General features: G+C 38.0%; 75 protein-coding genes and 5 pseudogenes (2 of these 80 running past the window's edge). 45 read left to right on the top strand and 35 right to left on the bottom strand.

Annotated features, from left to right (window positions below; all coding sequences use genetic code 11):
• Window positions 1-202: the 3' portion of a YqgE/AlgH family protein gene (locus ACWYN3_RS06245; RefSeq protein WP_456220358.1), read on the top strand. Its footprint begins 209 nt before the window's first position; the window shows 202 of its 411 coding nt (coding positions 210-411); the start codon falls outside the window, past its left edge; it ends in the stop codon at window positions 200-202.
• A 187-nt stretch (window positions 203-389) separates the two neighbouring features.
• On the opposite strand, the gene ACWYN3_RS06250 is transcribed toward ACWYN3_RS06245, so the two are convergent.
• The 4 genes from ACWYN3_RS06250 to ACWYN3_RS06265 are packed head-to-tail and all read right to left on the bottom strand — an operon-like array spanning window position 390 to window position 1,909.
• Window positions 390-797, bottom strand: coding sequence for a PA14 domain-containing protein (locus ACWYN3_RS06250; protein WP_456220359.1), 408 nt, complete (start codon window positions 795-797; stop codon window positions 390-392).
• Window positions 764-1,165: a hypothetical protein gene (locus ACWYN3_RS06255; RefSeq protein ID WP_456220360.1), complete on the bottom strand. Its 402-nt coding sequence runs from the start codon at window positions 1,163-1,165 to the stop codon at window positions 764-766. The genes ACWYN3_RS06250 and ACWYN3_RS06255 overlap by 34 nt, the downstream gene beginning before the upstream one ends.
• Window positions 1,166-1,191: 26 nt before the next feature.
• Entirely contained in the window at window positions 1,192-1,719 is a 528-nt protein-coding gene (locus ACWYN3_RS06260; RefSeq protein ID WP_456220361.1) for an alpha/beta hydrolase, read from the bottom strand.
• Window positions 1,691-1,909 carry a hypothetical protein gene (locus ACWYN3_RS06265; protein WP_456220362.1) on the bottom strand — a complete coding sequence of 73 codons (219 nt, stop codon included), beginning with the start codon at window positions 1,907-1,909 and terminating at the stop codon, window positions 1,691-1,693. Before ACWYN3_RS06265 ends, ACWYN3_RS06260 begins: the two co-directional genes overlap by 29 nt.
• Before the next feature lie 619 nt (window positions 1,910-2,528).
• Here ACWYN3_RS06265 and ACWYN3_RS06270 point away from each other — a divergent pair.
• Together ACWYN3_RS06270 and ACWYN3_RS06275 are read left to right on the top strand one after the other, a co-directional pair.
• Window positions 2,529-2,705, top strand: coding sequence for a hypothetical protein (locus tag ACWYN3_RS06270; protein ID WP_456220363.1), 177 nt, complete (start codon window positions 2,529-2,531; stop codon window positions 2,703-2,705).
• Between the two features lie 44 nt (window positions 2,706-2,749).
• Window positions 2,750-3,013, top strand: coding sequence for a DinB family protein (locus ACWYN3_RS06275; RefSeq protein WP_456220364.1), 264 nt, complete (start codon window positions 2,750-2,752; stop codon window positions 3,011-3,013).
• Window positions 3,014-3,549: 536 nt separating this feature from the next.
• On the opposite strand, the pseudogene purE reads toward ACWYN3_RS06275, so the two are convergent.
• Window positions 3,550-4,039: pseudogene (purE, locus tag ACWYN3_RS06280) on the bottom strand (5-(carboxyamino)imidazole ribonucleotide mutase).
• Window positions 4,039-5,177: pseudogene (locus ACWYN3_RS06285) on the bottom strand (5-(carboxyamino)imidazole ribonucleotide synthase). The pseudogenes purE and ACWYN3_RS06285 overlap by 1 nt, the downstream one beginning before the upstream one ends.
• A gap of 218 nt (window positions 5,178-5,395) precedes the next feature.
• On the opposite strand from ACWYN3_RS06285, the pseudogene ACWYN3_RS06290 reads away from it, so the two are divergent.
• The 15 genes and pseudogenes from ACWYN3_RS06290 to ACWYN3_RS06360 all read left to right on the top strand — a co-directional run bounded on the left by ACWYN3_RS06290 (window position 5,396) and on the right by ACWYN3_RS06360 (window position 15,563).
• Window positions 5,396-6,587: pseudogene (locus tag ACWYN3_RS06290) on the top strand (NAD(P)/FAD-dependent oxidoreductase).
• Window positions 6,588-6,596: 9 nt separating this feature from the next.
• On the top strand, window positions 6,597-6,839 hold the full coding sequence (locus ACWYN3_RS06295) for a hypothetical protein (protein WP_456223354.1): 243 nt from the start codon (window positions 6,597-6,599) through the stop codon (window positions 6,837-6,839).
• Window positions 6,751-7,209: a DEAD/DEAH box helicase gene (locus tag ACWYN3_RS06300; RefSeq protein WP_456220365.1), complete on the top strand. Its 459-nt coding sequence runs from the start codon at window positions 6,751-6,753 to the stop codon at window positions 7,207-7,209. The genes ACWYN3_RS06295 and ACWYN3_RS06300 overlap by 89 nt, the downstream gene beginning before the upstream one ends.
• Before the next feature lie 38 nt (window positions 7,210-7,247).
• Window positions 7,248-8,492 carry a helicase-related protein gene (locus tag ACWYN3_RS06305; RefSeq protein ID WP_456222905.1) on the top strand — a complete coding sequence of 415 codons (1,245 nt, stop codon included), beginning with the start codon at window positions 7,248-7,250 and terminating at the stop codon, window positions 8,490-8,492.
• 16 nt (window positions 8,493-8,508) lie between these two features.
• The gene (locus tag ACWYN3_RS06310; RefSeq protein ID WP_456220366.1) at window positions 8,509-9,222 is read left to right on the top strand and encodes a head GIN domain-containing protein; all 714 of its coding nucleotides are present in this window, start codon (window positions 8,509-8,511) and stop codon (window positions 9,220-9,222) included.
• Between the two features lie 26 nt (window positions 9,223-9,248).
• On the top strand, window positions 9,249-9,977 hold the full coding sequence (locus ACWYN3_RS06315; RefSeq protein ID WP_456220367.1) for a (Fe-S)-binding protein: 729 nt from the start codon (window positions 9,249-9,251) through the stop codon (window positions 9,975-9,977).
• A gap of 271 nt (window positions 9,978-10,248) precedes the next feature.
• Window positions 10,249-10,761: a hypothetical protein gene (locus ACWYN3_RS06320; RefSeq protein WP_456220368.1), complete on the top strand. Its 513-nt coding sequence runs from the start codon at window positions 10,249-10,251 to the stop codon at window positions 10,759-10,761.
• Window positions 10,758-11,069 (top strand): hypothetical protein, encoded by a 312-nt coding sequence (locus ACWYN3_RS06325; protein ID WP_456220369.1) that lies wholly within the window; start codon window positions 10,758-10,760, stop codon window positions 11,067-11,069. Before ACWYN3_RS06320 ends, ACWYN3_RS06325 begins: the two co-directional genes overlap by 4 nt.
• Before the next feature lie 306 nt (window positions 11,070-11,375).
• Window positions 11,376-11,618, top strand: coding sequence for a thioredoxin family protein (locus ACWYN3_RS06330; RefSeq protein WP_456220370.1), 243 nt, complete (start codon window positions 11,376-11,378; stop codon window positions 11,616-11,618).
• A 126-nt stretch (window positions 11,619-11,744) separates the two neighbouring features.
• Window positions 11,745-12,005 carry a class Ib ribonucleoside-diphosphate reductase assembly flavoprotein NrdI gene (nrdI, locus tag ACWYN3_RS06335; protein WP_456220371.1) on the top strand — a complete coding sequence of 87 codons (261 nt, stop codon included), beginning with the start codon at window positions 11,745-11,747 and terminating at the stop codon, window positions 12,003-12,005.
• A gap of 4 nt (window positions 12,006-12,009) precedes the next feature.
• Window positions 12,010-12,285 (top strand): hypothetical protein, encoded by a 276-nt coding sequence (locus ACWYN3_RS06340; RefSeq protein ID WP_456220372.1) that lies wholly within the window; start codon window positions 12,010-12,012, stop codon window positions 12,283-12,285.
• Complete coding sequence (locus tag ACWYN3_RS06345) at window positions 12,228-13,241, top strand: ribonucleotide reductase N-terminal alpha domain-containing protein (RefSeq protein ID WP_456220373.1); 1,014 nt, start codon at window positions 12,228-12,230, stop codon at window positions 13,239-13,241. The genes ACWYN3_RS06340 and ACWYN3_RS06345 overlap by 58 nt, the downstream gene beginning before the upstream one ends.
• Window positions 13,238-14,101: a hypothetical protein gene (locus ACWYN3_RS06350; RefSeq protein ID WP_456220374.1), complete on the top strand. Its 864-nt coding sequence runs from the start codon at window positions 13,238-13,240 to the stop codon at window positions 14,099-14,101. Before ACWYN3_RS06345 ends, ACWYN3_RS06350 begins: the two co-directional genes overlap by 4 nt.
• 40 nt (window positions 14,102-14,141) lie before the next feature.
• Window positions 14,142-15,125 (top strand): class 1b ribonucleoside-diphosphate reductase subunit beta, encoded by a 984-nt coding sequence (gene nrdF / locus ACWYN3_RS06355; RefSeq protein WP_456220375.1) that lies wholly within the window; start codon window positions 14,142-14,144, stop codon window positions 15,123-15,125.
• A 228-nt stretch (window positions 15,126-15,353) separates the two neighbouring features.
• Entirely contained in the window at window positions 15,354-15,563 is a 210-nt protein-coding gene (locus ACWYN3_RS06360) for a hypothetical protein (protein WP_456220376.1), read from the top strand.
• A gap of 292 nt (window positions 15,564-15,855) precedes the next feature.
• Here ACWYN3_RS06360 and ACWYN3_RS06365 read toward each other — a convergent pair whose 3' ends face one another.
• Window positions 15,856-16,107: a hypothetical protein gene (locus ACWYN3_RS06365; RefSeq protein WP_456220377.1), complete on the bottom strand. Its 252-nt coding sequence runs from the start codon at window positions 16,105-16,107 to the stop codon at window positions 15,856-15,858.
• 164 nt (window positions 16,108-16,271) lie between these two features.
• Between ACWYN3_RS06365 and ACWYN3_RS06370 the strand changes: the two genes are divergently transcribed.
• From ACWYN3_RS06370 to ACWYN3_RS06380, 3 genes are all read left to right on the top strand, one after another.
• Entirely contained in the window at window positions 16,272-16,718 is a 447-nt protein-coding gene (locus ACWYN3_RS06370) for a GAF domain-containing protein (RefSeq protein WP_456220378.1), read from the top strand.
• Between the two features lie 164 nt (window positions 16,719-16,882).
• Window positions 16,883-17,227 carry a class I SAM-dependent methyltransferase gene (locus tag ACWYN3_RS06375; protein WP_456220379.1) on the top strand — a complete coding sequence of 115 codons (345 nt, stop codon included), beginning with the start codon at window positions 16,883-16,885 and terminating at the stop codon, window positions 17,225-17,227.
• A gap of 143 nt (window positions 17,228-17,370) precedes the next feature.
• The gene (locus ACWYN3_RS06380) at window positions 17,371-17,571 is read left to right on the top strand and encodes a hypothetical protein (protein WP_456220380.1); all 201 of its coding nucleotides are present in this window, start codon (window positions 17,371-17,373) and stop codon (window positions 17,569-17,571) included.
• Between the two features lie 59 nt (window positions 17,572-17,630).
• Here ACWYN3_RS06380 and nudK read toward each other — a convergent pair whose 3' ends face one another.
• Both nudK and ACWYN3_RS06390 read right to left on the bottom strand, forming a co-directional pair.
• The gene (gene nudK / locus ACWYN3_RS06385) at window positions 17,631-18,209 is read right to left on the bottom strand and encodes a GDP-mannose pyrophosphatase NudK (RefSeq protein WP_456220381.1); all 579 of its coding nucleotides are present in this window, start codon (window positions 18,207-18,209) and stop codon (window positions 17,631-17,633) included.
• 110 nt (window positions 18,210-18,319) lie between these two features.
• A complete protein-coding gene (locus tag ACWYN3_RS06390) occupies window positions 18,320-18,631 on the bottom strand; it encodes a hypothetical protein (protein ID WP_456220382.1) in 312 nt (103 codons plus the stop codon).
• A 113-nt stretch (window positions 18,632-18,744) separates the two neighbouring features.
• Here ACWYN3_RS06390 and ACWYN3_RS06395 point away from each other — a divergent pair, with 113 nt between their 5' ends.
• A complete protein-coding gene (locus ACWYN3_RS06395) occupies window positions 18,745-18,885 on the top strand; it encodes a helix-turn-helix domain-containing protein (protein WP_456222906.1) in 141 nt (46 codons plus the stop codon).
• Between the two features lie 111 nt (window positions 18,886-18,996).
• On the top strand, window positions 18,997-19,914 hold the full coding sequence (locus ACWYN3_RS06400; RefSeq protein ID WP_456220383.1) for a DUF6268 family outer membrane beta-barrel protein: 918 nt from the start codon (window positions 18,997-18,999) through the stop codon (window positions 19,912-19,914).
• Window positions 19,915-19,974: 60 nt separating this feature from the next.
• Here the strand turns inward: ACWYN3_RS06400 and ACWYN3_RS06405 are convergent, their stop codons facing one another.
• The 7 genes from ACWYN3_RS06405 to pdxR form a co-directional block, all read right to left on the bottom strand.
• The gene (locus ACWYN3_RS06405; RefSeq protein ID WP_456220384.1) at window positions 19,975-20,217 is read right to left on the bottom strand and encodes a LytR/AlgR family response regulator transcription factor; all 243 of its coding nucleotides are present in this window, start codon (window positions 20,215-20,217) and stop codon (window positions 19,975-19,977) included.
• On the bottom strand, window positions 20,198-20,725 hold the full coding sequence (locus ACWYN3_RS06410; RefSeq protein ID WP_456220385.1) for a LytR/AlgR family response regulator transcription factor: 528 nt from the start codon (window positions 20,723-20,725) through the stop codon (window positions 20,198-20,200). The genes ACWYN3_RS06405 and ACWYN3_RS06410 overlap by 20 nt, the downstream gene beginning before the upstream one ends.
• Window positions 20,726-20,728: 3 nt before the next feature.
• Complete coding sequence (locus tag ACWYN3_RS06415) at window positions 20,729-21,226, bottom strand: sensor histidine kinase (RefSeq protein WP_456220386.1); 498 nt, start codon at window positions 21,224-21,226, stop codon at window positions 20,729-20,731.
• Window positions 21,195-21,392 (bottom strand): histidine kinase, encoded by a 198-nt coding sequence (locus ACWYN3_RS06420; RefSeq protein ID WP_456220387.1) that lies wholly within the window; start codon window positions 21,390-21,392, stop codon window positions 21,195-21,197. The genes ACWYN3_RS06415 and ACWYN3_RS06420 overlap by 32 nt, the downstream gene beginning before the upstream one ends.
• Window positions 21,302-21,793 (bottom strand): hypothetical protein, encoded by a 492-nt coding sequence (locus ACWYN3_RS06425; protein WP_456223355.1) that lies wholly within the window; start codon window positions 21,791-21,793, stop codon window positions 21,302-21,304. The genes ACWYN3_RS06420 and ACWYN3_RS06425 overlap by 91 nt, the downstream gene beginning before the upstream one ends.
• A gap of 216 nt (window positions 21,794-22,009) precedes the next feature.
• The gene (locus ACWYN3_RS06430) at window positions 22,010-22,618 is read right to left on the bottom strand and encodes a porin family protein (RefSeq protein ID WP_456220388.1); all 609 of its coding nucleotides are present in this window, start codon (window positions 22,616-22,618) and stop codon (window positions 22,010-22,012) included.
• Between the two features lie 116 nt (window positions 22,619-22,734).
• The gene (pdxR, locus tag ACWYN3_RS06435) at window positions 22,735-24,204 is read right to left on the bottom strand and encodes a MocR-like pyridoxine biosynthesis transcription factor PdxR (protein WP_456222907.1); all 1,470 of its coding nucleotides are present in this window, start codon (window positions 24,202-24,204) and stop codon (window positions 22,735-22,737) included.
• A gap of 127 nt (window positions 24,205-24,331) precedes the next feature.
• On the opposite strand from pdxR, the gene ACWYN3_RS06440 reads away from it, so the two are divergent.
• Window positions 24,332-25,375, top strand: coding sequence for an EamA family transporter (locus ACWYN3_RS06440; RefSeq protein WP_456220389.1), 1,044 nt, complete (start codon window positions 24,332-24,334; stop codon window positions 25,373-25,375).
• A 6-nt stretch (window positions 25,376-25,381) separates the two neighbouring features.
• Here the strand turns inward: ACWYN3_RS06440 and ACWYN3_RS06445 are convergent, their stop codons facing one another.
• On the bottom strand, window positions 25,382-26,008 hold the full coding sequence (locus ACWYN3_RS06445; RefSeq protein WP_456220390.1) for a Vat family streptogramin A O-acetyltransferase: 627 nt from the start codon (window positions 26,006-26,008) through the stop codon (window positions 25,382-25,384).
• 272 nt (window positions 26,009-26,280) lie between these two features.
• On the opposite strand from ACWYN3_RS06445, the pseudogene ACWYN3_RS06450 reads away from it, so the two are divergent.
• From ACWYN3_RS06450 to ACWYN3_RS06465, 4 genes and pseudogenes are all read left to right on the top strand, one after another.
• Window positions 26,281-26,442, top strand: a pseudogene (locus ACWYN3_RS06450) (Crp/Fnr family transcriptional regulator); the annotation flags it as partial.
• Between the two features lie 15 nt (window positions 26,443-26,457).
• On the top strand, window positions 26,458-26,721 hold the full coding sequence (locus ACWYN3_RS06455; protein ID WP_456220391.1) for a hypothetical protein: 264 nt from the start codon (window positions 26,458-26,460) through the stop codon (window positions 26,719-26,721).
• A 101-nt stretch (window positions 26,722-26,822) separates the two neighbouring features.
• Complete coding sequence (locus tag ACWYN3_RS06460) at window positions 26,823-27,260, top strand: NAD-dependent epimerase/dehydratase family protein (RefSeq protein WP_456220392.1); 438 nt, start codon at window positions 26,823-26,825, stop codon at window positions 27,258-27,260.
• Between the two features lie 84 nt (window positions 27,261-27,344).
• Entirely contained in the window at window positions 27,345-27,794 is a 450-nt protein-coding gene (locus ACWYN3_RS06465; protein WP_456220393.1) for a hypothetical protein, read from the top strand.
• 38 nt (window positions 27,795-27,832) lie between these two features.
• On the opposite strand, the gene ACWYN3_RS06470 is transcribed toward ACWYN3_RS06465, so the two are convergent.
• The 10 genes from ACWYN3_RS06470 to ACWYN3_RS06515 all read right to left on the bottom strand — a co-directional run bounded on the left by ACWYN3_RS06470 (window position 27,833) and on the right by ACWYN3_RS06515 (window position 35,080).
• Window positions 27,833-28,261 carry a hypothetical protein gene (locus tag ACWYN3_RS06470; protein ID WP_456220394.1) on the bottom strand — a complete coding sequence of 143 codons (429 nt, stop codon included), beginning with the start codon at window positions 28,259-28,261 and terminating at the stop codon, window positions 27,833-27,835.
• Window positions 28,258-28,545 carry a hypothetical protein gene (locus ACWYN3_RS06475; protein WP_456220395.1) on the bottom strand — a complete coding sequence of 96 codons (288 nt, stop codon included), beginning with the start codon at window positions 28,543-28,545 and terminating at the stop codon, window positions 28,258-28,260. Before ACWYN3_RS06475 ends, ACWYN3_RS06470 begins: the two co-directional genes overlap by 4 nt.
• A gap of 26 nt (window positions 28,546-28,571) precedes the next feature.
• The gene (locus tag ACWYN3_RS06480; RefSeq protein ID WP_456220396.1) at window positions 28,572-30,365 is read right to left on the bottom strand and encodes a DUF885 domain-containing protein; all 1,794 of its coding nucleotides are present in this window, start codon (window positions 30,363-30,365) and stop codon (window positions 28,572-28,574) included.
• Between the two features lie 138 nt (window positions 30,366-30,503).
• The gene (locus tag ACWYN3_RS06485) at window positions 30,504-31,505 is read right to left on the bottom strand and encodes an aldo/keto reductase (RefSeq protein WP_456220397.1); all 1,002 of its coding nucleotides are present in this window, start codon (window positions 31,503-31,505) and stop codon (window positions 30,504-30,506) included.
• Window positions 31,506-31,596: 91 nt separating this feature from the next.
• Window positions 31,597-32,520 carry an AraC family transcriptional regulator gene (locus tag ACWYN3_RS06490; RefSeq protein WP_456220398.1) on the bottom strand — a complete coding sequence of 308 codons (924 nt, stop codon included), beginning with the start codon at window positions 32,518-32,520 and terminating at the stop codon, window positions 31,597-31,599.
• Between the two features lie 149 nt (window positions 32,521-32,669).
• Window positions 32,670-33,185, bottom strand: a complete 516-nt coding sequence (locus ACWYN3_RS06495; protein WP_456220399.1) for an ExbD/TolR family protein — start codon at window positions 33,183-33,185, stop codon at window positions 32,670-32,672.
• A 51-nt stretch (window positions 33,186-33,236) separates the two neighbouring features.
• Complete coding sequence (locus tag ACWYN3_RS06500) at window positions 33,237-33,707, bottom strand: NAD(P)H-dependent oxidoreductase (RefSeq protein ID WP_456222908.1); 471 nt, start codon at window positions 33,705-33,707, stop codon at window positions 33,237-33,239.
• A gap of 178 nt (window positions 33,708-33,885) precedes the next feature.
• A complete protein-coding gene (locus tag ACWYN3_RS06505) occupies window positions 33,886-34,350 on the bottom strand; it encodes a Crp/Fnr family transcriptional regulator (RefSeq protein WP_456220400.1) in 465 nt (154 codons plus the stop codon).
• 170 nt (window positions 34,351-34,520) lie between these two features.
• Window positions 34,521-34,682 carry an RNA polymerase sigma factor gene (locus ACWYN3_RS06510; RefSeq protein WP_456220401.1) on the bottom strand — a complete coding sequence of 54 codons (162 nt, stop codon included), beginning with the start codon at window positions 34,680-34,682 and terminating at the stop codon, window positions 34,521-34,523.
• Window positions 34,683-34,723: 41 nt separating this feature from the next.
• Window positions 34,724-35,080, bottom strand: a complete 357-nt coding sequence (locus ACWYN3_RS06515; protein ID WP_456220402.1) for an RNA polymerase sigma factor — start codon at window positions 35,078-35,080, stop codon at window positions 34,724-34,726.
• 750 nt (window positions 35,081-35,830) lie between these two features.
• On the opposite strand from ACWYN3_RS06515, the gene ACWYN3_RS06520 reads away from it, so the two are divergent.
• Both ACWYN3_RS06520 and ACWYN3_RS06525 read left to right on the top strand, forming a co-directional pair.
• Window positions 35,831-36,232, top strand: coding sequence for a hypothetical protein (locus tag ACWYN3_RS06520; protein ID WP_456220403.1), 402 nt, complete (start codon window positions 35,831-35,833; stop codon window positions 36,230-36,232).
• The gene (locus ACWYN3_RS06525; protein WP_456220404.1) at window positions 36,222-36,740 is read left to right on the top strand and encodes a hypothetical protein; all 519 of its coding nucleotides are present in this window, start codon (window positions 36,222-36,224) and stop codon (window positions 36,738-36,740) included. The genes ACWYN3_RS06520 and ACWYN3_RS06525 overlap by 11 nt, the downstream gene beginning before the upstream one ends.
• Before the next feature lie 120 nt (window positions 36,741-36,860).
• On the opposite strand, the gene ACWYN3_RS06530 is transcribed toward ACWYN3_RS06525, so the two are convergent.
• On the bottom strand, window positions 36,861-37,169 hold the full coding sequence (locus ACWYN3_RS06530) for an outer membrane beta-barrel protein (RefSeq protein ID WP_456220405.1): 309 nt from the start codon (window positions 37,167-37,169) through the stop codon (window positions 36,861-36,863).
• 200 nt (window positions 37,170-37,369) lie between these two features.
• Between ACWYN3_RS06530 and ACWYN3_RS06535 the strand changes: the two genes are divergently transcribed.
• The 8 genes from ACWYN3_RS06535 to ACWYN3_RS06570 all read left to right on the top strand — a co-directional run bounded on the left by ACWYN3_RS06535 (window position 37,370) and on the right by ACWYN3_RS06570 (window position 42,755).
• Window positions 37,370-37,780, top strand: a complete 411-nt coding sequence (locus tag ACWYN3_RS06535) for a carboxypeptidase-like regulatory domain-containing protein (RefSeq protein WP_456220406.1) — start codon at window positions 37,370-37,372, stop codon at window positions 37,778-37,780.
• Window positions 37,777-38,604, top strand: coding sequence for a hypothetical protein (locus tag ACWYN3_RS06540; RefSeq protein WP_456220407.1), 828 nt, complete (start codon window positions 37,777-37,779; stop codon window positions 38,602-38,604). The genes ACWYN3_RS06535 and ACWYN3_RS06540 overlap by 4 nt, the downstream gene beginning before the upstream one ends.
• An 87-nt stretch (window positions 38,605-38,691) precedes the next feature.
• Entirely contained in the window at window positions 38,692-39,618 is a 927-nt protein-coding gene (locus ACWYN3_RS06545) for a family 2A encapsulin nanocompartment shell protein (protein WP_456220408.1), read from the top strand.
• Between the two features lie 2 nt (window positions 39,619-39,620).
• The gene (locus ACWYN3_RS06550) at window positions 39,621-39,791 is read left to right on the top strand and encodes a hypothetical protein (RefSeq protein WP_456220409.1); all 171 of its coding nucleotides are present in this window, start codon (window positions 39,621-39,623) and stop codon (window positions 39,789-39,791) included.
• A gap of 40 nt (window positions 39,792-39,831) precedes the next feature.
• Window positions 39,832-40,281, top strand: a complete 450-nt coding sequence (locus ACWYN3_RS06555) for a hypothetical protein (protein ID WP_456220410.1) — start codon at window positions 39,832-39,834, stop codon at window positions 40,279-40,281.
• Between the two features lie 44 nt (window positions 40,282-40,325).
• Window positions 40,326-41,441: a SufS family cysteine desulfurase gene (locus ACWYN3_RS06560; protein ID WP_456222909.1), complete on the top strand. Its 1,116-nt coding sequence runs from the start codon at window positions 40,326-40,328 to the stop codon at window positions 41,439-41,441.
• A gap of 107 nt (window positions 41,442-41,548) precedes the next feature.
• A complete protein-coding gene (locus ACWYN3_RS06565) occupies window positions 41,549-41,788 on the top strand; it encodes a hypothetical protein (protein WP_456220411.1) in 240 nt (79 codons plus the stop codon).
• Window positions 41,757-42,755 (top strand): formylglycine-generating enzyme family protein, encoded by a 999-nt coding sequence (locus ACWYN3_RS06570; protein WP_456220412.1) that lies wholly within the window; start codon window positions 41,757-41,759, stop codon window positions 42,753-42,755. The genes ACWYN3_RS06565 and ACWYN3_RS06570 overlap by 32 nt, the downstream gene beginning before the upstream one ends.
• A gap of 62 nt (window positions 42,756-42,817) precedes the next feature.
• Here ACWYN3_RS06570 and ACWYN3_RS06575 read toward each other — a convergent pair whose 3' ends face one another.
• Window positions 42,818-43,225: a hypothetical protein gene (locus ACWYN3_RS06575; protein WP_456220413.1), complete on the bottom strand. Its 408-nt coding sequence runs from the start codon at window positions 43,223-43,225 to the stop codon at window positions 42,818-42,820.
• Between the two features lie 276 nt (window positions 43,226-43,501).
• On the opposite strand from ACWYN3_RS06575, the gene ACWYN3_RS06580 reads away from it, so the two are divergent.
• The 7 genes from ACWYN3_RS06580 to ACWYN3_RS06610 all read left to right on the top strand — a co-directional run bounded on the left by ACWYN3_RS06580 (window position 43,502) and on the right by ACWYN3_RS06610 (window position 48,070).
• Window positions 43,502-44,368: a carbohydate-binding domain-containing protein gene (locus ACWYN3_RS06580; RefSeq protein WP_456220414.1), complete on the top strand. Its 867-nt coding sequence runs from the start codon at window positions 43,502-43,504 to the stop codon at window positions 44,366-44,368.
• Complete coding sequence (locus ACWYN3_RS06585; protein ID WP_456220415.1) at window positions 44,262-45,626, top strand: family 20 glycosylhydrolase; 1,365 nt, start codon at window positions 44,262-44,264, stop codon at window positions 45,624-45,626. Before ACWYN3_RS06580 ends, ACWYN3_RS06585 begins: the two co-directional genes overlap by 107 nt.
• Window positions 45,627-45,642: 16 nt before the next feature.
• The gene (locus ACWYN3_RS06590; protein ID WP_456220416.1) at window positions 45,643-46,032 is read left to right on the top strand and encodes a chitobiase/beta-hexosaminidase C-terminal domain-containing protein; all 390 of its coding nucleotides are present in this window, start codon (window positions 45,643-45,645) and stop codon (window positions 46,030-46,032) included.
• Window positions 46,004-46,174 (top strand): hypothetical protein, encoded by a 171-nt coding sequence (locus ACWYN3_RS06595; protein WP_456220417.1) that lies wholly within the window; start codon window positions 46,004-46,006, stop codon window positions 46,172-46,174. The genes ACWYN3_RS06590 and ACWYN3_RS06595 overlap by 29 nt, the downstream gene beginning before the upstream one ends.
• A 330-nt stretch (window positions 46,175-46,504) precedes the next feature.
• Window positions 46,505-46,798, top strand: a complete 294-nt coding sequence (locus tag ACWYN3_RS06600) for a serine hydrolase (RefSeq protein ID WP_456220418.1) — start codon at window positions 46,505-46,507, stop codon at window positions 46,796-46,798.
• Complete coding sequence (locus ACWYN3_RS06605) at window positions 46,792-47,292, top strand: serine hydrolase domain-containing protein (protein ID WP_456222910.1); 501 nt, start codon at window positions 46,792-46,794, stop codon at window positions 47,290-47,292. Before ACWYN3_RS06600 ends, ACWYN3_RS06605 begins: the two co-directional genes overlap by 7 nt.
• A gap of 16 nt (window positions 47,293-47,308) precedes the next feature.
• The gene (locus ACWYN3_RS06610) at window positions 47,309-48,070 is read left to right on the top strand and encodes a DUF3471 domain-containing protein (protein ID WP_456220419.1); all 762 of its coding nucleotides are present in this window, start codon (window positions 47,309-47,311) and stop codon (window positions 48,068-48,070) included.
• Here ACWYN3_RS06610 and ACWYN3_RS06615 read toward each other — a convergent pair.
• From ACWYN3_RS06615 to ACWYN3_RS06640, 6 genes and pseudogenes are all read right to left on the bottom strand, one after another.
• Window positions 48,050-48,721, bottom strand: coding sequence for a bifunctional 4-hydroxy-2-oxoglutarate aldolase/2-dehydro-3-deoxy-phosphogluconate aldolase (locus tag ACWYN3_RS06615; RefSeq protein ID WP_456220420.1), 672 nt, complete (start codon window positions 48,719-48,721; stop codon window positions 48,050-48,052). The genes ACWYN3_RS06610 and ACWYN3_RS06615 overlap by 21 nt on opposite strands.
• Window positions 48,722-48,742: 21 nt before the next feature.
• Complete coding sequence (locus ACWYN3_RS06620; protein ID WP_456220421.1) at window positions 48,743-49,741, bottom strand: PfkB family carbohydrate kinase; 999 nt, start codon at window positions 49,739-49,741, stop codon at window positions 48,743-48,745.
• A gap of 20 nt (window positions 49,742-49,761) precedes the next feature.
• Window positions 49,762-50,148, bottom strand: a complete 387-nt coding sequence (locus tag ACWYN3_RS06625; RefSeq protein ID WP_456222911.1) for a polysaccharide lyase family 7 protein — start codon at window positions 50,146-50,148, stop codon at window positions 49,762-49,764.
• Entirely contained in the window at window positions 50,103-50,543 is a 441-nt protein-coding gene (locus tag ACWYN3_RS06630; RefSeq protein WP_456220422.1) for a polysaccharide lyase family 7 protein, read from the bottom strand. Before ACWYN3_RS06630 ends, ACWYN3_RS06625 begins: the two co-directional genes overlap by 46 nt.
• Window positions 50,544-50,727: 184 nt before the next feature.
• A pseudogene (locus ACWYN3_RS06635) lies at window positions 50,728-52,733 on the bottom strand (chondroitinase-B domain-containing protein).
• Between the two features lie 212 nt (window positions 52,734-52,945).
• On the bottom strand, window positions 52,946-53,569 hold the 3' portion of the coding sequence (locus ACWYN3_RS06640; protein ID WP_456220423.1) for a hypothetical protein. Its footprint extends 96 nt past the window's final position; the window shows 624 of its 720 coding nt (coding positions 97-720); the start codon falls outside the window, past its right edge; it ends in the stop codon at window positions 52,946-52,948.

Genomic DNA, 53,569 nt, shown 5'->3' on the forward strand with positions numbered 1-53,569 from the left:
GGGTGGCGAAGAAATAGCTAAAGGAATCTTCTGGGGAGGTAACTTCGAGAGTTTTATGGCCCTTATGGGCAAAGGCGAACTGACCAAAGACGAAGTGAAAATCTTTGTTGGTTATTCTGGCTGGGAAGGAGCACAGCTCAAGGCTGAGATGGAAGAAAACACCTGGATGGTTTCCGATCAATACGACGATTCAGAGATATGATCTCTCTCTACCGATGCCGAGCAGCTCTGGAAAGAAGTCATCATTCATCTCGGCCCTAAATATGCCCACATCAGTAATTTTCCAAAGAACCCTAACTTAAACTAAACAATTTATAATTTTTATTTTTCCTGACAGTTTTTATGATCAGCAGCGGACTTCATATTCGGATTAATTTTTAAAGCTGAATTTAGTTCTTCCCGTATTGAAGTGCCAGTGGGATTGGTGTGGACTTCATCGTTTCGATAGTTGCAGGCGTAAGGTATTCAAGGTTTAACATAGCCCCACCATCTTTTTGGAAATATTCTTCACGAACCGGATAAAATCCTTTTTTCAATGGAATAATATAAGTCTTAATATTATCATCACCATGTAAATCATCATGATTGATTAATAGTTGGTTGCTAAGATAAAACTTAGATCCATCATCACTATTTAACATAAACAGGTAGTAACCATCTTCTTTCACCTCTAGTTGTCCTGAAATCACCAGCGCAAAATTGTTTTGGGCTGGCAGCTTATCTAAACTAAAGTTAGAATCTATTTTACCAGTTTTCACTGGTTTCAGACTTTTAAAAAATCGGGCAATTTTTCCCATTTGCCCTCATAATAAGCATAATCAAATCCACCATTTTTCATATTTGCAGCCAATTTACCAGAAGGCAGGTAGGTACCAGTCTTAAAATTCGCAGAGAAAGATCTATCATACTTACCCCGGCTCGTAAATTGTTTTGTCGTTACCCTGCCAGCGGAGTACATCATGATTTCCTTTTTTACTGGAGCAGAATTTAGTGTAGGTTCAGTGCCATCAGTGGTGTATTTTACACCAATTGTATCACCAAAAAACCACATTTTAACAGGCTTATCTTTTAACATAATCCCCTCCATTGGATGAATAACAATATATTTTGCTTTGTATCCGGCATAACTAAATTTCAGTCCATCATAAATGCTTTTAAGTTTCACCGAACCATGGGTTTCATCGGGGTAGGCTAGACTTTCCAGTTAAGGCCAGCCGGGGCTGTCTTTTTGAGCAAACTATCCATAGGAGGGATGGCCATTTCCTTAAAATCATTTCCTTCACGGCCTGAGATATACAAAGATTTCTTTAAATAGCTAAGACTCCCAAGCTTACCAGAAGCCATTTTTACCATTACCATCTTGTCCCACCAAAAACTTGGATCGGCTGCGATATAAGATTCAAAAAGCTGAGGCTCTGTGAGCAAAGCATAAGTAACAAACACACCACCAAAGGAGTGGCCAAAAAGCGTATTATTACCATCAGACGGATAAGTTTTATTTACAAAAGGTATCAGCTCATCCTTGAAAAAGCTTAAAAACTTATCAGCCCCACCTGATGTTTTTGTATTCCCGACGTGTGTAGGTAAAAAATCCCTGTTTCGGTCAGTATTCAAAACCCCAACAACAATCGTTGGCGGCATATAACCTTCATTCTCTATAAAATGCTGTATATCATATAATAACTTGGTATTACTCCCCATCGAGTACATAAATAACATTATACTTATCTATTGTCCCCTTTTTATATTTTTCAGGTAAAATCACTTGTATTAATCTTTTTTCCTTTAATATAACTGAGTTAATAGAATCCCGTTTACCTGGTAAATCCTGTGCTGATACGCTCAGGGCAAATAAATTAAAAACACCACCTATCATTAACAGTAGGACAAGACAATATTTATTTTTCATCTTAAAAGATTTTGTGAATACACGATTATAAGTATAAGACATTTTAGCCAATAACATGTTACACCAATAATAACTATGAATACCAACTATGAACACTAGTCAAGAACACAGGCCCGGATAGGTCAGAGAGATTCATAGTGGTTAATTCGGGAAATGGTAAGATTGCATTGCGGAGTCTATCTGATTTCCATTATGTTTCTTCAAGTAATAACATAGGTTCCCTGGCCTGTTGGCGTATAGTATTGAAGATTGGGAAGGATTTGAATGGATTATATGAGCAAATGGAAAAGTTGTTGCTTTAAGAGGAAGTAGCGGGGGCATTTCCAGTGAAAATGGTGAAAGAGACATAACCTGTAATCACAATAAAGAATCTGCTTATGAATACTTTTTAATAGAGGTGGTTCCGAAGTAAATTATACCCTAAAAAAGCTGGATTCATTTCGTTTATTTGATTTGAGTCCTGCTTTTTGTTTTTAATATGAAAAGTCTATCCTTAAAAGTTTATGCAAAGTCAGGTGGTATAGAGAAATATCATTCTAAAAAAAATATATTTTGTCTGCTGACATACTGTTGTCATTGAGTGGTTATAGTTTTACGGTATAAAAATAAATATAAAACTATGAACACAACCACAGAACAAGTAATCAATACAACAGAATTACTGGCACATTGGCAAGGACACCGTAACTTAACCCGCAAAGTGATAGAAGCTTTTCCTGAAAAAGAACTTTTTAATTATTCAATAGGTGGTATGCGCAATTTTGCCGGAATGGTTATGGAACTGCTGGCTATATAGGCGGGCCAGGGGTACAAGAAATCGCAACTGATACGGTTAACGAATTGAATGAACATTTTGAAGGCGTAAACCAGAAAGAGCAATTGCTGGAATTGTGGGATGAGGCAACAGAAACGATTAATACATATTGGGCACAAATTCCTGCCGAAAAATTTTCAAAGAAGATCGCTCTTTTTGGTAAATACGAAGGAACAGTTTGGTCTTCCATTTTATATTTTATAGATAATGAAATTCATCATCGGGGGCAGGGTTATGTATATCTGCGTAGTTTGGGTATCGAACCTCCATTCTTTTGGGACAGACCCTGATCTGCCAAATTTTAAACACCAACTAAGGGCGTCATCTATAAGGCATGTACCAAGAACACCAACTAAGGGCGTCATCTATAAGGCATGTACCAAGAACACCAACTAAGGGCGTCATCTATAAGGCGTCTACCAAGAACACCAACTAAGGGCGTCATCTATAAGGCGTCTACCAAGAACACCAACTGGCTTCATCTATAAGGCATGTACCAAGAACACCAACTAAGGGCGTCATCTATAAGGCGTCTACCAAGAACACCAACTAAGGGCGTCATCTATAAGGCATGTACCAAGAACACCAACTAAGGGCGTCATCTATAAGGCATGTACCAAGAACACCAACTAAGGGCGTCATCTATAAGGCGTCTACCAAGAACACCAACTAAGGGCTTCATCTATAAGGCATCTACCAAGAACACCGGCCCAGATTGGAAAAACCATAGAAATTAAAAAAAACCGTCTTGTAGTTTTCTGGCATCAGTACCCTGAAAGGGGACGTAGCCAGAAAACTACAAGACGGTTTTTTAATCTGATATTTTTTACGAACCCAGCTCGAGGGCGGATTCTTCAACTTTCCTTCTCAACTCATCCTTGTACCCCTGCATCTTAACAGCAAGACTATCATCCCCCGTCGACAAGATCTGTACCGCAAGCAACCCCGCATTTTTCGCCGCATTAAGCGCAAACAGTAGCAACAGGAATCCCGTTCGGCATTTGTAAAATCGACAAGATCGAATCCCATCCATCAATACTATTAGAACTCTTCACAGGAACCCCGATCACAGGTAAAACAGTAATTGAAGCAACCATACCAGGTAAATGCGCAGCACCACCAGCACCAGCAATAATAACCTTCAACCCCCTTGATGCAGCTTCTTTTGCGTAGCTGAACATTCTTTCAGGCGTACGGTGAGCTGAAACTACCGTCATTTCGAATTCAACTCCAAATTCCTTTAAAATATCAGCCGCATCGTTCATGATGTTTAAATCAGATTTGCTGCCCATTATTATGCCTACCTTTGCGCTCATTAAGATATTACTTTTAGTGTTTCTTTAATAAAATTAGCCTTTTCAATAGCACTTTCCCGGTTTTGGTCTACAATAGTAATGTGCCCCATTTTGCGGAAAGGCTTCGTATATTTTTTACCATAAAGGTGTACGTACACACCATCTATCGCCATAATCTTTCAAGCCCCTGGTATTTTGCTACCCCATCATGTCCTTTTTCGCCAAGGACATTCAGCATTACCGCGTTATTGATCGCACGTGTATCGCCCAAAGGCAAGTTAAACACAGAACGTAAATGCTGGTCGAACTGAGATACATAATTGCCCTCTATCGTATGGTGACCACTATTATGTGGTCTTGGAGCCAATTCATTAACTAATATTTGTCCATCCTTAGTAATGAACATTTCTACGGCCAGTAAGCCAGTTATATTTAAAGCAGCAGCGATTTTTTTAGCAATCAATTCCGCTCTTTCCTGAATATGCTCAGGGTAAGTAGAAGGGGATATTAAAAATTCTACAAGATTCGCTTCCGCATTGAATTCCATTTCCACCATAGGAAAAGTCTTTACATCGCCATTAGAGTTTCTCGACACAATCACTGCGATTTCTTTTTCAAAATCGACAAGCTCCTCTATTAAACAAGGGCTGTCAAAAGCATTGTCCAGATCAGCAATAGTATTGATCTTCATTACACCCTTACCATCGTAACCATCCTTACGCTGTTTAAGCATATATGGGAAAGGAAAACTTGAATTTAATAAGTCCTCTTTAGTATTGGCCAGCTGAAAAGGAGCTGTAGGAATATCATTTTCTTTGAAAAATTGCTTCTGGATACCTTTATCCTGAATCAGGCGGATTACTCTGGCTTGCGGGAATACCATTTTGCCTTCTTTTTCCAGTTGTTCTAAAGCCTCAATATTCACCTTTTCAATTTCAATGGTGATTACATCTGCTTTTTTGCCGAATTTATATACTGTATCGAAATCAGTAATAGAGCCGCATTCAAAGTAGTTTGCCAGATGTTTGCAGGGAGCTTCATGATCAGGATCCAGAACCAGCGTAGTCAGATTATAATTAATGGCCTCCTGAATTAACATTCGCCCTAATTGTCCACCACCCAGAATACCTAATTTTAACTCACTTATTTGTTTTGCCATGTTGATATGAAAAAGTTATGCTTTACGCCTGTTTAAATTTACCTGATAATTTGTTTATGCTTCTTTTTAGCTGCAACTTCGTCCAATTCTATTCAGGTAGGAAAGCCACCAGAATAGAATTGAACTTTGTTTCGCTTAAAAATAAGCTGTAAACAATTTTATCATATAAACTTAAACAGGCTTTATTTTGCACAAAAATAACAATATAAACGGATTTGATGGAGGCTGATGCTATAATAATTGGGGCGGGCGCATGCGGATTGATGTGTGCAGTACAAGCCGGATACCTTGGTAAGAAGGTGATTATACTGGAAAAGGGAAGTAAAGCAGGGGCTAAAATATTAATCTCCGGAGGCGGCAGATGCAACTATACCAATATGTTTGCTACTGATGAACAGTTCATTTCAGGAAACAAACATTTTAGTAAATCAGCCTTTACACAGTGGACGGTTGCAGATACCATCAGCTTTTTTGAAACCTATGGGATCAATGGTAAAGAAAAAACACTGGGGCAATTATTTTCCTGAAGATAAGAATGCTAAAGACATTGTAGATGTATTTACAGAGCTATGTGCAGACTTCGGACAAGAAATAAAATGCAATGCCGATGTAACTGATATTATACAACATGACGGTTCTTATACGATCACTTATCAGCAATCAGGTAAAACATATACTTTAAATACCGCAAAATTAGTTATTGCAACAGGCGGCTTACCAATCCCGAAAATGGGGGCAACAGATTTCGCACTGCGTTTTGCCCGAAAAAACGGATTGAACATTATAGATACTGCGCCGGCTCTTGTTCCGCTTACGATTACAGGGAAAGGAGAAGACTGGTATGCACAATTATCAGGAAATTCAGTTTTTTGCGAAGTCAGTAATGCTCAAATATCATTTGAAGAGAATATTCTTTTCACCCATTGGGGATTAAGCGGGCCTGCAATTTTGCAAATCTCTTCCTACTGGCATCCTGGAGAAAGTATAAACATTAACCTGCTGCCCCACCAAGATATTACTGCAATCCTGGAAGAAGAAAGAAAATACAATGGAAAGACATTATTGTCTACCTTGATGAACAGATACTATGCAAAGAAGTTTACCGATGCGATGAGTAAATATCTGCCTGTAGATAAGCAGGTAGCATCGCTGACGAAAACCGAGCTGGAATTGATCCATCAGACTATTCACCTGTTTAAAGTCAAACCAGCAGGTGATAAAGGTTATGATAAGGCAGAAGTTATGCGGGGTGGAATAGATACAAACGAGCTGTCTTCTAAAACTCTTGAATGTAAAAAAATGCCCGGATTGTATTTTGGCGGGGAATGTGTAGATGTTACAGGCTGGCTTGGCGGATATAATTTTCAATGGGCATGGGCTTGCGGCTTTGTGATCGCACAAGGGATTTAGAGCATTTTTATGAACGAAACAGATGTTTTAAAACAATATTGGGGATTTAATTCATTCAGACCTTTACAGCAGGATATTATCCAGGCCGTACTGGAAGGGAAAGATGTGATGCGCGCTATTACCCACAGGGGGAGGGAAATCTTTATGTTTCCAGATCCCTGCGATGGTAAAAGAAGGGATTTGTATTGTTGTTTCACCACTTATCGCCCTGATGAAAGATCAGGTAGAGAATTTAAAGGCAAAAGGTATTAATGCAGTGGCTATTTATGCCGGAATGGGCAAAAGGGAGATAGATATTTTGCTTGATAACTGTATTTATGGCCCTGTCAAATTTCTTTACCTGTCACCAGAACGCTTGCTGTCTGACCTGGTCAGAACCCGGATCTCTTATATGAATGTCAACCTGTTTGCCATAGATGAAGCACATTGTATCTCCCAGTGGGGGTATGATTTCAGACCTTCATATATGCAGATCACTACCCTGCGGGAAATTCATCCCGAAGTTCCTTTTATAGCACTGACAGCTACTGCTACGGCTTTTGTCCGGAAAGATATCGTTGAGAAGCTGACACTTAAAGATCCAGAGATTTTTGTGCAGAGCTTTGCCCGTAAAAAAACCTGAGCTACGTAGTTTTTGGTCTCGAGGATAAATACAAAAAGCTGATTGATATTGTTACCAATGTAAAGGGCAGCGGACTTGTATATGTGCGTAACAGAAGAGAAACCTCAGAAGTTGCGCTTTTTCTGAAGAGAAATCAGATCGCTGCTGACTTTTATCATGCAGGGATAGAAAAAGACGAAAGATCAAGAAAACAAGAAGCATGGAAACAGAATAAAATCAGGGTAATGGTCGCTACCAATGCCTTTGGGATGGGGATAGATAAACCTGATGTACGTTTTGTAGTGCATCTTGACCTCCCGGAGAGTCTGGAAGCCTATTACCAGGAGGCTGGGCGTGGTGGCCGTGACGGGAAAAGAGCTTTTGCTGTTTTATTGGCCAATGCATCGGATCAGCTTGCGCTCAAAGCAAAATACACGGATAGTTTTCCATCCGTAGAAGAGATAAAAAAGACTTATCATTATCTTGGAAGCTATTTTCAGCTGGCTTATGGAGCAGGAGCAGGGGTTAACTTTAGTTTCGATCTGGCTGATTTCTGTAAAAAGTTTAAGCTGGGTGTGATTAAGACTATGGGTGCTTTGAAGTTTTTGGAACACGATGGTTATATCACGCTCTCTGAGAATATATTTTTGCCTTCACGTGTACTTTTTACAGCTGGAAATGAAGATGTTTACCGGTTTCAGATTGAGAATTCCGGTTATGATCCGCTGATCAAGACTATATTAAGATCTTATGGCGGAATGTTTGATCATTATGCCAACATCAGTGAAAGCGATATTGCAAAGAAATTAAAGATCTCATTTAATGATGTCGTGCGTCAGCTGAATAATTTACAGGACCAGGGATTAATTTCCTATCTTCCTCAAACAGATCAGCCGCAATTGCAGTTTATACTGGCCAGGGTAGATCTGCTTCATCTGGATACGGATGTGAAGTACATTGACCTTAGAAAAAAGATACAATCTGAACAGATTAACGCGGTTCTGGCTTATGCAGATACATTTATTTGCAGAAGTATCCAGTTATTATCTTATTTTGATGAACTAAATGCTGACCAATGCGGTGTATGTGATGTTTGTCTGGCGCAAAAGAGGAATGAAGATCTTGCAGAACTGGAAGATAAGATTGATTTTGAAATTGCGACGCTGGTTCAAACCGAACCCCGAATACTTGATGAGCTGATTAATCAGATCAAAACTGGTACCGATCAGGACAAGTTAAACCGCATTCGTGAGCTGTTAGATGCAGGTAAAATTAAAACAGACGGTAAAAACTATTACCTTTGACAAACCTTGAAAAATTATGATGAAGAAATTAATCTTGTTTAGCTTAGCTCTGCCCTTGCTTTTTACAGCATGTGAAAATAAATGCGTAGAAGACTCAGGTCTGCATTCTACTAAAGAAATTACAGTAAAACCTTATAATGAAATTGTTGTAAGCGGCCCGGTGAAACTGATTCTGCGTCAGGATAGCAGTTTTAAAGTTAATATTCAGGCAGATTCTAATGTAATCAGTCTGATCAAAGCCGAGGTTAATAAAAATGGATTGGTCATTGAACTGGATCCTAAGCAATATTGCGGAAAAGATTCTATTGTTGTTAGTGCAGGGATAGGAGAGCTGAAAACATTGGAAGTAAAAGGGGCAAGTCATATTTATACTTCATCCCTGATTAATGTAAATGATCTTGATATTAAATCATCAGGAGCAACAACCATTAATATGGACCTGACTGCTGGTAAGCTGACGACTACTACAGACGGGGAGGCGCATATTAACCTGACCGGACAAGCTGGTGTGCACCAGGTGAAAAGTAAGGGTGTTATACAAATGAATGCATTTGATTTTATTACAGGTATTTACGATTTGAATGTTGAAGGCGTAGGTAAACTGAATATTAACGTACTCAATGAGCTTAAAGCGAAAACTTCGGGTGCTACGACCATCTATTACAAGGGAAATCCTAAGAAAATAGACGAAGATAAATCGGGCGTTGCCAAAGAAAAAAAAGTAAACTAGTACCTATAAGATCCTAATATTTTTTAATGAAAGTAGAATTATTTATTCCTTGTTTTGTAGATCAGCTATATCCTGAGACAGCTTTTAGTACTGTTAAACTTTTAGAAAAAGCGGGGTGTGAGGTGAATTATAATCCGGGGCAGACCTGTTGTGGTCAGCCGGCTTATAACGCCGGATACTGGGAGGAAGCAAAACAGACCGGTACAAAGTTTCTGAATGACTTTTCTGGTGCTAATTATATTGTAGCGCCTTCTGCTTCGTGTGTGGGAATGGTGAAAAATGGATTTAATGATCTTTTTACCAATTCTACAGTACACAATAAATGCAGGACTCTGCAAGGAAATATTTTTGAGCTTTCAGATTTTCTGATCAACGTAGTCAAAAAGGATTATTTTGGTGCAGAACTGGAAGGTAAAGCTGTTTATCACGATTCATGCAGTGGTCTGAGGGAATGCAAAATCAAAGAAGAACCTCGTTTGCTGCTTGAAAAAGTTCATGGACTGGAAATGCTGGAAATGAAAGATACAGACATGTGCTGCGGTTTTGGTGGTACTTTTGCCGTTAAATTTGATGCCATTTCCTCTGCAATGGCGGAGCAGAAAGTGAATCATGCACTTGATCAGGATGCTGATTATATTATTTCTACGGATTTATCCTGCCTGATGCATTTGCAAGGATATATTGATAAAAATAAACTTCCTATTAAAACGATGCATCTTGCCGACGTCCTGGCCAACGGCTGGCTAGACTATTAATTTATACTTCTTTTTAGCTGCAACTTCGTCAGATTTTCTTTCTGGCAGGAAAGTTACCAGAAAGAAAATTGACTCGTTTCGTTTAAAAATAAGTTATAAATGGTTTCTTCACATCTTTGCGATCGTACCTTTTGATTTTGTTCAATTTAGATAGAGGTGATGACCCGGATGATTCCATTTATTTTCTCCCGATGATCTCTTGTCGCTTTTAACTTTTTTTAACATTTTCAAGGGTTATACTTAGCACTGTTTTTGCGTTTGTAGAGCAGATATGAAACGAATGTTTATTGTTATGCTTGGCCTGGTCGCGTTTACAGCCCATCTTCAGGCACAGCCTGAAAAATCCGGAGCGATACAATTTGAAAGTACTTTTGATCCTGCTGCCCTGACTGCTGCAAACGGTATCAAATTAAGTGATGAAGCAACAGCCAGAATCCCTAAAAAGTCAGTGACAAGCTTTGAACTCCTGTTTAATCAGACTCAGGCTGCCTATAAGCAGGCGGCAGATCCAGGCCTTAAGAAAAATGGCCGTGGCAGCAGTATACGTTATGGTGGATTAGGTGTTTTTGGCGGAGGGACTATGAAGGATTACTATTATAATTTTGAAGATCATAAATTAACACAGGCATTTGAATTAAATGATAGTCTTCTGTTGATGGAAGATAAACTGGGTATGCCGCCTGTAATGGGAGTGAGCAATATTCATCCTTCTCCACTAATTGATATATTAAATCTGATCAGGTTAAAGAAATTCTGGGTTTTAACTGTCATCAGGTCATTGTGAAAACTACTGTAAAACGCAAGATTCAGGGGGTAGAGAGAGAAATAACCGATCAGGTAATTTTGTGGTATACTCATGAACTTGGTTTTGACTTTTCCCCAAACCCCGTTTTATGGACGGAGGGGGCTGTGCTTGCTATTGAAGGTAAAGGAACCAGTATTGAGGCTAAAAGTATCCGGTATAAAGCAGTGGATGTCCGGGATCTTGAATTGCCTGAAAAAGGAATAATCATTAGTCAGGATCAGTTTCGTGCTAAAATGGACTTACGCATCAAACAGATACGTCTTTCCAGAATTGGTTCGTGGAATTGATAAAAATATCAAAATAATTGATTCCTCAAGATGAATAAGTTTTCCATAAAATGAATAAGGTAAGGGGACGATCGTCCAATAGATATAAAATAAATCGCAATGTTCTTCGTGCTAGCGAATTGCAAAAAAAACATTTACAAAGTTTAACTAATTTAATTGGTTTTTCAGTAAATAATCAGTCATAATTATGACCCTCTTTTCCACCAGTGTTGATAACATTTAGAATCTGTCTAAGTAGAAATTTGCATTTTTGAGCTCCGCTAAAATAGGTCGGCAAGAGGGCTGATTTACATAAAATCCTTCACAATGAGCACAAAAAGAATAATCAAATTTGAAAAAGACGATTGCAGTCCATGCAATATGGTTTCTGAATATCTTGATAGAAAAGGTATTGTCTATGAAACTATCAATCCATTTAACCAGCCTGAATTAGCAATGCAGTTCCGGGTGCGGTCAGTACCAACAGTAATTTTGTTAGAACAGGAGCAGGAGCTTTCAAGGGTAATAGGTTTTAAGCCTGACGAATTATCTGTTCTGGTAGCAGTTTAGAATTCAATAATAATACAGAGCCGATGACCTGGATTTATTACGATAGTAAAACCGGTAATGTTGAGCGATTTGTAAACCGTTTGAAGTTTACACCGTGACTGGACTATTCAAAAGATAGATGAGGCCTTGCAGCCATTACACGAGGGGCATCTGATTACGTACACTACAGGATTCGGAGAAGTTCCGCTTTCTACCTTACGTTTTCTGGATGAGAACAGCAGTAAGATAAAATCTATCTCTTCCAGCGGAAACAAAAACTGGGGACCTAATTACGCGAAGGCAGCTACCAGGATCTCTGATCAGTTTAAGCTGCCGATCCTGATGCAGTTTGAGCTTTCGGGAACAATGGCAGACATCCAAAGATTTATAGAAAAAATAGAGGGCTAACGATATGGTAACGAAAAAATGGATCTTATTGAATAATGAGATCATGGTTAAAAAAGATGACGAATTCAGCCTTCATAAAGATAAAGAAGCTGTTCGTTCCTATTTTTTGGATTATGTAAATAAAAATACTGTCTTCTTTTATACTTTAAAAGAGAAGATAGATTACCTGATAGAACAGGAATATTACGTTGATTTTTTTATCAATGGTACACTTTTGAACAAATGGAAGAGGTTTATGACCTTGTTTATGAGAAGAAATTCAGATTTCAATCATTTATGAGTGCATTTAAATTCTTTCAAAGTTACGCCTTAAGGGATGACAGCGGGGAGAAATTCCTGGAGCGTTATGAAGACCGTGTTGTTGCGGTGTCTTTATTTCTGGCAAGAGGAGATGTGGCGCAGGCTAAATCATATGCTGAAATGCTGATTAACCAGGAATATCAGCCAGCAACACCAACATTTTTAAATTCGGGTAAGAAACGTTCAGGAGAGCTGGTTTCCTGTTTTCTGGATGAAATAGGCGATAACCTGAATGGTATTGGCTATGCCATAGATTCTGCCATGAAATTATCTTCTATAGGTGGTGGTGTATCTTTTAATTTATCAAAGATACGTGCCAGAGGGGAGTCCATTAAAGATGTTGAAGGCCGTGCAGGTGGTGTGCTTCCGATTATGAAGATATTAGAAGATACTTTCTCTTATGCGAACCAATTAGGACAGCGTCCGGGGGCAGGCGCGGTATATCTGAATGTTTTTCATACTGATATTGAAGAATTCCTTGATTGTAAAAAGATCAATGTAGATGAAAAAGTAAGGATAAAGTCACTGTCAATTGGTGTGGTTGTTCCTGATAAATTCATGGAGCTGGCCGAAAAAGATGAGGCTTGTTATCTTTTTCATCCGCATACGGTATTGAAACAATATGGTAAATATCTGGATGAGATGGATATGGACGAGATGTATGAAGAACTCGTGACTAATCCTCTTGTTAAAAAGAAAAAGGTGAATGCACGTCATCTGATGGTGAAAATTGCACAGACTCAAAAAGAAAGTGGTTATCCATACCTGTTTTTTAAAGGCAATGCAAATAGAGAGCACGCCCTGAAAGAGATCGGAAATGTTAAATTTTCTAATCTGTGTACTGAGATCATGCAGATTTCTGAGGTTTCTGATATAGAAATCTATGGTAAAGAAGATAAATCCGTTATGGTATTTCCTGTAACCTGGGGTCTTTGAATATTGCTACCGTTATGGACAACAAGAGGATCAAAGAAGCTGTTAAAACAGCTATGAGGTCACTTACTGTAGTTTCTGATATGACAAATATCGCTATGGTTCCTTCAGTTCAGAAAGCGAACAAGGAGTTGCATAGTGTTGGTTTGGGTGCGATGAACTTACATGGTTTTCTGGCTAAGAATTTCATTATGTACGAAAGTAAAGAAGCGCTTGATTTTTGCAATGTCTTCTTTATGATGGTTAACTTTTATTCTATTCAAAGCTCAATGGAGATTGCGAAAGAGAAAAAAGAAACCTTCGTAGGCTTTGAACAGTCAGAATATGCAAACGGAAACTACTTCGCTTCTTATACCGCTAAAGATATTGTTCCGTTGAATGATAAAATCAGCATTTTATTTGAGGGTATGACAATTCCTTCGGCAGCGGATTGGGCAGCTTTAATGGGTGAAGTTAAAGAACATGGACTGTATCACGCTTACAGGCTTGCTATAGCACCTAATCAGTCTACATCTTATATCATGAACGCTACGGCGTCTGTGATGCCTGTAGTGGACGTAATTGAGGTGAGAGAATATGGTGATAGTACAACTTATTATCCGATGCCTTATCTTGATAATGATAACTATTTCTTCTATAAATCAGCATATGATATGGATCAGAAGAATGTGCTGCGGTTAATTTCTGTAATTCAAAAACATGTGGATCAGGGGATTTCAACTATTCTGCATACCAATACCAAGGATAGTACACGTGATATTGCAAAGTATTATATCTACGCACATAAAATGGGCTTAAAGTCCCTGTATTATACCCGTACCCGCAAGGCTTCGATTGACGAGTGTGTTTCTTGTTCAGTATAATCAGAATTTAATTAAATAATAAGATTTAAATCAGACATAAATGAGTCATTATAAAGCAGTAAACTGGAATACCCCGGAAAATGATTATGCTGGCATGTTCTGGGAGCAGAACCTGCGCCAGTTCTGGATAGATACAGAGTATATTCCTTCTAAAGATATAGATAGCTGGAAATCTTTAAGTCCGGAAATCCAGGAGGCTTATAAAAGGGCATTAGGCGGTTTAACATTGCTTGATACAATCCAGAGTCATACCGGGATGCCTAAATTACTGGATCATATTGACGGATTACAGAATAAAGCAGTACTATCTTTCATGTGTATGATGGAGGCAATTCATGCCAAGTCATACTCTACTATTTTTACCACTGTAAACAGTACTGCGGAGATCAATGAGCTGTTTGAGTGGGTGGAAAGCAATAAGCTACTTCAGTTTAAAGCAGCTACAATTGATAAATACTATAGAAATCTGGATGCGGCTAAAGTGAGCAGCGAAGTATTATTCATGGGGCTTGCTGCTTCTGTTTTGCTGGAATCTTTTCTTTTTTACAGTGGCTTCTTTATGCCTTTATGGCTTGCAGGGCAGGGGCAAATGGTAGCAAGTGCTGATATTATCAAAAAGATCGTTGCGGATGAATCTATTCACGGTGTTTTTGTTGGTTTACTGGCGCAGGACGTCTATAAGAAATTGCCTGATCCTGAAAAAAGTAAAGCGGAGCTGGTTGAGTTGTTGATGGAGCTGTATGAAAATGAGTTGAAATATACTGACGAATTATACACCGAAGTTGGGCTTACTGCCGATGTGAAAGAGTACGTTCGTTACAACGCAAACAAGGCAATGATGAATCTTGGGTTTGAAGAATTGTTTGAGATAAAAGCTGTTAACTCTATAGTTTTAAATGGATTAAATGGTGAGACAACCCAGCATGATTTCTTCTCTAAAAAGTCAACTAACTACGAGAAAAGTACAGAAATACTTTATTTGAGAGATGAAGATTTTCAAATGGATACTGATCCGGTTTTTTAAATAATCCAGTAGCCCGGTTTTACAGGATTTTTCTATTCACGATAGTTGAATCTTATTTGTTAAGCCGGGCTTTTTTTTGTGTTGTTTCTTTAATTTTTAGTTTAATCTTTTGTTACTTAGGTTATTTAATAATTTCTATATAAAAAGTCGTGTTTTTATGAAATTTACATTGTTGCGTTAATAGTGGTAAAATTCTATTTCTATTTAAATGTATATGCCTTACCTCTGTTGGATAGAATAATTAATGCGTCTCTCACTCTTTTTATTTCTTTTTTTAGTCTCAACAGTGGCTTGCAGCCAGGTCTGGGTTTACAATTGTGCCGGGACTCTGTAGAGAAAAACAAAGTCTGGCTGAAGGTAAGTAAAGAGGAGGGTTGTGTAGTACTTCGCTTCAATCTTCCTAAATTCAAAGCTGGAATTAATTCTGTTCCGGATTGAAGTAATTCTTCTTTATCTGGTGGTTTTTTCTTAAATTAGATTAGGCCTCATTAAGGAGTATTTACTCGAAAACAATATTATATTTCGTGGTTTTTAGGTACAGAATATAATATTGTTAATGATCATAACTTATTGTTTTTCAAGATTTTTGAATTTGATTTATTAAAGCTTTTGTACTTTACGTTGGCTTAATTGTTGTTTAAATAACTCAAATAACATTAAAAATACGGAATAATATTCTGAATAGGTTTTATTTGTTCTGTAATACAGGTAGTTATGTGTGTGATGTGAACTAATACTCTTGTCTTTTATATGCAGCTGAAAAATCTGAACGCATGGTCTTAAAACGTTCCACTACCGTTGCAATAAAGGTCTCGTCAAGGAGCTGAAAGATTTCATTTGCTCCTCCTCCGGTCAGGTCAAGTTCAGATAATTTATAGCTCTGTTCAAAAGTTCCCTGTTCAAATTTTACGATATATTTTTGGTTCATATTGAACAATGTGATTTTACATTCAGGGTGCGGCAGTTCTGCAATTACTCTCATATGAAGAATTAAATTAATGGCTTTAAATCTGGCGAAGTTGCAGCTAAAAAGAAAGACAAACAAATTATTAGATAAATTTTAAATGTGTTAAATAATATTACGAATCCTTTACATCGTTTTATGCCCGATTGTTTAGTTTTAAGCCTTCATAAAAAAACTGGATAATGGCAGAAGATTTATTAATTATAAAAACTGAAAGTAAAGAGGAGCAATATCAATCTTTGATACCGCAGATAGAAGCTTTAGTACGTGGAGAAGATGATCTTACTGCTAACCTTGGAAATATCTCTGCTGCACTTAAAGAGCAGTTTGGCTGGCTTTGGGTAGGCTTTTACCTCGTTAAAGAAGACGAGCTGGTTTTAGGTCCTTTTCAGGGGCCGGTAGCTTGTACGAGGATAAAATTGGGTAAAGGGGTATGCGGTAAAGCATGGCAGGAAGCTAAAACTATCATTGTGGAAGATGTAGAGAAGTTTCCTGGTCATATTGCCTGTAGCTCTGCCTCCAGATCAGAGATCGTTTTACCAGTAATGAATGGAGATGTTGTAGTTGGTGTGCTTGATGCAGATAGCATTGAGCTTGCTCAATTTGACAAAATAGATGAAAAACTCTAAGTCTTAAGTCAGATTATTGATCTGATCAATCTTTAGAAATAATCTGTTATTGTCATAAAATTGCAACATACTGTGTTCTTATTATTTTATTAAATCCTGGTTACCTGTGCAAAAGAGCACGGGTAATACAGGTACAAATCATTCTAATATAATCAGTAAAACGCATGTCTGAAAATCCTAAACAACCAGATTTTAAAGAAATAGCAGGTCAATTGGGTTGCCCCAGCGGAGATAAAGGGATCAGGACTGCTGAAAATATGGCGGTCAATAATAACAATATGATCATGTTAACTATTTCGGCGTTGGATCTGAACCCTGGTGACGTTGTATTGGAAATAGGGCCGGGGAACGGATCTCATGTAGTTTCGCTTTTAAAAGACATTAAATATTTACTTTATTACGGAGTTGATATCTCACCGTTAATGATTAGTGAAGCAATAAAGCTAAACTTAGCTTCTGTAGCCTCTGGAAGAGCTGATTTCTCTTTGTCGATGGTGGTGAAAAACTGAATTTTGCGGCTGATTTCTTTACTAAAATATTCACGGTAAATACTATATATTTCTGGAAAGATCCCAAAGCTTATGCTATTGAAATACTAAGAGTACTCAAGCCGGGTGGTATATTTAGTCTGACCTTTGGATCACGTGAATTCATGGAAAAACTTCCGTTTACACAATATGATTTCCAGTTATACAGTCGGCAGCAAGCTGAAGAGCTTCTGATCAGCAGTGGTTTTGAAATTCAAAACGTGAGTCTTCATACTGAAAAAGTACAAAGTAATGCTGGAATGGAAGTAGAACGTGATCTTATCATTATCAACGCAGAGAAACCTGTTTTAACTATTAAAGGGTAATCTGTTTTGAAGATGAGAAGGCATTTACAGCCTTCTCATGCATTTTCTTGTTGTGGTTGCTACATAACCTGATGAAGCTTTACATATTGCAGCAGCATGATTGTTTTTCCGTCTTTAATTTCTCCGCTGTCAACCATTTTCATCGCCTGATCAATAGAAAGTTCGAGAACTTCGATGTTTTCCTGCTCATGCTCTAATCCGCCGCCCTCATGTACTTTCATAGCTTTAGAATAGGCTGCAATAAAGAAATGTAAAATCTCAGTCACTGAACCCGGAGACATATAGGCCTCAAATATTTTACGGACTTCGGTGACTTTATATCCTGTTTCTTCTTCTGTTTCTCTTTTGATACAATCTTCTGCATTATCCTTATCCAATAAACCAGCACACGCTTCAATCAGCATTCCTGAATTATTCCCGTTGATATAAGTCGGCAGTCTGAATTGCCTGGTCAGGATTACAGTCTGCTGTTCTTTGTTATATAATAAAATAGCGGCCCCATTTCCACGATCGTAAGCTTCTCTCTCCTGTGTCTGAATGGTACCATCTTTTAATGAATATTGATAGGTTATCTTCTTAAGTGTATACCAGTTATCGGAAAGAACTTCTGTGTTTAATATTTTTACGTTTTCAATCATTGTATCTCTGTCTAATTATAAATGCAAATTAGATAGAAATGGGCATATTCTGTTAATTTTTAAGAAAGTTTATTAGTTTACCACTTTTCCAAACCCAGTAGTTTTTTTACCTAATGGAGTGAGTTCAGCAACCGGATTTTTCTTTTCACGTTCCATTGGGTCTTCTGGAAATGCGTAGCCTTTGATTGCTTCCCTGGTTTTCCAGCTTCCAATACGCCATTGTTTAAGCTCTTCATCTTCTTCCTGGCTGGCATCATAGAAATATATTGAGCCATCCTTACTTTCTCAATTTTAAACCCTGTAGTATCGGGTTTATAATGGTTACGATCTTCTGGCTGTGTTAATTTCCAGGAATCATAAGAGCGAAATAGCTCGGGAATACATTGAAAACCACCCATGCTTTCATCTGTTTGATCAGCCAAAGCCAGAACACCCTGAACATTCTGTGGTTTAGTTTCTGGATCATAGTCCCAATGAATAAACCTTTACCAATTTTGTAAACGAATACCGGATAGATTTGGCAAAGAACCTGCTGATGCAAGATAAGAATGTCACTGAAACCTGTTACGCTGTAGGTTTTGATAGTTTATCTTATTTTAATAAATTATTTAATAAGATAACCGGACAAAATCCATCCGTATTTAAGAAGAATTGGTTTAACTCTTTTCCTTCCTAAGTTACCTCTCGTCAAAACGACAAAGCAGGTGGTCAATTAATTTTCCAAAAAAGTTTGCATCATACGTTCTTCGTGAAGATTTATAAATCAAATCACAGCTAAAAAACAAATATGAAAACTTTACACTATTACCTGATTGTTATTGGATTGGGCTTAAACTTGAAAGTCAGTGCCCAAACTGGTATCTCTGGAACAATTAAGGCGGATTACGTTCCTTTCTCTAATTATATAAGACCAGACAGTGTTAAAACTGGTTCGACTAGTAATTTTAAACGGATGCAGATAGGGTTCAGCATTCCTCTTTCTGTTAAAATTGATTCGTTGGGAAGCCAAAATTTGTGGACGGTGAACGTGGAAGGGGCGTATGCGAAGATGGAAAACCGGAATTACGAAACAAAATTGTTTCCTGCCGAACTATTAAACGCTCAGGTAGGATTAGTTCACATGCGTCCGATCAGTAGGACATGGTCAATTATGGCGATGGCGTCGGTTGGTGTATATACCGATCTGGAGGAGATTACTTATGATGATGTTTTACTACAGGGGGGAGTATTGTTTATTAAAAATTTCAACCCCCGTATGGCTTTAGGATTTGGACCGGTAGTCAGCAATACTTTTGGTGTCCCTATGATCTTACCTGGAATTTATTTTAACTGGATCACTAACGGACGTTATCGTTTACACGTTAATTTCCCTGAAAACATAGAGTTTGGCGCACAAATGAGTCCTGCTTTTGAACTTAAAGCAGTTGTTGAGCTAGGTGGAATGACAGCTGAAGTAAAGCGGGATGATAAGTCTATGTTATTAGGATATATGCAGATTATAGCAGGCTTGAGACCAGAATTTAAGCTGGGAAAATCAGTTACACTGCAATTAACAGGAGGTACAACGCTAACCAGAACTTTCTCTACGACAAGCAGAAAGCTTAAGGATTTCTTTAAAGAGAAAGAACAGGCAGATCCGAGTTTCTCTACTACTGCTTACGGTGCTGTTGCTATCAAATGGAATCTAAACAAGACTAAGAAATAAAAGGCATAAAAAAACCTCTTAAAAAGAGGTGAGATTAATGGTGGTCTATACCAAACCTGCTTATCTGCTAAGCAATTTGGTATAGACCACTTCTTTTAACAGGTCTTCACGGCGGTTTCTGGAGATTGGAAGTTCATTCCCATTGATAAAAACCCGGCCTCCTGATACCGAATCGATATGAGAAATATTAATCAGGTAAGATTTGTGTATTCTGAAAAAATTATCACCTGGTAAAGTCTCTTCCAGGGATATCATAGTCTGATGAATTACCAGTTCACGATCTTTAAAATGAAGCTTTGCCATAGTTCTGCATACCTTCAATATATAGAATATCAACCCATGATATCTTTTGAAAACTATCGCCCTGACGTACATACAAAAAAGTATCAATCGGTTGAGGGTGCTTTGGCGTTATACTCATCAAATGAAGTTGTCTGGCTTTTAAAGCAGCCTGATAAAAGCGTTTAAAGGTAATAGGTTTCAACAGATAATCAACAATTTGTAATCTGTAGCCTTCCAGAGCGTGCTCTGAATAGGCAGTGGTCAAAATAGTCAGGGGAGGGTGTTCCAGTGATTCCAGAAATTCAAGTCCCGAAAGATAAGGCATATTGATATCAAGAAACAGCAAGTCAATATTTCCTTGCTGTATATAATCTGTTGCTTCCATGGCGTTTGAACAAGAGCCAGCTACCTGCAGAAAGTCCAGCTTACTGCAAAAGTCTATAATACCATCTCTTGCAAGTGGCTCGTCGTCAATAACCAGGCATTGTAAAGGGGCTTCATTAGTACTATGGAGAGAGGTAAGTGCCATGGTCTATTTTTTTTGATGTAATTGGATGGTCAATGCTACTTTGAATATGCTGTTCGTTTTTTCAATACAGAGCTCATGCTGCTGCGGATATAACAGACCAAGTCTTTTTTTGACGTTTTCTAAACCAAGACCATGACTATTGCCTTTTCTTGGTTGTTGTATGGAATTGGAATTTTCTATGGTAAATATCAATTCATTGTCTTCCTGCTTCAGGATCAAAGTTACATAACCTTTCTCCATAGGTAAACGGGATACGTGTTTAAAAGCATTTTCGACAAAAGGGACGAGTAAAAGCGGGGCAATGTCTTTCTTCCCGTCTTGTATATTCCAAATGCAAACTACCTTTAATTCTTCTCCCCAACGAATTTTCTCAACTGCAATCAGATCTTTCAGGTATTGTACTTCACGTTCCAGTAATACTGATTCTCTGTTACATTCATAAAGCTGATACCTGAGAATGTCAGAAAACTTAACCAGCAGGACAGAAGCCCAGTCCGACATTTTTCTGCATCAGGATATGGATGTGATTCAGGACATTAAACATCAGGTGTGGATTAATCTGATCCTGAAGGATTCTTAGCTGTGCCTCGAGATGTGCCTGTTGTAAAAGCGCATGGTTTTTTTTTTTTCTATTTTCCCATGTTCCTGGTAGAAACGTATGCCACATGCAGTAGCATTGATTAATATAGCTGAAGGAATAGCACTGCCTAATTTCAGCCAAAAGTCACTATAAGCAAGCATCCTTCCTACAGTGTCATATTTTGTCCCATGCAAGAATAACCAATAACAGCCTACTGCCGCACCGGCAAATACTGAGGAGAGGAAAATTGTCATAAAAATACATTGAATGGCAAAAATTTTCATCTTTCCGGTTACCATGGCCTTTGGCAGCAAAAAGTCGCTTAAGGTATGAGCAGATATTATAGAACTTATCATGATAACTGCCGAAACGGAGTTAGCTAAAATCGGCGGATAATCTCTAATCATTTGTGTCCAGAAAGCAATTTCCAGGATAATCCAGAAGCTTGCTATAATGAACCAGTGTTTTTTGAAAATCAGGGTTTTCATCAGGTGGTTATTGTAGTTTTAACTTTGTGCATTGTTTTTTAGGAAGGCCATGTCCTTAAACGTGACAAAGCTTGCAGGAGCTTAATTTTGCCCTTGAAGCTTTTCTGTGTTTTTTTTAAAGCCTTTTAAATTCATATATCCATTTATTTGCTGTTAAAATGATACAATATTAAATGAAGTGATGAATTTTAAAAGGCCCTAAATTAGTAAGAATTTCTAGAAGACCATGAAGCCAATACTTGCCTGGAAGGTAAGAGGACGGGAATTGAAGTCACTGCTGATCTTAGTTAAAGATCCCTGCGCACTTAGATCGAGGGTTATTTTACCTAAATCAACTCCTACACCAGCAACATAACCAATATTTGATTTGTCGAATTTGTTAAAGGATTCTTTTACTTCATGTAAAATTCTGGCTTTGTCATTTAGTATGTAAGAATAAACACCACCGCCGAAAACTCTAAGGTTCAGATTATTAGATTTTAATATCTTATAACCGATAGTTAAGGGAACATCAATGCTATTCCATGAAGTTTTTCCGGAGCCTGATTTCCCGGATTCTACTTTAGAAGATTTGTGTGAATACAAGAGCTCTCCTTGTATGTACAGTTTAGAAATATCTACTCTTGTAAAAGCACCCGCAGAAAAACCTGCTGAATATTTATTTTTTAAATCACCATAATTAAGACTTAAATCAGTGAAATTTGCTCCTCCTTTTAAACCAAAGTGGATAGGTGTTGCATTTTGTGATTTTGCTTTAGTGGTAATTAAAGCAAGCGCGATCATGGGGATCAGGAATAGACTTCTTTTGTTAGATTGAGTTTTCATATTTATATATTTTTCTCAAAAAAAAGGAATTCCAATACGGTTTAAGAAACAATTTGACCAATTGCAATTAGGTAATGACATGTGGTAAATCCTGCAGGTTGTTAGTAAATTGGGTTTTACAGGTTATTCAGTTTTTTAACAACTTTGGATAGTATTTCTATCGCATCTTCCATTTCTTTAGGTGTGAGTGAAGCAAAACCCATTCGTATATAAGACTGCTGATAAGTCTCATCCTCAAAATAAGCGCTGCCATTACTGATAGATAAACCCATTAGGGAAGCTTTTTCAGCCACTTCTTTAGGTTTGATACCGTTTAAATACCTCATCCAAACGGCAAAACCTCCGTCAGGGATCTTAAATTCAACGAGTCCATCCAGGTTTTCCTTTAACAGGCGACAAAAGATATCACGTCTTTCATGGTATACTTTATTTGCTTTTTTCAGATGCCTGCCAATATCTCCGTTTTTCAGCAGATTGGCCATGGCTTCTTCAAGTAGTTGTTCTCCTTGACGGTCAATTAGTTTGCGTAACCTTGTGGCCTGTGTAATCAGGTTTTTTGGACTGATCATAAAACCGATCCGGATACCGGGAGCAAGCAATCGTTTACTGAATGAGCCAATATAAATAACGCTTCCGCCATAATCGAGACTGGCAAGGGGGAGAATTGGGCTGCTGCTATAATGAAAATCATAATCGTAATCATCTTCTACGATAGCGAAGCGATATTTCATAGCCAGCTCCAGTAAACGCATACGTCTTTCAGAACTCAGGGTAACTGTGGTTGGTCTGTGGTGATGCGGGATTACATAAAGCAATTTCACTTTCTTTTTTTTGCAAATAGCCTCTACAGCATCCATATCCATCCCATATTCATCCAGTGGGACAAGTTCGAGGTTTGCCTCCGTATGTTTGAAAATGTCATTAGCCCCTAAAAAGCCAGGATCACCAACGATTACAGTATCATTTTTAGAAATCAATATTTTAGAAATCAGATAAATTGCCATCTGTGCACCTTTGGTAATCAGGATGTTTTCGGGGCTGATTTTGAAACCTCTTGTTTCAGCAAGAAAACGGGCTAACTCTATACGCAGGTTCTCTGAACCTTGCTCAGGACCATAAGTTAAATATTTCGGGGTAAACTGGTAATTCGCAAAACGGCGGTATTCACGTACCAGCAATTCAAGAGGGGCGATGCGTGTATCAGGGAATCCATCATTAATAACCAGATTCTGGCTTGGTGGTGCAATGAAAACTTCTGAAAAAGGAATTTTGTTCTCATCCACATGAAAGAAGGTCTTTTCTGGATATGAACTGCTTTTTGACTCCGTAAGAATAGCTCTCGGAGTAACGTCTGGTAGGTTTTTAGCAACGAATATTCCTTTTCGCGGGTAAGTTTCTACCCAGCTTTGTGCATACAGTTCATCATAAGCAGCAATAACTGTTTTACGGTGAACATTCAAATTTAAAGCCAGCAGACGACTGGCCGGTAAGGCAGATCCGGATTTTAGAATGCCCTGTCTGATCTGCGCAATAATCCCATTCGCGATCTGCAGATATACTGGGATCTGAAGACTTTTATCAATTATTAATAGGTTTCCTGTATAGGGTCATCTGGACTATTTATATTGTTATTTCTGGACTACTAAGGTAGCCCAATTATCGATTAATTTTGAATAGGTAATTAAATAATATTTATTAAAACGCTAACCTGACATGACACAAATTACTCAAAAAAAAGCAGCTGCATTACTGGTCGTTATTGCATTTGCAACGGTTTATATCGTATGGGGTTCTACTTATTTTTTTATACAATTAGCTATTAAGGGTTTCCCGCCAATGATCATGGGTGCATTGCGCTTTACTGTCGCTGGTATTTTGCTATTGGGGTGGTGTGCCTTGAAGGGCGACAAAATATGGGTGAAAAAAGATATTATCAATTCCGCTATCAGTGGTTTGCTTCTTTTATTTGCTGCTACTGGTATTGTAATCTGGGTGGAACAAACATTGCCTAGCGCAATGGTGGCTATCCTTGTTTCCATAGCGCCTATCTGGTTTGTATTATTTGATAAGGCCAACTGGAAGGTTAATTTCAAAAGTACATCTACAATTGTGGGTTTGCTGATTGGATTTGCGGGAGTAGTTTTACTATTTGGTGAACAGGCCAGTAAGGCTTTATCTGGTCAGCATAGTTCATCTATGCTTTCTGCAATGGGTTTACTCTTGCTGGCTCCGGTTTGCTGGTCAATAGGTTCCCTGTTTTCTAAACGTCAGATAACCGGATCTCCGGCCAGAATGACTACTGGCTGGCAGATGATTATTGCAGGACTGGCCTTTATCCCAGCTGGTTTTGTACATAATGAATATAGTAACTTTAATTTACAGCACGTTCCTGCAGAATCCTGGTTTGCCGTTGTATACCTGATTCTCTTTGGTTCTATTATTGGCTTTAGTGCCTACGTATGGTTGTTAAAAGTCAGACCTGTTACTGAGGTTAGCACCCATTCTTATGTAAATCCTGTAGTTGCTGTATTGTTAGGCGTGTTATTTGCGCATGAGCAGATTTCGATTTTGCAAATGGCTGGTCTTGCGGTTATACTCACAAGCGTATTGCTGATTAACCTGGTGAAATACCGCAAACCAGCAACAGGAGAAGCTGTTGTAAAATCTTCAACAGAAGACGTTCTTGTAAAACCAACATCTGAAGAAAATCAGACTAAACCAGCTTTATTAAAATATAAGATGATCAGCTCCAACTGATTTGATTTATAGAAACCGTGATTTGGGGCCGGTTAGTTCGTGAAGGTTTTCTGTAATCCTTTCGATTTTCCAGTCCCACCATTTAAGTTCTAACAGCTCTTCAATCTTTTCTTCAGAAAAACGCTTTCTGATTTCTTTGCCAGGATTACCTCCCACAACAGTGTAGGGAGGCACATCTTTGGTTACTGTCGTATTTGTCGCTATGATCGCACCATCCCCTATACGTACTCCCGGCATTATTGTAGCATTTGATCCAATCCAGACATCATTACCAACAACAGTATCCCCTTTAAAAGGAAGCTCATCCATCTTTGGTGTAACCTTTTCCCAGCCATTGCCGAAAATATTAAAAGGATAAGCAGCAGTTATTCCATCCATTTTATGATTGGCACCATTCATAATAAATGTTACCCCAGAGGCGATCATGCAGAATTTACCAATGATCAGCTTGTCTCCTATAAAATCGAAATGATACTTTACATTTCTTTCAAAATTATATACATCCTTGAAATCATCATAATAAGTATAATCACCTACTATGATATTAGGACTTGTGATGATGTTCTTCAAAAAACAGAGTCTGTTATAGTGGCTTATTGGGTATTTCTCGTCTTTATCAGGTCCTTTCATCATTATATATTTTTCTTGCAGCTTTTTTAACTGAGCTGCGGAGCGTTTGGAATCACGCTAAATTAATAGAAAAACTAATTAAATAAAAATCCTGACCTTTATCATTTTATAACCCCGTATATAAACTCAATGTTTTCAGATAAAATGTATCAGCATTTGTTAAATAATGCATCCGCCCAGGTCAATCTAACCGAGGCGGATGCCGAACTTTGTAAGCAATACTTTTTGAACCTGTTCTATTTGCTAAAAATACTATTGTTGAGGAAGAAAATGAGATCCCGAAATATCTTTATTATGTAGTTTCTGGTTTTATCAGGCTATTTCATTACAATGAACAGGGTGACCAGATTACCACACATCTAAACTGCCCGCCTGGGTTTATTACCTCTTATACACATTTTAATAACCATACAAAATCTGCCGAAAACGTAGAATGTATTACCGACTGTGAATTGTTAAGGATTACCAAAGCGAATCTGGATATAATTTGTGAGCAATGCCCGGCTTTTAAAGATTACAGCATCCTGGTTTTCCAGATGGCACTTACCTATAATGAAACCCGTTCGCGTGAATTAGCTAGTTTAACTGCAGAGCAACGATATCAAAAATTGATAACTAACTATCCGGCTATTATTCATCATGTCCCTTTACAGTATATCGCCTCTTTTTTGGGGATGAAGCCCGAAAGTCTGAGCCGTATCCGCAGAAAAATTTAGGCTGAAATCAGAAAATTTATTTGAAAAGATAATTAACTAACAAATGTCAAGTGTAAGCCTCCACGTCAATGCACAAATTTGTATTCTTAACACACAAGAATATGATACATCAAAATTTAGCATTGGTTACAGGTGGTAACGGACATTTAGGTAATAATCTGATCAGATTACTCCTTAATAAAGGAGTTCCAGTGAGAGGTTCAGTCAGGAATTTGAAAAACAACAGCTCTTTTGCTGATCTGGATTGTGAAATGGTGCAGGCGGATATTACTGATAAGCAGTCTTTGATATCAGCGATGCAGAATGTAGAAGTAGTCTATGCGGTTGGAGCGGCTTTCAAATTATGGGCAAAAGATCCAAAAAAGGAGATTTATGATGTTAATCTTCGAGGGACAAAGAATCTGATCGAAGCAGCTGCCGAATGCGGAGTCAAAAGAATTGTTTATGTCAGTTCCATAGCCGCTTTAAATTATTCTGAATTGCCTGCTAAAGAGAGTAACGGACAAAATCCAGATCGATCGAAGAGATATGTATTATAACTCTAAAAAAATGACGGAGAAAAGCTAGCTTTTGAGTTAGCCGGAAAACATGATATTGAATTAGTTGCGGTATTACCTTCTGCCATGATTGGAGATGAGGCTTTTGGTCCTTTAAGCGTTTCTTATCATATTATAAAGCTGATTCTGAATAAAGAAATCCCAGTTGAAACTAACATTACCTTAAACTGGGTGGATGTAAAGGATGTAGCCGAAGGATGTTATCTGGCAGCTACTAAAGGCAGGAGTGGGGAACGCTATATTTTAGCAAATGAACAATGTACCTCCATTAAGGAAACTACTCAGATTGCTCAGGAACTCTTTCCTGACTTAAAGATTAAACTCCCGGTAGCAGTTCCGAAACCCATTCTGTTTTTTGCTGCATGGCTGATGGAAATGGGTAGCAAATTTACAGGGAAAGCGCCTTTACTAACCACAAAGGATATTGCGATGTTTTCTGGCCTACAGCAAAATTTGATATTTCAAAAGCAAAGGATGAACTGGGTTTTTACCCTAAAAACCCAGTTCAAACTGTAAAAGAAGCTATGCTTTATTTAAAGGCACATAGCAATAGGCTACTTTAAATCACCATATTCCAGGTAAAAAGCCTGGTGAGCTTCAAATGGAACAGGCTCATGGGTATGCTTTCTGGTTCCGGTATTTTGTTTCCATGAAAACGGTTTACACAAATCGCTTTCTGGAAACTCAACTGTAATATAAAGATTTTCAACTATTGCTTTCAATGTCTTTTTATCATGTATCTGTACGACTATATTTTCATCAAAATCTGGTTTAGAGCTGATCCTGTGAACAAGAAACTGTTCCTGCTGATTACCGAAAAGAAGATATTGAAGATTGGCTGGTTTTACCGTTTTTTTATCAAACTGTTTATAATAGATTACCTGTTTGATCCTCACTGTAATATTTTCAAGGAATTTAGTACCACCTCTTTCAAAATGACCACGATAGATATTAGCCTGGAAAACCTTTTTGTGATTTATCATTTCCGGAAGGACGAAAGTTTCCGGTTCAATAGTGTACACCAGTTCATCAGGATGTTTTTTCTTCTATCCTGCATATACTTTTCCTGATCATCTTTTGATAGTTCCAGTATTGATATAATCTGATAGTCGTGAGGATTATGAAACATAGGCAGGTGTGAAGCATAAATTACCTCATTGCCCATCAGCATCATGCCATGGGTAGATGGTTTGTCGGGGTAGGGTATATGCTGCGCAAATGCGGAGGTGGATAGATAAAGAAACAGATATGTTAAAACTAGTTTCATGAATGATCGATTGAAGTCGTGTAAAATTACAGATTTTTTTGAGCAGGAATAAAATCTGTCATGACCGCTTCCCTGATTAGTGCCGGAGGGAGTAAGCCCTGTGACAAAATAAAATCGTGGAAGTTTTTTGCATTAAATTTAGCACCTAAAGCCTCTTCTGTATCTTTTCTCAACGCTATCATTTTAGTGAAGCCATAAAAATAACTGTTAGCTTGTCCCGGTGATTTAATTGTATAACGTTCAACCTCCTGTTGCGCCATAGCTGAAGATTGTACAACATCTTCCATCAGCACTCTTTTAACTTCTTGCTGTGTAATTTTTCCGGATTGAACCTCTGGATCAAGAAATGCACGTGCTGCTCTCAGTAACCGGTAATCCAATGACACTAATTGACCTTCAAGTGGCATATATGGCCTGGTAATATATTCAGCATACAAACCCCATCCTTCGGCATTTGTAGAATTAAAAGCATATAAACTACGGGCCTGGGAAACTCCTTCTTCCACCATTTTATCAAATTGCAGCTCATGACCAGGACGTGCTTCATGGGCAATAATTGTCCACGAGGCGGCATCAAAAGTGAAGTCATCATATTTGTCACTCTCTTTTTCCCCGGGTGCAGGCGGCATGTTTAATGGCAGTACAAATACACCGCGCTGGCCGGTGTTATTTAAAAAAGGAGGTGGGACCATATGAGGGGCCGGGCTTCTCGCAGTTTCTGCGCCAGTTGCCAGACGAATGATTGCAGGACGGGAAGGTAAAGTAACCAGTTGTTTGTCAAGAATGATAGCTTCTATATCTTTCAGGTGTCTTTCATAAACCGGAATAATAGAATCCCCATGGATCTGTTCTTTTTTTAAATTGCGGATTACATCACGATAGTCTGCGGATGGCCAGTTTCTTTGCTTAGCAATCTGTGCAGCAATAGGCTTCATTTCCTGCTGAATTTCAACAAAGGCTTTGTGGGCCATTTGGGCTAATTGATCAGGTGCAATGTTAACTCCATAGTCTTCCAGCTGCAATGCGTACTCTTCACTGGTCATTCTAAAATCTTTGCGGGCTGAGATCAGTACATTATCACGGGTCCACTGATCATAGTCCTTGATTTGCTGTTTGAGAACGGTATATGATTTTTCCCAGCCTGTAAGCTTGTATTTTTTAAATAACTCCTCGATACCATCTATAATGCTGGTATTTCGGGATAACGTAACTTCCATTTCCTGTTTAGAAGGATATATCATGCTTGCACCCTTCATTTGCTGCAATACCCGTTCTTTTAGAATTGATGTTAATGGTTTATACCCGGGAACCATACCTGTATATTTTTTTAAACGGGTCACTGCAGCTGCGCGTCTTTTTTCCGGAGTTTGATCATCCAGTAAGACCTGCACACCTTCATAAATCGTATTCGCTGCATTTAGAAAAGGTATTTTGCTTGAATTCTCAAAATCCTGAGTTTTGAACCCAAGATTCAGATGCGCTATTAAAATGTTCAGATCCTGTTTGACTGCTAAGTTCTTTTCTGTTTGTAAAGAAGCCTTATACTTTTCATTCAAAATTTCCTCTTCCTTTCTTTCTGCTTGCTGGTTAGCAAGTGTAGGAACAACAATCAGTGTGTCATATTCTGGCAGACCTTGTGCAGATCCGTATTCCGGTGAATACTTTTTATCAAGGCTGATTAATTGTTTCATATACTTATTGGATTGAATGATCCATGTTCTGTCAGCATGCGAAGGTTGTGTCTGCGAATTTGCTGTGAATGGAATTGCCGCGAATAAACAGGCACTTATTCCATATATTATATTTTGTGGTTTGATCATTATAATAGTTGATTTATAAGAGGTTTGGAATTTAGAGTAAGATGAAAAAAAATGTTACGTATAAAAAAGCTCAGATAGTTTATATACTATCTGAGCTGTAATATGGACAGAATCAAATGAAACGTTCAGTTAATCCTGTTAATTATTCACCATTTTCATTGCACCCTCGCTGTAACGCTCACCACTAACAGGAAAACGTACCATCAATTCATCAATAGCTTCTAAATCTGCAGCTAATAAACTAATATCTGCAGCACCGGCATTTTCTTCCAGGTATTTACGTTTTTTAGTTCCGGGAATAGGAATAATATCCTCACCCTGTGCCAGCACCCAGGCAAGAGCAAGCTGTGCAGGTGTACAGTTTTTGTCCTGCGCAATAGCCGCAAATCCACTAATTAATTTCGCATTGTTATCCAGGTTTTCTCCCTGGTAGCGTGGAAGTGATTTTCGGAAGTCTGTATCAGCTAAAGAAGTTACATCCAGTGTATTGGTTACCAGACCTCTTGCCAGTGGTGAATAGGGAATCAGTGAGATCCCCAATTCTCTTACTGTACTTAATATCTCCTTTTCTACATCTCTTGTTAATAACGAATATTCGCTTTGTAAAGCAGCAATAGGATGAATTGCCTGCGCTTTTCTGATAGATGCAGGAGAAGCTTCACTCAAACCAAGGTAACGTACTTTCCCTTCTTTAACCAATTCGGCCATAGCACCCACAGTATCTTCTATCGGTATATCAGGATCTACACGGTGCGCATAGTATAAATCTATAGTGTCAATTTTTAAGCGTTTCAGACTTTTCTCTACGGCAATTTTTATCCATTTCGGTGAGCCGTCAAAATAGGTCCCGTTAGAGTTGCTTGGACCAGGAACATCATCTTTAAAACGAAAACCGAATTTGGTAGCAATGAATACTTTATCCCTGTTAGGAACCAGTACCTGCGCTATTAACTCTTCGTTAAGCCCATTCGCATACATATCTGCGGTATCCCAGAAATTAATCCCAAGATCCAGGGCTTTATGTAAGGTTGCTATACTTTCAGTATCATCAACAGGGCCGTAAGCAAAGCTCATTCCCATGCAGCCAAGTCCGATAGCGGATAATTTTTCTTTAGTTGTTCCCAGATTTCTATATTTCATAATGATCAGATTTGATGATACAAAGTTATATAGCGGACCAGGTCTGGAGTTATACTATTCAAACAGATCGTTATAATAATCAAATTGCTGTTCAATAATTATCAAACTGCCATGTGACGGATCTCAATAGGAGATACCCCTGTGTTCTTTTTGAAGAAATTAGTAAAGTATGCCGGGTATTCGAATCCAAGACCATAGGCAATTTCTGAAATATTCCAGTCTGTATGCTGAAGCAAAGCAAAGCTCTGGCCTCTCTGGTTATTCTGGCTGCAATATGTTCTGTAGTCGTTTTTCCTGTAGACTCTTTGACAGAACGATTAAGGTGGTTCACATGTATAGAAAGGCTTCTTGCATAATCATTAGCCGTTTTTAATTTCAGGGACAGGTGATGGGTGTCTATAGGGAACTGTCTTTCTAAAAGTTCCATAAACAGGGCGGTAATACGTGAAGAAGCATTCGTGTGTTTTTCGAAATTCTCCGTTGGGTTCATCTTCATAGCCTCATGAATAATCAGATGAAGATAATTACGTAACAGGTTGTATCTGTGTAGGTAATCAGAGGTAATCTCTTTGGTCATTTTTATAAATAAGTCTGATATTTCCTTTTGCTGACTCTCATTGATAAAGAAAACAGGATTACTTCCAATACTGAACAATGGAGAGTCCTGTAAAGACTCTTTATGTCCACCGGTCTGTATAAATGCTTCGGTAAAAAGGCAGAACCAGCCTTCTTGTAAGGCTGATTCTGCTTCCCACGAATATGGAATTATAGGATTAGAGAAGAGAAGTGCAGGTCTGTCAATGTGAATCCATTTATCTGCATAATGTATTTTACCGGTGCCAATAATTAAAGATACCTTATAAAAGTCACGTCTGCTATAAGGGGTGATTGTTGAACAGTTTGCTCTGGAAAATACATTGAAATGTCCGGCTCCCGCATTATTAATTGATAAACCCAATGGGTTTGCTTTAGGTACACGGGTATAAAACTCCTCTACGCTCTCTGTTGATTTCATGGTGTAATTTATAAAAATCAAAGGGAAATGTTTTGCAGCACTCGAAAATATTACAGAATCTCTATTCAGATGTTGTCAATAAGCTAAATTTATTGATTTTCTGTCTCTGAAGAATATCTACAATTTTCTTAATTGCAGGGTATTCTTCGTCAGCATCTCCCTTTATACTGACCCGCATTGCAGTTGCATGTAATTCTGCAACAGCTTTTCTGGGAATGGAGTACCCAATCTGATAATTGGTTGTTAACAGAGTCTGCCGGAATCCCTGTTTCCAGCCCCGAAGCTTTTCTTTTAGCAGGATCCATCGTGATAAATTTTTTGAGACTTTGTATTGGAACGCCAAAAGAACTGATTACACTAAATCTTTTTTTCTCCTCCGGGCTAAAATCAATTTTATATTGTTCCCCGATTTTTTCCAGCATGGAGATTTTGACATCCTGTCCGGCGGCTTCAAAAAAGACTTTTCCCTTACCAATGGTGAGAATGGCAATATCTTTATCCGGAACTTTTAATTTAAAAGTAGATGAAGGGACTTTTACATCCAAAGGATCTGGCTGTTTAGCGACTGCAGTTAGGATGAAAAATGTAAGCAGCAGAAAGGAAACGTCGGTCATGGCTGTCATATCGACCGTTAAAGCACGGCGCTTAACTTTTATTCTAGGCATAATTCAAGAAAAAAAATATGGGTTATGAAATTGAAAGGATTATTGCTATTGCTATTTGTGTTTTTGACCTAACTGGTAGATTTTGTCTATCCACAATTCCCGTTGTTTAGTCTCTGCAGTCTTTATAATCCCGATATAGGTCACTGCAACGGGTTTAATCCCACAAAATTCAAGCGTACTTTTCTTTAATTGATTCACACTTGGATTTCCATAAAACATCCAGTAATACCAGGCAGGCTGATCTAAAGTTGTGATAATTCTGGCAGTTTTTCCGGTAAGCAGTTTATCCCACCACACAGAATTCTCTCTGTATTTATAGGCTATACCGGGTAAAAATAGCCTGTCTATGAAACCTTTCATGATGGCCGGTAAGCCACCCCACCAAACCGGATGTATCCAAACCAGGTGATCAGCTTTTTTGATTTTTTCCAGACTAGCCAGCAGGTCTGCTTCTAGTTCCATCCGTTTGGTATATCCGTATTGTAAATTGGGATTAAAGCTGAGCTCACCGATATGAATTATAGCTACATGTGCACCAGTTTTTAGAGCACCTTCTTTTTATAGGCATTGGTGAGCGCATAATTGAAACTATCTTTATTGGGATGTCCGTTGATGATCAGAATATTCTTCTTCATTTGTCCTTTGTTTTATAATCAGGACAAAGGTATCTGGCCGTTTACCCTAACTACTGGACATTTGTCTAAAAAACAATCTCTTTTCTCAGGCGGCTTAAGTGTCTTGGGGTAATCCCAAGATAGGAGGCAAGGTATTGTAATGGGATTTGCTGGATATAGGCTGGCTGATTCTCAAGAAGATCCATATATCGCTTTTTTGCTTTTTCTTTCTGAAAGAGGAATAAACGTTTCTCTAATTCAATGTATTGTTGTTCGGCAATTATTTTGAAGAACCTGATCCAGTTTATACTGGATTGGGACAATTGATCTATATCGGCCTTTTGAACCACTAAAAGTTCACAGGAAGAAACTGCTTGTATATTCTCTAAAGTAGGCAAAGAGGTGATAAAAGAAGAGTATGCCGTCATCAACGTACCAGGAAAGGTGATACAAAAGTAAGTAATCTCTCTCTCCGGACTCAGGAGTAAAAAAAAACGAACGTAAGATTCCACTTTTAATAAAAGCGACTTCTTTGCATGATTTTCCTTCACTGATGAAAAAATCTCCTTTTGGAAGATGTCTTATGGTACCAAGCTTTAGAAAATCATCGATTTCAATAGCTGTTAATACATTGAATTTTTTCAGGAAGTCACTAATCATGCCTAATTTTTAATGAAGGCCGAATCTAGTGTATTTTATTTGTTTTACATTACAGTAAGCATCACCATTTTTTTTTTAAAAACTGTCTCAAACTAGTGTGGCTGGTGATAATCTGGTTTTGAACTGTTTTCTGGCTTATGCCTAACCTCTCGCTGATCTCTTTTGTAGTGCATTCGTCCATAAACTTCATTCTGAATATTTCCCCTCTTTTTTCTGGCTGCAAGGCTAACCAGATTGCAATGTAACTTCTGATTTCTTTTTCATTTAATAAAGAATCAGCACTATTGTAAGAGACGCCATGTGTTCCAGAGGTTCTTCAAACTGGGGGAGTGTCTTACCTTTTTTATATAGCATGTATACCTGGTAACGAACAGCAGTTACAAGATAGGCATAGATGTTTTGAACATTTTTCCTTTCTTTCTTTGTCCATAGATCGACAAAGACAGATTGAACAAGCTCTTCTACCTGTTCCATACTTCTGAGTCTCTTAAAGCTTTCATTGTAAAGCTTCTTCCAGTACCTTTCGTAAATTTCATCGAAAGCAGCCCTGTCACCAGCCGTCATTGATGCCATCAATTGTGCATCGCTCCAGGAAGTATATGTACTATGTTTTACTAACATTAATCTATCATATTTTAGAGGTATGTATATGATATAAAGGTATATACTTGTTTTATTTATATAAAGTATTTTAAGAGTTAAATGTATTTCTTTTTTGCTAAAAGCATTTAAAAATACCAGATGTGAATGTGTGAAAAGCTATTTATAATGATTAAAAAAAATAAATATTCCTTATAGCTCTCTATAGTATTCCTGACAGCTATATTTTTACCCTTTTTTTGCTGAATATTTAAGGTAGATAAGCATCAATCAGACTGATGAAAAATCTATAATCGTGGCCGAATTGTGTTTCAGGGCTTTGATGATTCTTTCGGGTTGAAAAAACGTTTTATTTTACCTAAAGCGGCAATTTATATTGAATAACATTGAAATATGTCTGATAATTGATTTTTTTTAGACTTGAAACGTAATTTTAAACAGGATCAGAAGATTATATTTCTCTGATACGGGAAATAAATTTGCGCTTTAAAATTAAAAAAAAAAAAAGCATTAAAATGCTTTTAATGCCTTGTTAGTCACAGTGACAGGTTTTTTATGGATTATATTTTTATTTTAAAGAGATATATTTCTTTAATTAAGCTAAATTTTACCTAAATTAGGTTTTACAAAACAGAAGCTCATTAGAATTAAGCTTGTATATGCTATAATTTTTAATGAAAACCATAATTATGCTGAAAACTGAACCAACCACAAGCATTAATAGAAAATAAACGGGCAAGTATAAGCATGCTGTATGACAGGCATGCAAGTATGCTGTTAGGTTATATTTTTGAAATTGTAAAGGACCGCAACTTAGCCGAAGAGTACCTCGTGAAAATATTCTGTGATCTCTCACAGCATTTTAATGAAATAGATTGGGATAATACAAATAGTTGGTGTCAGCTGCAAAGATTTGCTCAAAACAAATTAAATCAGTTAATGAATTCCGGGGAATTTATTCAGGATTTGGAAATAAAGGGGGCAGTGGGATCTGATTCACACATTAAATATCCTGACCTCTTTTCGGAAGAACAACATGAAATATTTTACGGCGTTTATTACTACGGAAAATCAATTGAAGCAATTTCAAAGGAATTGAATAAAACAGAAGAATCAACCAGGAAGACTTTAAAAGAGGCTTTCACAATAATGAGGAACAGCTGTGAAAATTAACGAATACATAGAAAGCGGAATACTGGAAGCGTATGTATTAGGCTCAGCCTCAGAAGCGGAAACCAGGGAACTGATATATCTTAAAGCAAAGCATCCGCAAATACAAGACGCGCTGCAGTATTTGGAAATAGATATGGAACGCATAGCGGAACAGATGGCTATTATTCCTCCGCCAGGTACCTGGCTAAAAATTGAAACGCAGCTTAATGAACTGGCCGAAAGACCACATTTTGAGTCTATGCCAATAAGAAGACCTCCAAACAGAAAAGGTAGTGAACATCGTAAAAGCGGTCAGTTTATTGAAGTAGATGCCTCGTCCAGTCATATGCGTGTGCATAAAATATGGAGATGGTTATTTATAGGCGTATTTATTCTGGGGAAAATATTCCTTGGTTTCGCAATTTATTTTTATCTGGAAAACCGTCAGTTAAAACAGGAAATATCTAAATTGAAAACTCAATTAGAAAAATATGAAAAGCAGCAGGCAAATCACTCTAATAGCAGATAAATAGCTGATAGCCCTATCAAAAAACCTGTTAATTTGAATTAACAGGTTTTTTGATTTTAATTTCCGGATTTTGCCCTTTTTTGTTCATTAGATGAGCTGTTAGACCGCTCTCTCACTGCTTTAACGCCACTGCTTCCAAAGTTGTAAGAAAATGAAAGTCTGTAGATCCGGCTTTCCTGTTTTTGGGTAAGATTGTAGTCTTGTAATGGTATGGGCGCTTTTAACATTAATTTGCCTGGTGTTAAACAGATCGCTTGCTGATAATTTAATATTGGCTTTTTTGTTCGCAAATGATTTACTGATCCCCAGATCTATAACATATATTGGTTTTGTGATATAAGTTCCAAATACCTGTGCTGATTGATAATTTGCAGAAAGTTCTGCATTCACTGATGAATTAATGGTGAAAGTATGGATCGAACTGACCATCTATATTAATATTTAAGTAGCAGTTTTCTTCATGATAATTAATGATTTCTATTTTTGAGCTTATTTGTGCTCTGCTGAAATATATGATTTCATTTTTTATAGAAATATATTTTAACATTATTTAACTTGGGTTAACATTTTTTTAACAAGTAGAATAGAGATCTTTGAATTGTACCCGTTTCTCTTTAAAATATAGCTGTATGAATAAGCCAATTTTGTTTTTAATGACTACTCTTTTAAGTGGTAATATCGTTTTTGCCCAAAAACACCATGAAATTGATGGTGTAGTGGTGGATGAGCAGAATGTTACCTTACCTTATGTGAGTTTAAGGGTTGCAGGCCAGGCAGGAACTATGACAAATGCTGATGGCGGATTTGTATTTAAATATGAACAAACTACTGATAAAGACTCACTGCTTGTTTCCTATATAGGCTATAAAAATCTTAGAATTGCATTATCGGCTTTGCATACAAATATGAAAATCAGGTTAGAGCCCGCTGTAGTAAATCTAAATGAAGTCGTAATCAGGGTGATTAATGCAGAATCTGTTATCCGGCAGGCGATAAAAAATATACCCGAAAATTATGATACCCAGCCTTTTTTGAAATGAAAGCGTTTTATCGTGAAGCGGGAAAGGTGGATACGAATTATCTTTCTTTCGCTGAGGCCTCGCTGAATATTCTAAATCATGGATATAACAGTAATAAAGAAGATCTGATCATCATAAGTAAAGAGAGGAATCTTAAAAAGGTAGGGGAGAAAGAAGTTAATAATCCTTTACGCCTGAGTGTAGACGGCGCTCCTTATGATATTCTGTTAAGTGATATCATTAAAAATCCGGTGCATGTTTTAGGTAAAGACTATTTTAAGAGCTATCAATTTGAAATAGCAGGCTCAACAATTTCTGACGGAGAAGAAGCCTGGCTAATCAGGTTTGATCAGAAAGACGGAGTCAAACAAGCTTTATATAAAGGAACAATGGTTATTATCAAAAGCAGTTATGCAATTACCTCTCTTGATTTTGCTTTAAGCCCTAAAGGGATTGATTATGCTAAAGCCGATATCTCATTTTTGGCAAGGCCGGTATTTAGCCTGTTAGGTTACAGTATAAAGAAGCTTAATGAAGAATTCAGTGAAAGGTATATCAAAATTGATCACAAGTGGTATCCTTATTTCTATAAAATTGTAACGGCACATCATTTTAAAGCCAGGTATCAGCATTTGGAAGGTAACTTATATATTAATGCTGAAATGTTTATTTCGAAAGTGAATAAAGTCCCGGAAGGAAAATATGAGAAGAATTTAGTGATGCCACGCGATTATGTTTTCAAAAAGTATGTAAAAGACTATAAAGAAGGTTATTGGGACGATTACAACTTTATAAAACCCACAAATTCACTCAAAGAAATTACTGAGAAGATCAAGCCAAATTGATGATTATCATCCTTGTTTTAATAATCTACTAAATTAGTAGATTATGTTATTATATTTGATTTACAAGAAATATAAAATCTATAAAACATGGCTGGACAAGTTAAAAACACACAACAAACTGCATTAAATGATGTAGCAGCAAGGCCGTTGGCTATTGCAACCCGTACCGTACCACAAGCACCCTGGATTACGCCTAGATGGCTGCCACATTTATTAAGCTGGAATCCTGTAGAATCGGGTATTTACAGAGTAAATAAAGTAAAAGAAGGAGAGTCAGTAGATGTGGATTGTTCAAACAGAGATGAACGGGTATTACCCAATACCTTTGTTGATTACGTAGAACAACCACGTGAGTATCTTTTGAGTGCGGTTAATACTGTACTGGATGTACATACGAGGGTTTCAGATTTGTACAGTAAACCTTATAACCAGATCAGCGAACAGTTAAGGTTAACTATCGAAGCCATTAAAGAAAGACAGGAAAGCGAGCTGATTAATAATAAGGAATACGGCTTGTTACATAGTATCGTTCCTTCGCAGCGTATTGTTACCCGAAGTGGTGCACCAACTCCCGATGATCTGGATGAACTGCTTACTAAGGTTTGGAAAGAACCAGGTTTTTTCTTGCTTCACCCGCTTGCTATTGCTGCATTTGGTCGTGAATGTACACGCAGAGGTGTTCCACCTCCAACAGTCTCCCTGTTTGGTTCACAATTTATTACCTGGAGAGGTATTCCATTAATCCCTTCGGATAAAGTGCCCATTGAAGATAACAAGACTAAAATATTACTGATTCGTACAGGAGAAAGCCGTCAGGGCGTGGTTGGACTTTATCAGCCTGATCTGCCAGGAGAACAATCACCTGGATTATCTGTCCGTTTCATGGGCATTAACGAGAAAGCGATAGCCTCATACCTGGTGTCTTTATACTGCTCATTAGCTGTTTTGGTCGATGATGCGATTGCTGTACTGGAAGAGGTAGAAATCAATAAATATCACGTTTATAAATATTAAAGATGAGTAATGCAACTAATAATCCGCAAGGGTTACCAGATGTGCATGCCTTAGAAAAGCTGGCGAATGCATATTTTTCTGCATTACCGGGAACCTATAGTGCAGCAACTTTGCCTTCACCAGAGATTCTTCCGCATAGCAATAATCAAATTCATTCAGGAAGAGAATTTTAACCATTCACCCTCGGCTATTTACCAGGGAAATGCGATTGATTTGTCAGAGCCGCAAACCAGTTTGCCGGATTCCAATGGTCTTGGCCTTGGACATGTGCCGGTATCTACGGCCGGAAGCGGAGGGCCTTCTGGAAATTTTAAAAGTTATGAGCAGACGCCAAATCCCTTTCAAGGGAGTTCATTGTTTGCTTTACCTTTTGAATCAGATCAGCCTTATGAAAAGGAGTTGCAAAAAGCTCTGGCGTCAGTAAGTATATATAGCCCTTCGGCTCAATTGCCTTTTAATCCTTCAGGGGTTTTAAGTGAGAGTTCTTATTATTTTTCATCAGGGATTCAGTTTGTTTCTTCGGCAGGTGCAGGGGATAACAACCCAGCTGGCCGTTATGGGAGTGGGATTGTAACCGGAAAATCGCATCCTTCGTTTAATGTGAATCTGGTACGGAATGATTTTCCGATCCTTTCAGAACAGGTAAATGGCAAAACGCGCTGATCTGGCTTGATAATGCAGCTACTACGCAGAAGCCAAGACAGGTAATTGAACGGCTGAATTATTTTTACGAGCACGAAAACTCTAATATTCATCGTGCCGCGCATGAATTAGCAGCCCGTTCAACGGATGCTTATGAAGGGGCAAGGCAAAAGGTACAACGTTTTATAAATGCGCGTTCATCCAATGAAATCGTATTTGTCCGTGGGACAACTGAAGCGATTAACCTGGTTGCTGGTAGCTGGGGGGATGAATATCTTCAGCAGGGAGACGAAATTATTCTGACCCATCTGGAACATCATGCCAATATCGTTCCCTGGCAGTTACTTGCTAAAAAGAAGGGATTGAAAATACAGGTAATTCCTGTTGATGATGATGGACAGGTGTTATTGGATGAATATGCTAAATTACTCAATCCGAGAACCAAATTAGTCTCTTTTACGCTGGTTTCAAATGCTTTGGGTACAATAACCCCCGCAAAACAAATTGTAGATATGGCACATGCCGCGGGTGCAAAAGTACTGGCAGACGGTGCCCAATCAGTTTCTCATATCCGGACTGATGTACAGGATCTGAACGCGGACTGGTTTGTTTTCTCCGGTCATAAAGTTTTTGGACCTACAGGAATTGGCATTTTGTATGGCAAAGAAGATTTGCTGAACAGTACCCAGCCTTATCAGGGGGGGGGAAATATGATTCAGGATGTTACTTTTGAGCAAACTCAGTTTCATAAAGCTCCAGCTCGTTTTGAAGCTGGGACAGGGAATATTGCTGATGCAGTTGGTTTAGGTGCTGCAATTGATTATGTACAGAAAATAGGTATTGACAATATTTACCAGTATGAACATTACTTGTTGGAATATGCCATTAAGAAACTGGCACAAATACCAGGATTGAGGCCAATCGGAACTGCGAAAAATAAAACCAGTGTTTTGTCTTTTGTATTGGACGGATTTACTACGGCCGAAGTAGGTGAAGAATTGAGCCGGGAAGGTATTGCGGTACGTTCAGGACACCATTGTGCACAACCTATTTTGAGGAGATTTGGAGTGGAGGCTACCGTAAGGCCTTCGCTAGCATTTTACAATACTTGCGCTGAAATTGACACTTTAGTCAATGTAGTAGGGGGATTGAAATCTTCCAAACAGGTTCGGTTTTATTAGATCATAAATCCAGTACCCAATAATTCAGGTACTGGATTTATTTCAACTTATGAATATGCCTTAAATGAACCATATTTATGTAAATTCGGTTTTTAACTAGTTATAAGATGCGCCTTAAATTTGAACTCGTTTGTATATCACTTCTCCTTTTACAGTCTTGCAGAAATAAAGAGCAGAATAAAATCGCGCAATCCGAAAACATGCATGTCGAAAGTGTCTCATTGCTTAAAATGAAGACATTTCCGGAAAATGGGGCTGCTATGTGCAGGCCAACGGGTTTTACCCGATCAGATAGTCTCCTGTTTATGCAGGGTGGTGGAAAAGAGTTTAAGGGAAACTTTTTTTGACAAACCTGTTTCAGGAATGACTGAGCAAGCAGGTATGAAATATATTAACGGAGGTGAATTTAGTATGGGAGGGGTAAATTCTGTTGGAATGGATGGTGGCGGAAAGGAACGAATGAATGATGCCAGGCCAGTTCACAGGGTGCACATAGATGCTTTTTATATGGATGTTACCGAGGTAACAAACAGACAGTTTGCTGAATTCGTTAAAGCAACTGGTTATGTGACAGTAGCTGAGCAGAAACCAACGAAAGAAGAATTTCCAGATGCGGCTCCGGAAAATTTAGTGGCTGGCTCGCTTGTTTTTACACCTCCAAAAGAATCTGTTCCGCTTGATAACTATTTTCAGTGGTGGGCCTATTTGAAAGGTGCAAACTGGAGGCACCCGGAAGGTCAGAAAAGTAATATCATTGGTAAAGATAATTACCCGGTTGCACAGGTTTGCTGGGAGGATGCTGCTGCGTATGCTAAATGGGCAGGTAAACGGCTCCCTACAGAAGCGGAATGGGAATTTGCCGCCAGGGGAGGATTGTCTGGTAAGCTTTATACCTGGGGAAATTCTTTAAAACCTGGTGGTAAGTGGATGGCCAATATATTTGAAGGTAATTTTCCTGATAAAGATTCTGCTGCCGATGGTTATGTGGGGATTGCACCTGTGAAAAGTTTTCCAGCCAATGGTTATGGCTTATATGATATGGCTGGTAATGTTTGGGAGTGGTGTAATGATTGGTATCGTGCTGATTTCTATGAATCATCAGAGAAACAGGTTACGAAAAATCCCAATGGGCCATCCGAAGGATTTGACCCGGATGAACCTGGGATTAAAAAGAAAGTACAAAGAGGAGGCTCTTTCTTATGTACTGAACAATATTGTACGCGTTATATGGTAGGAACCAGGGGTAAAGGGGACTACAGATCTGCCTCTGATCATATTGGTTTTCGCTGTGTAAAAGATGTGAAATCTTTATAAGAAAAAATGCCGCTCGTTATTTAACAAGCGGCATTTTTTCTTATAAAGATCTTCAATCAATACTAAAGATTACTTGCTGGTGGTAGTTTTAAACCATCAATACCGGTAACTACTTCTTCCTCTTCTTTTGAATGTTTTCCTTTTTTCTTTTTCTTATCTCCGCCACGCAGCATCTCTTCTAAATATTGATCATATTGAGTCTGCTGTTCACCTTTTAGGATATTTCTTATATTCTTAGTCGTTTCATTCTGCATCCTGTAGAATTTAGAAATATCATCTTCATTATACATTCCAGTTTGCTGTTTTTTAGATAAGGCCACTTGCTCCTTACACAAATCCAGTGTATAATTATAAATTACATTTTTCTGTGTTGGATTTAATTTTAACTTTTTATCCATAGCCTCTATACTTTTAGTAGCCATTTCGGAAGCGGTAGGAGGTGCTTTTTGCGCCTTGGCAAAAAATATCATTCCCAAAAGCATACAAAGAGTCAAAACAGATTTTTTTCATCATCATTATTGTTTTATTAAGCTGTGCAATTTATAAATTATCTGTAATACTTTATGAACCAAATCCTCCCGTGAGGATTATTATATTTTAATTAGATTATTACCGATAAAATAATAAATTTATAAACGAATAATTAAAGTTTCATAATCAACCCTCTTTCGAAAACAGCAATGCAGCTCAAGTAATTAATTTTTCCTGTTATTGCTCGTTTTTAGTTCCCCAAATTAAAAAATCAAATGAGATTAAAACAATGTTTACTAATTGCTTTCCTCCTTCCTTTGGCCGCAACGGCGCAAAAAGAAGGCACTTCTTACCCTGTAAAGGATCTCCATGTCAAATGGACATTCAAAGCGCATCAATCCAGCGGTAACAAACAATCACTTTCATTACTTACCTTTTCAAACAAGGCAGCACAAAAGTTTCCTGCCAGTAACTGGAGTCTTTATTTCAATTCTATGAAAGAGATAGAGGTAAAGACTACCGGGCAAATCATTGTTGAACAGGTAAATGGAGATCTTTTCCGAATCAGGCCCGGCAAAGATTTTAAGGAGATCAATAAAGGCGATTCTGTTGTCCTTGACATTCCGGCCAATGATGAAATTGTGAATTTTGCTGATGCTCCGGGTGGTTTATACCTGGTGTGGGATAATATGCCAGACAAGGGAATTAAAATTGATCATTATGTGGTCGAACCAGTAGAACGATATCTTAAAAATGTCGTTTCTCCTTTAGATACTTATAATAAGAACAGTAATTTTACAGCTAAGGATAAAAGTACACTGGTAAAGCTTCTTCCTACGCCGGTATTCTATGAAGCTCGCTCAGGGAACTTTTCTGTAAACGCGGCAACAGCAATTATCAGCGATCCTGAATTTAAAAAGGAAGCTGATTACCTGTCAAATGAGTTGTTTGGCTTGTTTAAAATTAAGCCCGTAGTTTCTTCTGGCACTTTAAAAGAAAAAAGCATTCAACTGATTAAAACCAATTTGCCTGAAGGTGAATATCAGCTGGAAAATTACGGCACAGGCTATCACCATTTCTGCTGGTCATGCAGATGGCATATTTTCCGGTTTGCAATCTTTAAAATCTTTGCTTTTAGCTAATAATCCGGCAAAAGGGGAAAAGGCTGTCCTTGTTTCCTGTGTGTCGATTAAAGATGCGCCCCGTTTTAAGTATAGAGCATTAATGCTTGATGTGGCACGTAATTTTCATCCTAAAGAAGAGGTATTGCGTATACTGGATCTCATGGCTTTATATAAGTTAAACGTATTCCATTTTCACATTACTGATGATGAAGGCTGGAGACTGGCAATCCCTGAGCTCCCTGAGCTGACAGAAATCGGGGCGAAAAGAGGGCATACCTTAACCAATGAAAAATCTCTTCAACCAACCTATAGCTCTGGTCCGGATACTACAGAAGTGCTGAATAAAGCATTTTACAGTACAGCTGATTTTATTGAAATCTTAAAGTATGCTGCAAAAAGACATATACAGGTGATTCCAGAGATCGAAACACCAGGGCATGCCAGGGCTGCGATTAAAGCAATGGATACGCGTTACAGCAGATTTATGGCTAAAGGAATGCGTGCCGAGGCAGAAAAATATCTGTTAAGGGATATCAATGATAAATCTGTTTATAGTTCTGCACAGTATTGGAATGATAATATTGTCTGCGTGGCATTACCTTCAGTTTATACTTTTTTGAATAAGATTACAGAAAGTTTGCAGGACATGTACCGTACTGCAGGAGTTCCTTTAACTACAATTCACTTTGGTGGAGATGAGGTGCCACAAGGAGTCTGGGAGAAATCACCATTGTGTCTTGAATTGGTCAAACAAGCAAAAATGAAATCTACTGATGACCTCTGGAGTTATTATGTAGGGAAATTACAAGCTTTATTAAAGCCTAAAGGGATTATACTTTCTGGCTGGGAAGAATTTGGGATGATGAAAACCTATTTAGATGGGAATAAACTGATGGTTCCAAATCCTTTATTTGCAAATGATCCCGTGCAGCTTGATGTCTGGAATAATGTAATTGGTGGAGGAACAGAAGATCTGCCATACCGATTGGCTAATGGCGGATATAAGGTCGTTTTAACCTGCTCAAGTAATTTTTATCTGGACATGGCTTATGACCGCTCACTAACTGAACCAGGGCATTATTGGGCCGGTTTTGTGAATATGGAAAAGCTTTTTTCTTTTATCCCTTATGATTATTATAAAAATGCAAAAGAGAATAATAGAGGCGCACCGATTACTAAATCTTTATTTATTGGCAAGGATCGTTTAACAGATTTCGGGAAGTCTAATATCTTAGGTTTAAAAGCTGCTTTATGGTCAGAAAAAAATAAGAGATAATGAACTGCTTGAATTTATGCTTTTGCCAAGACTGGTCGGCTTTGCAGAAAGAGCATGGGCAAAAGACCCTGAATGGGCACTGGAAAAAGATGCTGCGAAATCGGAGTCGGCTTATCAGGATAGTTATGCAGACTTTAAGACCAGAGTTGGTCTGATTGAGTTCCCTAAATTAGATGAAGGAGGATGGAATTACCGTATCCCGCCAGTAGGTATAAAGATTACTGATGGCGAGGTATATGGTAATACTGAATTCCCTGGTTTTAATATTTATTACACCATAAATGGAAAAGAACCTTCTGCTAAAGATAAATTATACACTAAACCACTTAAAGAAAAGGGGTTGATTAAACTCAGAGCATTTAATAGCAAAGGAAGAGGTGGAAATACCACTACCGTTCAAAACTAATTTAGTATATATTTCGTTTCTATCTCATTACCATGGTGAAGCAGGTTTCAGAGCATTCTCACATTATAAAGGGATTCTTGATAAGGAGCTTGTTGAAGATTCTGATATTAAATTCTCTCCGCATACCGAAGAGAAACTGTAAAAGATGAAGGCGGCAGCAAAATAAATATATAGATTTCCGGAAACAGGAATGTTTTAGATTTAGCTCAGGAAAGCAATTCCTGTTCAATTTCTTCTAAGGTTTATTCTTTGTTTCCGGAATATATTTCCATAAGAAAAGGAAGTAGATAAAACAGATATCATCTAACATGGGATACTTTTGCTGATAATAAAGCAAAAGGAAGATCGGTTGCTTAACTATCACCCCATCACAAAGTAAAACGATAGCCGGTGTTTATGAATTTTGAGTTTATACTGGCAGATGATAAAATAATTGCACATCTTAGGGGATAATAAACTTAATCATTAAGCAATGAAGCAGCCGGATTATAAACTAATTCTTCTCTTAGTCTCAGCAATGTCATGGAGTAATCTGACCTATGCACAACTTTCACCAAATAAAATAGATTCCCTGGTAGAGAATGCAATGAAGAGGTTTAATGTGGCAGGTGTTGCAGTTGGAATTGTAAAGGATGGTAAGGTTTTATATAGTAAAGGTTATGGTGTTAAATCAACTATAACCAAAGAAAAAGTTGATGCGCGTACCCAGTTTGCTATAGCGTCCAATAGCAAGGCATTTACCACACAACAGCACTTTCTATTTTAGTTGATGAAGGAAAGCTATCCTGGACTGATAAAGTTAAAGATCATGTTCCGGGGTTCAAAATGTATAGTGATTATGTAACTGAAAACTTCAATATCCAGGATTTACTGACACATCGCAGTGGTTTAGGACTGGGCGTAGGTGACTTAATGCTTTTTCCTGATGGGAGTGATTTTACGATAAAAGATGTGTATTCAAGTTTTCAATATTTCAAACCCCAGTCTGCTTTCAGAACTAAATTTGATTACGATAATCTCTTATATTTAGTAGCCGGGGAGGTGATTGCTAAAGTTAGCGGCATGAGCTGGGGAGAATTTGTTCAAAGTCGCATCATCAAGCCTTTGGATATGGAGCATAGCTACGCTTCCTTAGCATTGATGAAGGATAAAAGTAATCTGGCAATGCCGCATACAGAAGAAAATGGTACACTTCGGCAAATAGAAAGTTTTAGGGATCAGATTAACGGTGCTGCAGGGGGGTATTTACTCCAGTTCTGATGATATATGCAAATGGATGCTTGTGCACTTGAATAAAGGAAAGTACGGTGATCAGCTTGATAAACGTCTTTTTTCAGAAAATAACCATAAAGAAATGTGGGAAATCCACACTCCAATGGACTTTAATTCCTTCCCGCGTTATAATACTCATTTTAGCGGCTACGGCTTGGGTTGGTTCTTGTCAGATAAGAAAGGTTATTTTCATGTTACACATAGCGGAGGACTGCCTGGTATGTTATCACTTACCACAATGTATCCTGATTTAAACCTGGGTATTATTGTCTTAACCAATACAGATCCTGGTGGGGCTTTGTTATTCTCTGCGGTGACTAATACCCTTGCAGATAGCTATCTGGGATTAGATGATAACCATTGGATCGATTTAATTTACAAACGGTCGGAAGATGAGAAGTTTGATGTGAATGGGGTGTCTAAAGAAGTTTGGAAAGTGGTTGCTGCTTCCAGTAAGAAAAAGATCGATCCGGCTGGCTATATTGGCATTTATGCTGATAAATGGTTTGGTAAGGTAGAAATTTTTCTAAAGGGTAACCAGTTATGGTTTAAATCGTATCGTTCACCAAAACTTACAGGCCCGATGTCCTTTTATAAGGCAAATTCTTTTGCAATTAAATGGGATTATAAAGACATGAATGCAGATGCTTTCGCAATCTTTAGTCTTGACGAAGAAGGGAAAGCGCAAAGCATCAAAATGAGAGGCATTTCCCCAAGTATTGATTTCAGTTTTGATTTTCAGGATTTAGATTTGCAAAGATTGTAGCCTGGTATTTTTTATCATACTCAAAGCCTTTTTTGTCAGCATATATAGTTCGTGATAATTTCTGTTTGACACAATTTCCATTGTAATCAATTTAGAACCCATACCTACTGCACATACACCAGCACTGAACCATTCTTCGAGGTTTCCTTCAGTAATTTCTACACCTCCTGTAGGGATGAAAAGCTGGCCTCTGAATAACTCCCTGATGGAGGACATAAAGGCCGGGCCTAATATATTTGCTGGGAATAATTTGATAACAGGCGCATTCAATTGTTGTGCTGTATAGATTTCTGTAGGTGTCATACAGCCTGGGATCCAAAGTAAATCATGCTGATCACATAATCCGGCAACAGCTGGATTTACGATAGGAGATACGATGAAATCTGCCCCAATGGCAATAAAGTCGGCGGCCTCTTTTGCAGATTTTATTGTACCAATGCCTAAGTATAAACCGGGCATTTCTGTAATTTGAACTTCCTTTAATTGCTTGAAATTAGCTAAAGCCTGATCACCGCGATTCGTATATTCTACGATTCTAATACCTGCTTTATAGAGTGTTCTAATTATATTTATACTCGTTTCTGCATTATCCTGATAAAATAAAGGAAGTAATTTACCTGTTAATAGGGTGTCAATAATAAGCTGTTTCATACGGACCGATTTAAATTTTTGTTAATTTGATTCACAGTCATATCTGTAGAATGTAGAATCGCTTGTGATAAATAATTTATGATAAGCAGCGGCAGTTGCAAATTCTACAATTTCCTGCGGGGGATGACCATGATAAAAACCATAGATTAATCCTGCCATATAACAATCACCACTACCTACCTTATTGGTCACTTTCTGAGCATTATATTCTTGTGAAGTATATAAGTTATTTGTTGTAAACAGCGTAGTATAGTACTGAATACCTTCCCCTTTGTCGAATCTGAAAGTATTGGCAACAGCTTCACAAGCAGGGAAACTCTGCTGAATAACCAGTGAGGTTTTTTCTGCCTGCTGCAAACAGAAATCTTTATTATTGAGCAGAATTTTATCCGCTACAGATATGCCAAGCATTAATTCTGCTGCCCAGATATTTCCCATAATCAACCGGCAATGCGTGGCCAGGTTTCTCATTATTTCTACAGGCTTTTTTTCGTATTTCCAGAGTTTGGCCCTATAATTCAGATCAAGAGAAATACTAACACCCATTTTTTCTGCCATAATCAGGGCTTCTTTACATAATCCGGCTACTTCTTCATTGATGGCAGGACAAATTGCGGAGAAATGAAACCAGCTGATTCCCTCAAAGATTTGTTCCCAGTCAATACTGTTTTTCTTTAGCTCTGAAAAAGAAGAGTGCTTGCGGTCATAAATGACCTCTGCGTTTTTCATATCAACACCCATTGGAAGGTAGTAGACCCCTATACGGTCACCTAAATAAAGAGAACGATCTGTATCTATTCCCTTCTGTTGCAAATAAGCATTGATTTGTCTGCTCATCTCATTTTCAGGTAATGCTGTTAAATATGCTGTGGGAATATTCCATTTTGCAAGTGCTGTTGCAACATTAGCTTCTGCTCCTCCTATATAAGCGGGTACATGATTTGATTTTAGCCAGTTACTTGTTGAGTCCGGGCAGATCCTTAATAATAACTCTCCAAAACAGAGTACTTTCTTATTCATATATGTTGTCTGTTATTAAGTTATTCGTGTTTTATCCATACTTTGTAAATTTCAACTGCGCCGAATGCTTCACACGATTCGCCTTCAACTTTTCTTTTTCCCTGGCAGGATGACTGTACGTAAGCACCTGCTTTAAAATAAGCATTGCTGAAAACCTTAGGGTAGATGAATTTCAGCTCTCCATTATAGAAACATTCAGTCTGATCGCCGCTTACTTTAAACATGACTGTAAAACGGGTTCCTAATTGATAATTATCATCTAATACTGCCCCTTTTTCATCACCCATCTTCACAAAAAGTTTGTTTTTCTCTAATCTGAAAACAATCACATCATCTTTATCATCATGGATCTGACCAATTACTATATGTGGTTTTTTTGCAGGGAGATGGATAATGCTTTGTTCAATAAATAGCGTATGTGTACCTGTCGATGAAGACCATGATGCATTTTTTTTTTGCCATCATTTATCATTTCTCTGAGTTCTGAACGGGGATAACCTGACCCGATAGTTGTTGTACCACCCGTCGTGGCTCTAAACACTACCGCATCTTCAGTTTTGTTTACAAAGAACCAATTGTCGTTATGATAAGTTTTGAGTTCAGGCTGTCTGTATTCGTCAGATTTGCCGGGAGTTTTAATCCCTTCCGGAACGTTTAGCTTCCAATTGTTCAACTCCAGAATTTCAGCCGGTAGTTTTAACTGTATTTGATCTTTAGCCGATTGGGTGAAAGTTTGTGCCTGAATTTTAAAACTATAAGTCAATAGCAATAATGAAATAAACAGATATGTCATTTTCTTCATACAGTATGTGTTTAATTAACGCCAATTTTGAATTGATCAGTTGAAGCAGGAGAGGCGTCTCTCCATGACAGATTAAGTTTTTCTATATCAGTATAGGTTGGTTTTACATGATAAATATGATGACCCAAAACCTTCTGATAAAAAGACTCTACTTTCCCTGATTCGTAGAAATTGCAATTATCAACTATGATATTATCCCATCTGTATTCCTGAAACTGGATTGATCTGCCTCCCTGACCGCTATACGAGAAAAATTACTGTTTTTGATGGAAACCTGTTGCGCACCAATTAATTTTACTGCCGATCCCTGTTCCCTGTTTTCTACTTCATTAAAAGTGCAGTGATCTATTTTTACAAATGGGCCTAAAGTACTTTCATCATTTCCGCCCCGATAAACATTAATTGCTGTACCCAGCAGATTTGTAAACGTGCAATTGCTGATCGATGTATATTCGGCATTGTAAATGCCTTTATCATCTTTCTCAGCCGAGAGATCAATTCCTGTACCTGACATATGATGGAAGATAGAGTTGTTTACGACCAAACTATCAGCAAGTGTGCTCTTTGATCCCGAAAAACCACTATTGGTACTTTCATTGTAATCGTAGAATTCGCAACCGTCAATAGTAACCTTATAGGGTTTATTCATCGGTTTATCTGTAGATCTGATTCCTGCATCCGCAGCAGCGAAGCTTTCATAAGTACCTTTGAAGGCAATGTTTTGGACGGTCAGATTACCACCATTTTCAATGCTGATGAATGCTGGCATGGCTTTGAAGGAGGTATTTATAAAAATGGGCCTGTTCATTAAACCTGGAGCGGCCACCAGTACCAGGGTTTTATCAATTACGAGTCCCTCTTCCAATTTGTAAAATCCGGTATCAGTTAATACAATCGTATCACCTGCAATTGCCTTTTTAATTGTCACAGCCAATAAAGAACTTTGAGTTGCATTTAAAAAAGTGCTTTTAGGTTTTCTTAAGGCTTTTTTCACTTCAGGATGATACCAGTTCGCTCCTGTATTTTCTTGTTTTATAACTTTTAAGTCTTTGAGCTCTGCTCCATATAAGGTACTATATGGTAAGGTAATATCGTCGGTCTGACGTGTGTTTACTTTAGTTTTGATAAACCCATCAGGGGCTTTCCCTTTATAGTTATTTCCTAAACCATTTTCAGAGAAAATAATTCCTTTATCACTGGAAGGAGTCATTTCCTTGTTGCTATTTGCATCGGTATAGATTTCTTCTCTTTCTGTTACGATCAGATTCTTTTTAAACAAGACATTTTCTGGGGCCAGTGTTCGTTCGGCATCTTTACCCGCACCAAATAGAATATTTGCACAGTTGACAAAAGTATTTCGTTCAATCAATGCATCCTTAACTTGATAATATCTGTTGATCAATGAATTTGGAACTCCGTTTAGAACAGCAAGAGGAGCTCTGAAATTCGTCCCTTGCAATTGATAGAATACATTATTAAATACCTTTTGCCGTGGATTGATTACTCTTACGCCACCAGTAAATGGTTTGTTGTTGCCAATGAAAAAATTACCCTCTACTACATTATCAGATCCGTGTCTTAATACTAATCCGCCTTCACATTCTAAAAATGTATTAAAACATACCCGGTTTTCACCCGATTTGATTGAGACAACTTCTACTTCTCCATTACAGCGTTCAAAGAGATTGTGAGCTATGTTGGTTCTGGAAGCAGTTAACGAGTATCTTGAAACACCAATTCTGATAGTTCACCACCATTGGAGCCCAGGCGGGGCCTGCCTTTGAAATAGTTATTGTCTATACTATGGTAGTTTTGCTGACTGCGTTCATCATTGAGCTCGGCAATCATCACCGGGCCAACATTTAATTTATCAACGAAAGTAGAATGGTCAATACGGTTGTTTTTACCATAAAAGGTAATCCAAGTATCTGATTTAAACCTTTCTGGCTGACTGTAGTTTTCGATTACAATTCCAGTAACTCTGCAGTGATTAGCAAGAACTGCGTCACTGATTCTAAAAGAAATCACTTCTCTTTTAGGGGTGTACCCATTTTTGAAATGTAAATCTTTAACAACCAGATATTCACCACCCAGTTGCAGGTAAGATTGACCGGTAAAGATTACTCCTCCGGTTGTTTGCGGCATAATTGTAATCGGCTTTGTTGCAGTTCCCCTGCCGTTAAGCTGCAAAGCTGCGTTTTGCCATTCCTTATCTTTTAATAAGATGATATCGCCCGGTCTGGCTTTTTGAAACGGCCGCCATTAGCTCCTGCGGGTTATTGACCAGGATAGAGTTTGCAAAGCCTTTTAAACTTAAAAAAAGCAATAAGCATAGCGTTAACGGTTTCATAGGCTATTATTAATTAAAACGTGATGTAAGCTATAATATAGGTGTTTACAGATTATTTGGATACGAGTATGTCAAATTTAATTGTTGAGGTAGCTACAGAAGCTCCGATAACTACATTCGTTGCTTTCATCAGCTGATTTGTAAATGTCCCGTCTTGTTTAGGTACACGAATCCAGATCAGATAGGCTGTAGTCAGATTAAAAGTATTAGCTCCCTGGTTGGTTGCAATTGCATCAAACTTCACTGTACTGCTTCCCGGAGCGACAATTCCCTCAAAGAATTTATCATCTAATGCGGTAATTGCATTTGCAGCATAAGCTGTATAAATCCTGTCAGTTTCTGCTGTCCCGGGGATAAGCACCCGAAATTTAGTCGCTTTAAGGTTTGCCGGATCGGGTTCCCAGATTTGTGTATTGCATTTATAGTTCTTCGAAATTGTAGTTGTATTTGCCGGACCGTATATGGTGAATACAGATGTACTGGAACAGTAAGTAACAAAATCCACTTTTTGCTCCTGACCACTAATTGTGCAACTCCCCAGTAAACTCCCTGTTTCACCGGTAAAGAAACTACTTGGAGATGGTGCTGATGCAGTTCCGTTAGCCATCATCGTCAGCTCCTTATATAGAATATATGATTTGACGGGCATACTGATCAGAGCCTCGGCTTTTAGTCC

This window comes from Pedobacter sp. NJ-S-72 (assembly GCF_053890575.1).

Coding starts and splice junctions, on each gene's coding strand:
- ACWYN3_RS06250 (WP_456220359.1), bottom strand. CDS start 797: ATGGGAAAAATTGCCCGATTTTTTAAAAGTCTGAAACCAGTGAAAACT.
- ACWYN3_RS06260 (WP_456220361.1), bottom strand. CDS start 1,719: ATGTTATTTATGTACTCGATGGGGAGTAATACCAAGTTATTATATGAT.
- ACWYN3_RS06265 (WP_456220362.1), bottom strand. CDS start 1,909: ATGAAAAATAAATATTGTCTTGTCCTACTGTTAATGATAGGTGGTGTT.
- ACWYN3_RS06270 (WP_456220363.1), top strand. CDS start 2,529: ATGAACACAACCACAGAACAAGTAATCAATACAACAGAATTACTGGCA.
- ACWYN3_RS06295 (WP_456223354.1), top strand. CDS start 6,597: ATGAACGAAACAGATGTTTTAAAACAATATTGGGGATTTAATTCATTC.
- ACWYN3_RS06300 (WP_456220365.1), top strand. CDS start 6,751: ATGGTAAAAGAAGGGATTTGTATTGTTGTTTCACCACTTATCGCCCTG.
- ACWYN3_RS06310 (WP_456220366.1), top strand. CDS start 8,509: ATGATGAAGAAATTAATCTTGTTTAGCTTAGCTCTGCCCTTGCTTTTT.
- ACWYN3_RS06315 (WP_456220367.1), top strand. CDS start 9,249: ATGAAAGTAGAATTATTTATTCCTTGTTTTGTAGATCAGCTATATCCT.
- ACWYN3_RS06320 (WP_456220368.1), top strand. CDS start 10,249: ATGAAACGAATGTTTATTGTTATGCTTGGCCTGGTCGCGTTTACAGCC.
- ACWYN3_RS06330 (WP_456220370.1), top strand. CDS start 11,376: ATGAGCACAAAAAGAATAATCAAATTTGAAAAAGACGATTGCAGTCCA.
- ACWYN3_RS06340 (WP_456220372.1), top strand. CDS start 12,010: ATGGTAACGAAAAAATGGATCTTATTGAATAATGAGATCATGGTTAAA.
- ACWYN3_RS06345 (WP_456220373.1), top strand. CDS start 12,228: ATGGAAGAGGTTTATGACCTTGTTTATGAGAAGAAATTCAGATTTCAA.
- nrdF (WP_456220375.1), top strand. CDS start 14,142: ATGAGTCATTATAAAGCAGTAAACTGGAATACCCCGGAAAATGATTAT.
- ACWYN3_RS06365 (WP_456220377.1), bottom strand. CDS start 16,107: ATGAGAGTAATTGCAGAACTGCCGCACCCTGAATGTAAAATCACATTG.
- ACWYN3_RS06370 (WP_456220378.1), top strand. CDS start 16,272: ATGGCAGAAGATTTATTAATTATAAAAACTGAAAGTAAAGAGGAGCAA.
- ACWYN3_RS06375 (WP_456220379.1), top strand. CDS start 16,883: ATGTCTGAAAATCCTAAACAACCAGATTTTAAAGAAATAGCAGGTCAA.
- ACWYN3_RS06380 (WP_456220380.1), top strand. CDS start 17,371: ATGGAAAAACTTCCGTTTACACAATATGATTTCCAGTTATACAGTCGG.
- nudK (WP_456220381.1), bottom strand. CDS start 18,209: ATGATTGAAAACGTAAAAATATTAAACACAGAAGTTCTTTCCGATAAC.
- ACWYN3_RS06395 (WP_456222906.1), top strand. CDS start 18,745: ATGCAAGATAAGAATGTCACTGAAACCTGTTACGCTGTAGGTTTTGAT.
- ACWYN3_RS06400 (WP_456220383.1), top strand. CDS start 18,997: ATGAAAACTTTACACTATTACCTGATTGTTATTGGATTGGGCTTAAAC.
- ACWYN3_RS06405 (WP_456220384.1), bottom strand. CDS start 20,217: ATGGCAAAGCTTCATTTTAAAGATCGTGAACTGGTAATTCATCAGACT.
- ACWYN3_RS06410 (WP_456220385.1), bottom strand. CDS start 20,725: ATGGCACTTACCTCTCTCCATAGTACTAATGAAGCCCCTTTACAATGC.
- ACWYN3_RS06415 (WP_456220386.1), bottom strand. CDS start 21,226: ATGTCGGACTGGGCTTCTGTCCTGCTGGTTAAGTTTTCTGACATTCTC.
- ACWYN3_RS06420 (WP_456220387.1), bottom strand. CDS start 21,392: ATGTGGCATACGTTTCTACCAGGAACATGGGAAAATAGAAAAAAAAAA.
- ACWYN3_RS06425 (WP_456223355.1), bottom strand. CDS start 21,793: ATGAAAACCCTGATTTTCAAAAAACACTGGTTCATTATAGCAAGCTTC.
- ACWYN3_RS06430 (WP_456220388.1), bottom strand. CDS start 22,618: ATGAAAACTCAATCTAACAAAAGAAGTCTATTCCTGATCCCCATGATC.
- ACWYN3_RS06440 (WP_456220389.1), top strand. CDS start 24,332: ATGACACAAATTACTCAAAAAAAAGCAGCTGCATTACTGGTCGTTATT.
- ACWYN3_RS06445 (WP_456220390.1), bottom strand. CDS start 26,008: ATGATGAAAGGACCTGATAAAGACGAGAAATACCCAATAAGCCACTAT.
- ACWYN3_RS06460 (WP_456220392.1), top strand. CDS start 26,823: ATGATACATCAAAATTTAGCATTGGTTACAGGTGGTAACGGACATTTA.
- ACWYN3_RS06465 (WP_456220393.1), top strand. CDS start 27,345: ATGATTGGAGATGAGGCTTTTGGTCCTTTAAGCGTTTCTTATCATATT.
- ACWYN3_RS06470 (WP_456220394.1), bottom strand. CDS start 28,261: ATGATAAATCACAAAAAGGTTTTCCAGGCTAATATCTATCGTGGTCAT.
- ACWYN3_RS06475 (WP_456220395.1), bottom strand. CDS start 28,545: ATGAAACTAGTTTTAACATATCTGTTTCTTTATCTATCCACCTCCGCA.
- ACWYN3_RS06480 (WP_456220396.1), bottom strand. CDS start 30,365: ATGATCAAACCACAAAATATAATATATGGAATAAGTGCCTGTTTATTC.
- ACWYN3_RS06485 (WP_456220397.1), bottom strand. CDS start 31,505: ATGAAATATAGAAATCTGGGAACAACTAAAGAAAAATTATCCGCTATC.
- ACWYN3_RS06490 (WP_456220398.1), bottom strand. CDS start 32,520: ATGAAATCAACAGAGAGCGTAGAGGAGTTTTATACCCGTGTACCTAAA.
- ACWYN3_RS06495 (WP_456220399.1), bottom strand. CDS start 33,185: ATGCCTAGAATAAAAGTTAAGCGCCGTGCTTTAACGGTCGATATGACA.
- ACWYN3_RS06515 (WP_456220402.1), bottom strand. CDS start 35,080: ATGTTAGTAAAACATAGTACATATACTTCCTGGAGCGATGCACAATTG.
- ACWYN3_RS06520 (WP_456220403.1), top strand. CDS start 35,831: ATGCTGTTAGGTTATATTTTTGAAATTGTAAAGGACCGCAACTTAGCC.
- ACWYN3_RS06530 (WP_456220405.1), bottom strand. CDS start 37,169: ATGGTCAGTTCGATCCATACTTTCACCATTAATTCATCAGTGAATGCA.
- ACWYN3_RS06535 (WP_456220406.1), top strand. CDS start 37,370: ATGAATAAGCCAATTTTGTTTTTAATGACTACTCTTTTAAGTGGTAAT.
- ACWYN3_RS06540 (WP_456220407.1), top strand. CDS start 37,777: ATGAAAGCGTTTTATCGTGAAGCGGGAAAGGTGGATACGAATTATCTT.
- ACWYN3_RS06545 (WP_456220408.1), top strand. CDS start 38,692: ATGGCTGGACAAGTTAAAAACACACAACAAACTGCATTAAATGATGTA.
- ACWYN3_RS06550 (WP_456220409.1), top strand. CDS start 39,621: ATGAGTAATGCAACTAATAATCCGCAAGGGTTACCAGATGTGCATGCC.
- ACWYN3_RS06565 (WP_456220411.1), top strand. CDS start 41,549: ATGCGCCTTAAATTTGAACTCGTTTGTATATCACTTCTCCTTTTACAG.
- ACWYN3_RS06575 (WP_456220413.1), bottom strand. CDS start 43,225: ATGATATTTTTTGCCAAGGCGCAAAAAGCACCTCCTACCGCTTCCGAA.
- ACWYN3_RS06580 (WP_456220414.1), top strand. CDS start 43,502: ATGAGATTAAAACAATGTTTACTAATTGCTTTCCTCCTTCCTTTGGCC.
- ACWYN3_RS06590 (WP_456220416.1), top strand. CDS start 45,643: ATGCTTTTGCCAAGACTGGTCGGCTTTGCAGAAAGAGCATGGGCAAAA.
- ACWYN3_RS06600 (WP_456220418.1), top strand. CDS start 46,505: ATGAAGCAGCCGGATTATAAACTAATTCTTCTCTTAGTCTCAGCAATG.
- ACWYN3_RS06610 (WP_456220419.1), top strand. CDS start 47,309: ATGCTTGTGCACTTGAATAAAGGAAAGTACGGTGATCAGCTTGATAAA.
- ACWYN3_RS06615 (WP_456220420.1), bottom strand. CDS start 48,721: ATGAAACAGCTTATTATTGACACCCTATTAACAGGTAAATTACTTCCT.
- ACWYN3_RS06620 (WP_456220421.1), bottom strand. CDS start 49,741: ATGAATAAGAAAGTACTCTGTTTTGGAGAGTTATTATTAAGGATCTGC.
- ACWYN3_RS06630 (WP_456220422.1), bottom strand. CDS start 50,543: ATGAAGAAAATGACATATCTGTTTATTTCATTATTGCTATTGACTTAT.